This window comes from Ruegeria sp. HKCCD7296 (genome assembly GCF_013110775.1).
Taxonomy (GTDB): Bacteria; Pseudomonadota; Alphaproteobacteria; order Rhodobacterales; family Rhodobacteraceae; genus Ruegeria.
Genome location: NZ_WVRF01000019.1, coordinates 1 through 57671, shown reverse-complemented (window position 1 = coordinate 57671; position 57671 = coordinate 1). Strand labels below are relative to the sequence as shown.

Annotated in this window: 55 protein-coding genes and 1 riboswitch (1 of these 56 running past the window's edge); of the genes, 33 read left to right on the top strand and 22 right to left on the bottom strand. The window is 56.6% G+C overall.

Features of this window, described 5'->3' with window-relative positions; translation table 11 throughout:
* Positions 1–1843, top strand: the 3' portion of a protein-coding gene (locus tag GS632_RS19630; RefSeq protein ID WP_171721906.1) for a mechanosensitive ion channel family protein. Its footprint begins 539 nt before the window's first position; 1843 of the gene's 2382 nt are visible here — the last part of the coding sequence; its start codon lies off the left edge, out of view; its stop codon occupies positions 1841–1843.
* A gap of 87 nt (positions 1844–1930) precedes the next feature.
* On the opposite strand, the gene GS632_RS19625 is transcribed toward GS632_RS19630, so the two are convergent.
* The 5 genes from GS632_RS19625 to GS632_RS19605 are packed head-to-tail and all read right to left on the bottom strand — an operon-like array spanning position 1931 to position 9155.
* Positions 1931–3286, bottom strand: coding sequence for a CoA transferase (locus tag GS632_RS19625; RefSeq protein WP_171721907.1), 1356 nt, complete (start codon positions 3284–3286; stop codon positions 1931–1933).
* Positions 3283–4437: an ABC transporter permease gene (locus GS632_RS19620; protein WP_171181511.1), complete on the bottom strand. Its 1155-nt coding sequence runs from the start codon at positions 4435–4437 to the stop codon at positions 3283–3285. Before GS632_RS19620 ends, GS632_RS19625 begins: the two co-directional genes overlap by 4 nt.
* A complete protein-coding gene (locus GS632_RS19615; RefSeq protein ID WP_171094404.1) occupies positions 4434–5462 on the bottom strand; it encodes an ABC transporter permease in 1029 nt (342 codons plus the stop codon). Before GS632_RS19615 ends, GS632_RS19620 begins: the two co-directional genes overlap by 4 nt.
* Before the next feature lie 14 nt (positions 5463–5476).
* Positions 5477–7390: an ABC transporter substrate-binding protein gene (locus GS632_RS19610; protein ID WP_171181508.1), complete on the bottom strand. Its 1914-nt coding sequence runs from the start codon at positions 7388–7390 to the stop codon at positions 5477–5479.
* Positions 7383–9155, bottom strand: a complete 1773-nt coding sequence (locus GS632_RS19605) for an ABC transporter ATP-binding protein (RefSeq protein WP_171181506.1) — start codon at positions 9153–9155, stop codon at positions 7383–7385. Before GS632_RS19605 ends, GS632_RS19610 begins: the two co-directional genes overlap by 8 nt.
* 233 nt (positions 9156–9388) lie before the next feature.
* Between GS632_RS19605 and GS632_RS19600 the strand changes: the two genes are divergently transcribed.
* The 7 genes from GS632_RS19600 to GS632_RS19570 all read left to right on the top strand — a co-directional run bounded on the left by GS632_RS19600 (position 9389) and on the right by GS632_RS19570 (position 17361).
* A complete protein-coding gene (locus GS632_RS19600) occupies positions 9389–9886 on the top strand; it encodes a class I SAM-dependent methyltransferase (protein ID WP_348540064.1) in 498 nt (165 codons plus the stop codon).
* Between the two features lie 18 nt (positions 9887–9904).
* Entirely contained in the window at positions 9905–10534 is a 630-nt protein-coding gene (locus tag GS632_RS19595) for a glutathione S-transferase family protein (RefSeq protein WP_171181504.1), read from the top strand.
* Between the two features lie 113 nt (positions 10535–10647).
* Positions 10648–13050, top strand: a complete 2403-nt coding sequence (locus GS632_RS19590) for an FAD-dependent oxidoreductase (protein ID WP_171721908.1) — start codon at positions 10648–10650, stop codon at positions 13048–13050.
* A gap of 2 nt (positions 13051–13052) precedes the next feature.
* Positions 13053–14597, top strand: a complete 1545-nt coding sequence (locus tag GS632_RS19585) for a trimethylamine methyltransferase family protein (RefSeq protein ID WP_171181500.1) — start codon at positions 13053–13055, stop codon at positions 14595–14597.
* On the top strand, positions 14598–15272 hold the full coding sequence (locus GS632_RS19580; RefSeq protein WP_171181497.1) for a TetR/AcrR family transcriptional regulator: 675 nt from the start codon (positions 14598–14600) through the stop codon (positions 15270–15272).
* The gene (locus GS632_RS19575) at positions 15269–16573 is read left to right on the top strand and encodes an FAD-binding oxidoreductase (RefSeq protein ID WP_171181495.1); all 1305 of its coding nucleotides are present in this window, start codon (positions 15269–15271) and stop codon (positions 16571–16573) included. The genes GS632_RS19580 and GS632_RS19575 overlap by 4 nt, the downstream gene beginning before the upstream one ends.
* A gap of 56 nt (positions 16574–16629) precedes the next feature.
* Complete coding sequence (locus GS632_RS19570; protein ID WP_171181492.1) at positions 16630–17361, top strand: hypothetical protein; 732 nt, start codon at positions 16630–16632, stop codon at positions 17359–17361.
* 5 nt (positions 17362–17366) lie between these two features.
* On the opposite strand, the gene GS632_RS19565 is transcribed toward GS632_RS19570, so the two are convergent.
* Positions 17367–17729: a DUF3307 domain-containing protein gene (locus tag GS632_RS19565; protein ID WP_171181576.1), complete on the bottom strand. Its 363-nt coding sequence runs from the start codon at positions 17727–17729 to the stop codon at positions 17367–17369.
* A gap of 245 nt (positions 17730–17974) precedes the next feature.
* Here GS632_RS19565 and GS632_RS19560 point away from each other — a divergent pair, with 245 nt between their 5' ends.
* Entirely contained in the window at positions 17975–20971 is a 2997-nt protein-coding gene (locus tag GS632_RS19560) for a cyclic nucleotide-binding domain-containing protein (protein ID WP_171181574.1), read from the top strand.
* Positions 20972–20975: 4 nt separating this feature from the next.
* Here the strand turns inward: GS632_RS19560 and GS632_RS19555 are convergent, their stop codons facing one another.
* The 9 genes from GS632_RS19555 to GS632_RS19515 form a co-directional block, all read right to left on the bottom strand.
* Entirely contained in the window at positions 20976–21263 is a 288-nt protein-coding gene (locus GS632_RS19555) for a helix-turn-helix transcriptional regulator (RefSeq protein ID WP_171181572.1), read from the bottom strand.
* A 112-nt stretch (positions 21264–21375) separates the two neighbouring features.
* Positions 21376–22608 carry a mandelate racemase/muconate lactonizing enzyme family protein gene (locus tag GS632_RS19550; RefSeq protein WP_171721909.1) on the bottom strand — a complete coding sequence of 411 codons (1233 nt, stop codon included), beginning with the start codon at positions 22606–22608 and terminating at the stop codon, positions 21376–21378.
* Between the two features lie 19 nt (positions 22609–22627).
* Positions 22628–23722 carry a Zn-dependent alcohol dehydrogenase gene (locus GS632_RS19545; protein ID WP_171181489.1) on the bottom strand — a complete coding sequence of 365 codons (1095 nt, stop codon included), beginning with the start codon at positions 23720–23722 and terminating at the stop codon, positions 22628–22630.
* A gap of 82 nt (positions 23723–23804) precedes the next feature.
* Positions 23805–25004, bottom strand: a complete 1200-nt coding sequence (locus GS632_RS19540; RefSeq protein WP_171721910.1) for a TCR/Tet family MFS transporter — start codon at positions 25002–25004, stop codon at positions 23805–23807.
* 96 nt (positions 25005–25100) lie between these two features.
* Positions 25101–25817: an alpha/beta fold hydrolase gene (locus tag GS632_RS19535; protein ID WP_171181485.1), complete on the bottom strand. Its 717-nt coding sequence runs from the start codon at positions 25815–25817 to the stop codon at positions 25101–25103.
* Between the two features lie 12 nt (positions 25818–25829).
* A complete protein-coding gene (gene pcaD, locus GS632_RS19530; RefSeq protein ID WP_171235377.1) occupies positions 25830–26618 on the bottom strand; it encodes a 3-oxoadipate enol-lactonase in 789 nt (262 codons plus the stop codon).
* 61 nt (positions 26619–26679) lie between these two features.
* A complete protein-coding gene (locus GS632_RS19525) occupies positions 26680–27654 on the bottom strand; it encodes a threonine/serine dehydratase (RefSeq protein ID WP_171181481.1) in 975 nt (324 codons plus the stop codon).
* Positions 27651–28481 carry an alpha/beta fold hydrolase gene (locus tag GS632_RS19520; protein ID WP_171181479.1) on the bottom strand — a complete coding sequence of 277 codons (831 nt, stop codon included), beginning with the start codon at positions 28479–28481 and terminating at the stop codon, positions 27651–27653. The genes GS632_RS19525 and GS632_RS19520 overlap by 4 nt, the downstream gene beginning before the upstream one ends.
* Complete coding sequence (locus tag GS632_RS19515; protein WP_171181477.1) at positions 28481–29167, bottom strand: haloacid dehalogenase type II; 687 nt, start codon at positions 29165–29167, stop codon at positions 28481–28483. The genes GS632_RS19520 and GS632_RS19515 overlap by 1 nt, the downstream gene beginning before the upstream one ends.
* 126 nt (positions 29168–29293) lie before the next feature.
* Here GS632_RS19515 and GS632_RS19510 point away from each other — a divergent pair, with 126 nt between their 5' ends.
* Positions 29294–29722, top strand: coding sequence for a peptidylprolyl isomerase (locus GS632_RS19510; protein WP_171721911.1), 429 nt, complete (start codon positions 29294–29296; stop codon positions 29720–29722).
* A 33-nt stretch (positions 29723–29755) separates the two neighbouring features.
* Here the strand turns inward: GS632_RS19510 and GS632_RS19505 are convergent, their stop codons facing one another.
* From GS632_RS19505 to fabA, 4 genes are read right to left on the bottom strand one after another with little or no spacing between them, the layout of a single operon-like run.
* Positions 29756–29935, bottom strand: a complete 180-nt coding sequence (locus tag GS632_RS19505) for a hypothetical protein (RefSeq protein WP_171181473.1) — start codon at positions 29933–29935, stop codon at positions 29756–29758.
* A 58-nt stretch (positions 29936–29993) separates the two neighbouring features.
* On the bottom strand, positions 29994–30785 hold the full coding sequence (locus GS632_RS19500; protein WP_171181471.1) for an enoyl-ACP reductase: 792 nt from the start codon (positions 30783–30785) through the stop codon (positions 29994–29996).
* 5 nt (positions 30786–30790) lie between these two features.
* Entirely contained in the window at positions 30791–32020 is a 1230-nt protein-coding gene (gene fabB / locus GS632_RS19495) for a beta-ketoacyl-ACP synthase I (RefSeq protein ID WP_171181469.1), read from the bottom strand.
* Between the two features lie 48 nt (positions 32021–32068).
* Complete coding sequence (fabA, locus tag GS632_RS19490) at positions 32069–32578, bottom strand: bifunctional 3-hydroxydecanoyl-ACP dehydratase/trans-2-decenoyl-ACP isomerase (protein ID WP_093964585.1); 510 nt, start codon at positions 32576–32578, stop codon at positions 32069–32071.
* A gap of 187 nt (positions 32579–32765) precedes the next feature.
* Between fabA and irrA the strand changes: the two genes are divergently transcribed.
* Positions 32766–33182: an iron response transcriptional regulator IrrA gene (gene irrA, locus GS632_RS19485; RefSeq protein ID WP_171181570.1), complete on the top strand. Its 417-nt coding sequence runs from the start codon at positions 32766–32768 to the stop codon at positions 33180–33182.
* Positions 33183–33186: 4 nt separating this feature from the next.
* On the opposite strand, the gene GS632_RS19480 is transcribed toward irrA, so the two are convergent.
* Complete coding sequence (locus tag GS632_RS19480) at positions 33187–34083, bottom strand: LysR family transcriptional regulator (RefSeq protein ID WP_171721912.1); 897 nt, start codon at positions 34081–34083, stop codon at positions 33187–33189.
* Positions 34084–34167: 84 nt separating this feature from the next.
* Between GS632_RS19480 and GS632_RS19475 the strand changes: the two genes are divergently transcribed.
* On the top strand, positions 34168–34965 hold the full coding sequence (locus GS632_RS19475) for a phytanoyl-CoA dioxygenase family protein (RefSeq protein WP_171181465.1): 798 nt from the start codon (positions 34168–34170) through the stop codon (positions 34963–34965).
* A 6-nt stretch (positions 34966–34971) separates the two neighbouring features.
* Here the strand turns inward: GS632_RS19475 and GS632_RS19470 are convergent, their stop codons facing one another.
* Complete coding sequence (locus GS632_RS19470) at positions 34972–35835, bottom strand: glycosyltransferase family 2 protein (RefSeq protein WP_171181463.1); 864 nt, start codon at positions 35833–35835, stop codon at positions 34972–34974.
* A gap of 122 nt (positions 35836–35957) precedes the next feature.
* On the opposite strand from GS632_RS19470, the gene miaB reads away from it, so the two are divergent.
* The 11 genes from miaB (at position 35958) to cmk (ending at position 47610) form a co-directional block, all read left to right on the top strand.
* Positions 35958–37277 carry a tRNA (N6-isopentenyl adenosine(37)-C2)-methylthiotransferase MiaB gene (gene miaB, locus GS632_RS19465; RefSeq protein WP_171181461.1) on the top strand — a complete coding sequence of 440 codons (1320 nt, stop codon included), beginning with the start codon at positions 35958–35960 and terminating at the stop codon, positions 37275–37277.
* A gap of 173 nt (positions 37278–37450) precedes the next feature.
* Positions 37451–38215 (top strand): outer membrane beta-barrel protein, encoded by a 765-nt coding sequence (locus GS632_RS19460; RefSeq protein ID WP_348540065.1) that lies wholly within the window; start codon positions 37451–37453, stop codon positions 38213–38215.
* A 124-nt stretch (positions 38216–38339) separates the two neighbouring features.
* Positions 38340–39362: a PhoH family protein gene (locus GS632_RS19455; protein ID WP_171181457.1), complete on the top strand. Its 1023-nt coding sequence runs from the start codon at positions 38340–38342 to the stop codon at positions 39360–39362.
* Between the two features lie 36 nt (positions 39363–39398).
* Positions 39399–39893, top strand: coding sequence for an rRNA maturation RNase YbeY (ybeY, locus tag GS632_RS19450; protein WP_171181455.1), 495 nt, complete (start codon positions 39399–39401; stop codon positions 39891–39893).
* Positions 39894–39928: 35 nt separating this feature from the next.
* Positions 39929–40816, top strand: a complete 888-nt coding sequence (locus tag GS632_RS19445; protein WP_171181446.1) for a hemolysin family protein — start codon at positions 39929–39931, stop codon at positions 40814–40816.
* The gene (gene lnt, locus GS632_RS19440; RefSeq protein WP_171181445.1) at positions 40813–42321 is read left to right on the top strand and encodes an apolipoprotein N-acyltransferase; all 1509 of its coding nucleotides are present in this window, start codon (positions 40813–40815) and stop codon (positions 42319–42321) included. Before GS632_RS19445 ends, lnt begins: the two co-directional genes overlap by 4 nt.
* A gap of 37 nt (positions 42322–42358) precedes the next feature.
* A riboswitch (SAM-SAH riboswitch) is annotated at positions 42359–42407 on the top strand.
* 5 nt (positions 42408–42412) lie between these two features.
* Positions 42413–43594 (top strand): methionine adenosyltransferase, encoded by a 1182-nt coding sequence (gene metK, locus GS632_RS19435; protein ID WP_171721913.1) that lies wholly within the window; start codon positions 42413–42415, stop codon positions 43592–43594.
* A 97-nt stretch (positions 43595–43691) separates the two neighbouring features.
* On the top strand, positions 43692–44405 hold the full coding sequence (gene trmB / locus GS632_RS19430; RefSeq protein WP_171721914.1) for a tRNA (guanosine(46)-N7)-methyltransferase TrmB: 714 nt from the start codon (positions 43692–43694) through the stop codon (positions 44403–44405).
* 85 nt (positions 44406–44490) lie between these two features.
* Positions 44491–45564 (top strand): amidohydrolase family protein, encoded by a 1074-nt coding sequence (locus GS632_RS19425; protein WP_171238955.1) that lies wholly within the window; start codon positions 44491–44493, stop codon positions 45562–45564.
* 85 nt (positions 45565–45649) lie between these two features.
* The gene (gene aroA / locus GS632_RS19420; protein ID WP_171181435.1) at positions 45650–46996 is read left to right on the top strand and encodes a 3-phosphoshikimate 1-carboxyvinyltransferase; all 1347 of its coding nucleotides are present in this window, start codon (positions 45650–45652) and stop codon (positions 46994–46996) included.
* Positions 46993–47610, top strand: a complete 618-nt coding sequence (cmk, locus tag GS632_RS19415) for a (d)CMP kinase (protein WP_171238957.1) — start codon at positions 46993–46995, stop codon at positions 47608–47610. Before aroA ends, cmk begins: the two co-directional genes overlap by 4 nt.
* Before the next feature lie 23 nt (positions 47611–47633).
* Here the strand turns inward: cmk and GS632_RS19410 are convergent, their stop codons facing one another.
* Complete coding sequence (locus GS632_RS19410; RefSeq protein ID WP_171238958.1) at positions 47634–48110, bottom strand: YHS domain-containing (seleno)protein; 477 nt, start codon at positions 48108–48110, stop codon at positions 47634–47636.
* 218 nt (positions 48111–48328) lie between these two features.
* Between GS632_RS19410 and GS632_RS19405 the strand changes: the two genes are divergently transcribed.
* The 10 genes from GS632_RS19405 to GS632_RS19360 form a co-directional block, all read left to right on the top strand.
* Positions 48329–48877, top strand: coding sequence for a hypothetical protein (locus tag GS632_RS19405; protein ID WP_171181430.1), 549 nt, complete (start codon positions 48329–48331; stop codon positions 48875–48877).
* 310 nt (positions 48878–49187) lie between these two features.
* The gene (locus tag GS632_RS19400) at positions 49188–50873 is read left to right on the top strand and encodes a tryptophan halogenase family protein (RefSeq protein ID WP_171181428.1); all 1686 of its coding nucleotides are present in this window, start codon (positions 49188–49190) and stop codon (positions 50871–50873) included.
* A gap of 146 nt (positions 50874–51019) precedes the next feature.
* Positions 51020–51322 carry a DUF6525 family protein gene (locus tag GS632_RS19395; protein WP_256368693.1) on the top strand — a complete coding sequence of 101 codons (303 nt, stop codon included), beginning with the start codon at positions 51020–51022 and terminating at the stop codon, positions 51320–51322.
* Positions 51323–51585: 263 nt separating this feature from the next.
* Positions 51586–53262 (top strand): 30S ribosomal protein S1, encoded by a 1677-nt coding sequence (rpsA, locus tag GS632_RS19390; RefSeq protein ID WP_068337749.1) that lies wholly within the window; start codon positions 51586–51588, stop codon positions 53260–53262.
* Positions 53263–53532: 270 nt separating this feature from the next.
* Positions 53533–53817 carry an integration host factor subunit beta gene (gene ihfB, locus GS632_RS19385; RefSeq protein ID WP_050603110.1) on the top strand — a complete coding sequence of 95 codons (285 nt, stop codon included), beginning with the start codon at positions 53533–53535 and terminating at the stop codon, positions 53815–53817.
* A 7-nt stretch (positions 53818–53824) separates the two neighbouring features.
* On the top strand, positions 53825–54175 hold the full coding sequence (locus GS632_RS19380; protein WP_171181568.1) for a lipopolysaccharide assembly protein LapA domain-containing protein: 351 nt from the start codon (positions 53825–53827) through the stop codon (positions 54173–54175).
* Positions 54176–54186: 11 nt separating this feature from the next.
* Positions 54187–54828, top strand: coding sequence for a phosphoribosylanthranilate isomerase (locus GS632_RS19375; protein ID WP_171181423.1), 642 nt, complete (start codon positions 54187–54189; stop codon positions 54826–54828).
* A gap of 47 nt (positions 54829–54875) precedes the next feature.
* Entirely contained in the window at positions 54876–55211 is a 336-nt protein-coding gene (locus GS632_RS19370) for a hypothetical protein (protein ID WP_171721915.1), read from the top strand.
* A 69-nt stretch (positions 55212–55280) separates the two neighbouring features.
* Positions 55281–56528, top strand: a complete 1248-nt coding sequence (trpB, locus tag GS632_RS19365) for a tryptophan synthase subunit beta (RefSeq protein WP_171181420.1) — start codon at positions 55281–55283, stop codon at positions 56526–56528.
* A 521-nt stretch (positions 56529–57049) separates the two neighbouring features.
* The coding region (locus GS632_RS19360; protein ID WP_171721916.1) for an Ig-like domain-containing protein at positions 57050–57671 on the top strand (622 nt) is incomplete at its 3' end.

Genomic DNA, 57671 nt, shown 5'->3' with positions numbered 1-57671 from the left:
CAAAGATGACCCTGTTGGATACCGCGAAAAGATGCCGTTCCTTGTCTTCCGCTTTTTGATGGGGATTGGTGGCACGATCTTTGCCATGCTTATGGCGCTGATTGTTGGGTATCTGTTCTTCGGCGAGGCCGAGGACATCTCGATCCAGTTTACGGTTACAGCCATTTTCACCGCGTTCTTCTTGGCGCGTACTGTATCCGATCTGTGGCGGATGGTTCTGTCTCCCTATCTGAGCCAATACCGCCTGCCGCCGTTTTCCGACAAGAACGCGCGCAGGCTGTACATCTGGGCGTCGGCTTTGGCGACCTACGACATCTCGGTTGTTTTGTTTGCAACATGGGTCGCGGATTTTGGCCTGAATTATAACGTTTATGCTATGGTTTATGGCGGGCTCACGATGCTTGGTGCGTTGGGCAATGTTCTGATGATCTTGTTCAATGCCCGGGCCATTTCGAATGCGATCCGGGGAGGGCGCGCATCAGATCAGGTATCGTTTCTCTTGCGTTTCGTGTCCTTTGGCTGGGCGCCTGCTCTTATCGTTTATGTCGTGTTCAGTTGGTTCCTTTTGGCCGTTGATTTGGCGCTCGAGAATCCGACGCCACTTCCGCTGATTGCAAGCAGTTACCTGATCTTCATGTCCGTCGTCATCGCCTATGGCGCGATGAACTATCTGCTGGAACGGTACTTTGATCGAACCCGCAAGATCGACGAAATAAACGAAGAAGCCGCGGCTGGCGAAGACGACATCGTGCCGTTGGAAACACCTGAGGCCGAGCAAAGAAAGCAATACCTTCTCACCTACGAAGATCTGGCCCGTCGGGTGGCCGGAATTCTGGCCTTTGTGATCGGAGCTTATGCGCTAGTGGTCATCTGGTACCCGGACGCGGACTGGAGCCAGGACCTGCCAGTCGAACGTGCGCTGGATGTGATGGTCATCATCTTCATTGGCTATATCCTGTTCCACTTCTTCCGCATCTGGATAGACAGCAAGATTGCCGAAGAGGTCGATGACGGCACAGAAGCGGAGCTGGGCGATGAAGGCGGCGAGGGTGGGCAAAGCCGTCTGGCAACATTGCTGCCCCTGTTCCGGGGTGCAATTCTGGCTGTCGTCGTCGTCACGATTGTTCTGATTGTTCTGATGGAGTTGGGCATCAATGTCAGCCCGCTGTTTGCTGGCGCTGGTGTAGTAGGTTTGGCAGTTGGTTTTGGGTCGCAAACACTTGTGCGTGATATCTTTTCGGGCGCCTTTTTCCTGTTGGATGATGCGTTCCGCAAAGGCGAATATATCGACATCGGGGATGTAAAGGGCACGGTCGAGAAGATCTCGGTCCGGTCCATGCAACTGCGTCATCACCTAGGTGCGCTGAACACCATTCCCTTTGGTGAGATCAAGGTGCTGACCAACTATTCGCGCGATTGGGTTATCATGAAATTGCCCTTGCGCGTGACCTATGACACAGATGTCGAGAAAGTGCGCAAGCTGATCAAGAAACTAGGCCAACAGCTGTTGACCGATCCTGTGATTGGCGACAATTTCATCCAGCCGCTGAAATCTCAGGGTGTGATCGAGATGCAGGATTCCGCGATGATCATCCGGGTTAAGTTCATGACCAAACCGGGTGACCAGTGGCTGGTACGAAAGAAGGTTTATCAGGAAATTCGCGAACTCTTTGCGCGTGAGGGTATCAAGTTTGCCCACCGCGAGGTCACGGTGAGGCTGGCGGATGGAAAAGAAGCCGAGGATCTGACCCCGAAACAGCGTGAGGCTGTAACTGGTGCAGTTCAGGCCGCAATTGACGAAGAATACCTGGACGATATCGGCCCCGGAGGCGACGACCGCTAGGGCGTGCTCCCGCCATTTTGAGGGACATCTCTGACGAGATCCCGTCAATATGTTGGGCCCAGCCGCGCGTTCCGCGCGGCGGTTGGGTCAATTGGCGTTCAAGGGCCAAATGGGCTGTGATGTGCCCAATTTCGATGCAGGCAAATCCCAGTGCATTGATGCCTCGCCGACTTTAAGCGCAGGTTTGAGCCGATGACCGGGCCCCCAGCCAGATGCTTCGGTTTCCGTGTTGTAGTCTTTGGGTGTCGGATTGATCGGTGCTGCTTCGGTATCGTCCTTGCCAAGGACAGCCAGAAGTTCAGCTGTGCGGGCAAGGGACAGGTTGGCGTGCATGATGGAACTGCCCGATGCGGCCTCTGACAGGGCGGACAGAACAGCGGCCGCCATCAAATACCCTGTTGCGTGATCAAGGGCCTGAACCGGCAGGGGGGTAGGTTTGTCCGCCTGCGCCCAGCCCATTCCGGTATGGGCGATGCCCGCGCTCATCTGCACAAGGCTGTCAAAACCGCGCCGGGTGGACCATGGCCCCTGCCAGCCATAGGCATCCAGAGTGACCTCGATCCGGTTCGGAGCCAATTCGTCACGTTTGGCGCGCGTCAGGCCCAAAACATCCAATGCGCCCGGTCGATACCCGTGCACAAACACATCCGCTTGTGACAGCAGCTCTTGCAGCCGCTTCATGCCATCGTTTGTTTTCAGGTCCAGATAGGCGCAGTGCTTTCCCAGTGAGATGTCAGGGATCACCCCCGGTTCATCCCAATCAGGCGGGTCGATGCGCAGAACCTCGGCGCCGAAACCGGCCAGCGTGCGGGTCGAGACCGGACCGGCCAGAACACGTGTCAGGTCAAGCACGCGTAATCCCGCCAGGGGCCGTTTGGCGGTCGCGTGCGGCCTGTCGCGCAGCTTGACATAACGCGGCCCCTGCCAACCGATCAGCGGATCGCGTGACACGGCGCGGCCTTGCGGATGTTCCAGCCACTCGGCTCGACTGCGCATCGCAGCGGCAACGCCGCCTTCCGCCACGACGGCAGTTTCCAGATCCGCTATGGACCATGACTTAACGGCAGTTGCCACGGCCTCGCGATCAGGCGGAGTACCAAGAACCTTCAGCGCAGCCGCTCGGTGGCGAGTTAAGTTGGTGTGCAACCTGATCCAGCCGTCCGAGGCTTTATAGTCGCCTGCGACCGCATCCCACAGGCTTGGCATGTCCCAACCGTCTGGTTTGAAAGAATAGCCGAACCAAAGGGACGCCAGCCGGTGATCGACCGTGATCTCAGGTTTAACGGAGAGCAGGTTGAGCGCTTGCATCAACCGGGCCATTTCGTGACCTACCGCCGCAAAGCTGGCTGTGGCCAATTCAGAAACGGCAAAAGCGCTGGGCAGCGCGCCTTCACCCGTTTTGCGATAGCTGTCCGCAGCAGGAAGGGTGGCCAGAAGGCTCATTGCTGATAGGGGTCCAGGCTGTCGCGCAGCCCATCACCGAGGAAGTTGAACGCCAGCACGACCACGATGATCGGTAGCATCGGGATGGCCGTCCACGGGTAGATTTCGATCGAGGCGAGGTTCTGTGCATCATTCAGCATGACACCCCAACTGACCGCAGGTGCCCGCAGACCCAACCCAAGGAAACTAAGCGCTGTTTCCCCCAGGATCATGGCCGGTATCGACAAGGTGGCTGATGCGATCAGGTGCGACATGAAGTTGGGTAGCAGGTGTTTGCGGATCACCCGGCCCGAGCTCGCGCCCATCATTTCAGCCGCGCGCACATATTCTTCCTCACGCAGTGACAGGAACTTGGCCCTAACTGAACGCGCAAGGCCAGGCCAGTCGAGTATGCCCAGGATAATCGAAATGATGAAGAAAACCGCCACAGGGCTCCAGTTCGATGGTACGGCGGCGGACAGCGCCAGCCAGAGTGGCAGTTCCGGCAACGAGCGCAGAATTTCGATGACTCGGTTGATCGTCCAGTCGATGCGCCCGCCGAAATAGCCCGCCATCGAGCCGAACAAGATGCCCAGAAAGAACGACACAGAGATACCGATCAGGCCCACCGTCAACGAAAGCTGAGCGCCATAAAGGATACGACTGAAGATGTCGCGCCCCAGTCGGTCAGATCCCCACAGGAACAGGGTGGCGCCTTCGGGGGCGCAGAACAGATGAGTGTCGGACGGTATGAACCCGGCCAAACGGTACTCTGACCCTTCGCAAAAGAACCTGATGGGACGAGGGTCGTCTGTGTCGGGCACAAATTTCCACTGGAATGTCTCAAGATCCGCTTCGGCGACGATCGGATACACATGGGGCCCGATGAACTCACCCTCATGGAACCAATTTACAGATTGCGGCGGGGCATAGAGGTGTTCGCCATTTCGCTCGTTCGGCCCATAGGGTGCGATAAACCCGGCAAAGGGCAACATCAGATAACAAAACAGCAAGAAAATGCCAGAGATCAGGCCAAGCTTGTGAGTGCGGAACTTGCGCCAGACCAGCACCCAATTTGGCGCGTCCAGATCGGCGCGTTCGAGCTGCTGAACAGACGCTTGCGGATCAAATGGCGCGTCATCGACAAAGCGGTCATCGGGACGATCAGTCATGCTTCGCGCCCCTCATAACGGATGCGCGGATCCAGCATCACCAGCAGAATATCCGAGATCATCGTTCCGATCAGCGTGAGCAAAGCGACGAACATCAGGATGAAGGCCGACAGAAACTGATCCTGCGTTTTCAAAGCCGTCAGCAGGGTCGGGCCAATTGTTTGCAGGCCCAGAACGACGGAAACCAGAACTGAGCCTGATACCATTGACGGAAGCAGGTTGCCGATATCGGCCACGAAAGGGTTAAAGGCCACACGCAGTGGGTATTTGGTCAGCATCCGCGACGGGGCCATACCTTTGGCAATCGCAGTTTCGACATAAGGCTTGCCAAGCTCATCCAGCATATTTGCCCGCAGGCGCTGCATCATGGCCGAGGCCCCAGAGGTGCCGATCACGAAGGTTGGCACGATCAAATGAATGAGGATGGATTTCAGCTTGTCCCAACTCATCGGCTCGCCTTCGAACTTGGGATCCATAAGGCCACCAATGGGCAGGTTGAAATACTGGTGTCCGTAGTAGAACAAGATCAGAGCCAAAAGGAAGTTCGGTGTGGCCAGGCCCAAATATCCAACAAAAGCCGAGGTATAGTCGATCCACGTTCGCGACCGCGCCGCGGCGATAACACCAAGGGGCAAAGCTACGGCATAGACAAACAAGATCGCAGCCAGATTGACGACCACAGTCAACCAAAGCGTATCGCCAACAATTTCTGATACGGGACGGTCAAATTCAAAAGACCAGCCATAGTTTCCTTGAATTAGACCGGAAAACCCGTGCGGTCCGGGCCAGAACCCCATCCAGATCAGGTATTGCTCCCAGATGGGACGATCCAAAGCGTATTCCGTGCGCAGAAACTCGGCCTTGGCGACACCGGCAGATTGCCCCGAGGCCTGAAGCTCGGCGATCTGGTTGCTCAGGTAATCACCGGGCGGCAGGTTGATGATTGTGAAAATCAGGACCGAAACTACCAACAAAGTCAGCAGCATCGTAAAGAACCGATAGACCGCATAGCGCAGCATGACCATTTTGCTGCTCCTGCTCAGTCAGCGAAAAAGAACTCATCCGGGCGATGGATGCCGAAATGCGCGCCTGGTTCCCATGCCCACATAGCCTGTTCCGGTACGTTGCGCAGACGATTCGAGACAACCACCGGCTGCGGCGCGCCGTTCAGGATGCCAATTGCATACAGTTGGTCCGCATGAATTTTCAGCATTTCTGTCCAGGCTGCCGTGCGTTCTTCATCGCTTGTGGCGATTTCCCAATCATGGGCCAGTTCCATCAGACGTTCGGCTTCGGGCATGTCAGGGGCTTCTCCAACTTCACCCTTTGTCTGGTAATATTGACCCCATTTGGGCCAAGCGAGGAACACTTGATCAGTGGGTGCCAGATAAGCTGGTGAAGTGTGAGCCTGCGGGATTCCGTCATCCCATCCAAACCAAACTGAAGCCATCGAGTTGCCCGCAAACACCCGGTTGCGCAGAATGTCGCGGTCCAGTGGACGCATCACCAGTTTGACCCCGATCTCGCGCCAGTTGTCGGTGACGATTTGCAGGGCATTCTCGACCTCTTGCCTTTCACCTGCGGTTTCGATGATCAACTCCATCGGGCGGCCATCGGGCAGCAAACGGATGCCGTTTTTATCGCGCTGCGTCAGACCGGCTTCGTCCAGCAGGGCATTGGCCTGATCAATATCGTATTGCGCCCAGGCCTCGGCGTTCTCTTCATTGTAGAACGGCGAAGCGGGCAGCACTGACATCGCTGCGGGGCGCGCCAGTTTGAAATACAGAGCCTGATTGATGGTCTTGCGGTCGATACTCAGCGACAAGGCACGTCGCACACGAACGTCGCGCAACACGTCGCGCCAGACGTCATCCGCAAAGTTAAGGTTCGGATAGATCGCAACCTGGGACGCTACGCCGGTTTTCCACAGCAGCGTTTTGTAGCCGCCTTGGGCCTCACCTTTTTTAAGGATCGACGCGTCCCGGAAGGCCAATCCGCGACCTTGCAGATCGCTTTCACCTGCGTTGGTCTTGGCGGCGACAAGGCCGGGGGCAACAATCTCCATCTCAACCACGTCGATATAGGGCAACTGTACCCCGTTGCTGTCGATACGGTGGTAGTAGGGGTTGCGCACAAAGTTATGCCTGATCTTCTTGCCCGAGCTTGCGTTTAGCCAAGGTTGCAAAGTCGGCAGTTCGTGGTTGTCGAACTTGTAAAGGTTGTCCAGCTTGTTGTGCAACGCGGCCCAGCTTTTGACCCTTGCATCTTCAACAAGAAAGGCCAGCTCCTCGGGATCGGCGTATTTTTCGTGATACTGTTTGAGGAAGGCGGACGGACGGTAAATAAATGGCGGTCGCGCATTGGCAAGCGTTTGCAGGAAGTCCGGGTTTGGATCCTCCCATTCGAAGATCACCGTGGTTTCATCAGGAAATGTAACCGTTGGTGATTTGCCTTCGACGATCAGAAACTCAAGCGGACCTGAAGGGCTGAGCAGTTCGTTATTGGCAACCTCTTCCCACCAATAGCGGAAATCTTCCGAGGTGAAGGGCGAGCCGTCTGACCATTTGTGCCCTTCCCGCAGTTTCAGCGTGAACTTGCGATTGTCTTCGTTCTCGAACGAGGCCAGCAGATCGGGCACAATTTCATAGTCCTGGTTAAACCCAACAAGGCGGGCATAGCCGTAGACGACCATTTGGCGGATATCTTTCGACCGTGTCACCATCGTACGCAGCGTACCGCCTTGGGTTCCGAATTCGCGGCCTTTGGCGGTCAGATCAACAACCAGCGGTTCCTTGGGAAGACGTTCTTCGATCGGCGGAAGGTTGCCTGCTTCTACTTCAGCGCTCCAGAAGGCGCTTTCCTGAGGAGTAGGAAAGGTTTCTGCCGTGGCGGGCAGCATCCCCGTCAGGGCCAGCATTGCGGCCAGGATCAGGGGGCGAGTGGTCTTAAACATGGCAACGTACCTTATGGCCCGGTTCCAATTCCACCAATGAAGGTATCACGGTGTCCGAGAAACGGAAGGCTTCTTCCCAACTGTCCGGTGCGCCGGCGCCCAATGAAACCATTTGCAGGTCAATTGGACGGTTGATGTCGGGTTCGGGTTGAGCGGCAATCAGCGCCTTGGTGTAAGGGTGACGCGGATTGTAGAAAAGCGTTTCGGGCGGTGCCTGTTCGACAATCAGGCCGCGCCGCATAACGGCAACTTCGTCGGCAATCCGGGCGACAACGGCCAGATCGTGCGAGATAAACAGATAGGACAGGTTCAGGCTGTCCTGAAGGTTCTCCAGCAAGGTCAGGATTTGTTCCTGAACCGAGACATCCAGAGCCGATGTGGGTTCGTCACAGACAATCAGTTGCGGGTCCAACATCATGGCACGGGCCACAGAAAGGCGCTGCCGCTGCCCGCCGGAGAAAGCGTGGGGATAGCGTTTCAGCATGTCTTCTGTCAAACCGACACGTTGCAGCATCTCGGCTGCTTTGTCGCGCTGTTCCGCTGCGGTGCCGATCTTGTGGATTTCCAACGGTTCGGTCATCGCGTCCTGAATGCGCATACGCGGACTGAGCGAGCTATAGGGGTCCTGAAAGACCATTTGTGCCTTTCGCTGAAACGCCGTGCGCTGGGCGCGCGTCATGCTGTGCACCGTGATTGGGTCGACGTCAGGTGCAGTGCGGAACAGAACTTCGCCACCAGGGTCGGGCAATTCGGCACCCAATGCGATCCGGGCTGCTGTCGTCTTTCCCGATCCGCTTTCGCCAACAATGGCCAGCGTTTTGCCGCGTGCAAGGTTCAGGTCGACGCCGCGACAGGCATAGATTGCGGTGTCGGCTTGCCACCCCTTGCTGGACCGCATGGTGTAGGTCTTGGACACGTCCTTCATCTGAAGAATCAGATCTTCGTCTGGCATCGGAATACCTACGGCATCCTGATCCGGAATTTCCGGCGCGGCATCGAACAACTGTTTCGTATAAGGATGAGCCGGAGCGGTCAGGATTGGCGCGGCCGGGCCCGACTCCATGATGCGACCCTTGTGCATGACCACGACCTGTTCGGCCATATTGGCGACGACACCCAGGTCATGGGTGACAAGGATCAACGCCATGCCGGTCTCGCGCTGCAATTCCTTGATCAGCCCCAGCACCTGCGCCTGTGTGGTCACATCCAGCGCAGTGGTTGGTTCGTCCGCTATCAGCAGTTCGGGCTTGGATACCATCGCCATTGCGATCATAGCGCGCTGACGCATCCCGCCGGACAATTCAAACGGGTACGAGTCATAAGCGCGCTGGGGGTCGGGGAAACCCACGCGATCAAACTGCCTCAGAACTTCTTTGCGGGCCTCGGCTTCTGAAAGACCACGATGCAGCCACAAGACTTCGCTGACTTGATTGCCGATCTTGTGCAGGGGCGACAGTGAACGCATAGGTTCTTGAAAGATCATCGAAACCCGGTTGCCGCGTATGTTGCGCATCTCGCGTTCCGAGACCGATGTAAGCTCGCACGTACCTTTGGAATCGTTCAGCGTAATTGTGCCGCTGCGGATCTGTGCAGAGCGGGGTAGAATACGCAAAGCGGCCCGACATGTGATTGTTTTGCCCGATCCGGATTCACCCACTAGTGCAAGCGTCTGACCGGCCTCGACGTCGAAGTTCACATCCGTGACCACGGAATTGCCCGTACCAAAGCCAATGCTCAGGTTTCTGACGGACAACAACGCGTTCATGCGGGTTTTCTACCCGTTTGACCAAAAGGTGACATCGGTTAATTCAACTCCCCGTGATTTTTTGCTTAGTGTCGCGCGGTTCCGCCCGACTAGTCAAACCCGTTCTTGGGCTGAAATGTCGCGGAATTGTGAAACTTTGGGCTTCATCGCTACACAAAGTCTTGAGAATTTGTCATCTAGGGCCGCATCGGGCGCATCTATGCTTCCGAATAGTATCAAGGAGATATGTGCTGGTGTCCGAGAATCAAAGCCGCCTGGATCTGTTCATCGACCGCATGGTGTCGCAACGCGCGTGTCTGGATTTTGCGATTGCGCATACGGCGGGCATGAAAGGCCCGGTTTTCGAGTTGGGTTTGGGCAATGGCCGTACCTATCACCATCTTGTGCAGCATATGGATGACCGCCCGGTTTATGTGTTCGAACGCGCGGTGGCTTCTCACCCAGACTCAACCCCACCCGAGGATCGGGTGATTCTGGGGGATGTGCGCGATACGTTGCCTGCATCCGTTGACCGGTTTGGCGCAACAGCGAGCCTTATCCACGCAGACTTGGGCGGGCATAACCGTGAGAAGAACGATAAATTTGCTCGGTTCGTCTCGCCGCTGATTGAACCTTTGCTGGCGCAGGGCGGTCTGATGGTGTCCAGTGATCGCATGTATTTCGACGGGCTGACAGAAATGCCGCTGCCCGAAGGTGCCGTTGAAGGGCGCTGTTTCATTTACCGCCGTTGATCTGAAAGGGGCACCAGCATGATTTTCTACGACTGCTCAACAGCCCCCAACCCCAGGCGAGCCCGCATGTTCATTGCGGAAAAAGGGCTTGAGATCGAGACCCGAGAAGTCTCGATCGCCGAAGGCGCGCAACTGAGCGATAAATTCCGCGCCGTCAATCCGCGCGCCACCGTGCCTGTCCTGGTAACCGATGATGGTACAGTTCTCACCGAGAACATGGGTATTGCCGCTTATCTTGAGGCACGTTTTCCCGAACCGCCTTTGATGGGTCGGACCCCCGATGAAAAAGGTCTGGTTCTGATGTGGAATGCGATCGCCGAACAGCAGGGTGGTTTGCCCATCGCCGAAACGCTGCGCAACAGTCATCCGGCTTTTCGAGACCGCGCTATTCCTGGTCCGTCCAACTATGCCCAAATCCCGGAACTGGCGCAGCGCGGAAAAGACCGTGTGATTCAGTTTTTTGATCTGCTCGAGGCGCGGTTGACCGAAAGCGCATTCATCGCGGGTGACGACTTCACTCTAGCTGACATCTCGACCTTTGTTTTTGTCGATTTCGCGCGTGTGATTAAAACGCGAATCCCTGAAGGCAATACTGCGACGATCGCATGGTTTGAAAGCATCCAGTCGCGTCCTAGCGCCAAGCTTTAGCGACCACCGTTCCAAGGCGCCCATCCCTGCTGGCCTGCACTGTACAGAAATGTCTAGACAGAAATGAACAGTGCCACTAGCGTTTTCCCAGATTTTGTTTTGGGGAGGTTCAGATGAAATCTCAGTATCGCGTTGTTGTCATTGGGGGCGGGGTCGTCGGGGCCTCGGTTCTGTATCATCTGGCCAAGTTTGGCTGGTCGGATGTCGTGATGCTTGAACGGCGGCGGCTTGCGTCGGGCTCTTCGTGGCACGCGGCTGGCGGTATCCACGCGTTGAATGCCGACCCGAATATGGCGTCACTGCAGGCGTATACCATCGACCTGCTCAGTGAAATCGAAAAGGAATCGGGTCAGAATATCGGTTTGCACATGACCGGCGGTCTGACTCTTGCCGGAACGCCCGAACGGTGGGAGTGGTTGCAGGCCAACTACCGAATTTTCCAGTCCATCGGGATTGACGATTGCGAGTTGCTGACCCCGCAAGAGGCCCAGAAACGTTGTCCGATCATGTCCACCGAGGGCGTGCTGGGTGCTATGTGGGCGGATCGTGAAGGGTATATCGACACAACCGGAACAGTGCAGGCTTATGCAACAGCGGCCCGAAAACGCGGTGCTGAGTATTACGAAGAAACCAAAGTCGAGGAACTGATTCAAAGCGATGAAGGTTGGAAGGTTGTGACCGACAAGGGCACGATTACTTGCGAACATGTGGTCAATGCGGCGGGCCTGTGGGCCAAGCAGGTCGGGCGCATGGCTGGCGTCGAATTGCCGGTATCACCGCTTAAGCACCACTATCTGATCACTGACACAGTGCCCGAAGTCGCAGCCGCCGATTTTGAGATGCCGATGACCGTGGACCTGGAAGGATTCACCTATATGCGGCAGGACCAAAAGGGCGTTCTGGTCGGCATTTATGAAGTAGATCACGAGCATTGGGCCATGGACGGCGCGCCGTGGAACTATGGCGAAGAGCTGTTTCAGGAACAGCTTGACCGGATCGAGAACGAATTGACGCTGGGTTTTGAACGTTATCCTTCGATTCAGAATGTCGGCATCAAGACATGGGTGAACGGCGCATTTACCTTTTCGCCCGACGGTAACCCTTTGGTCGGTCCGGTGCCGGGCAAACGTGGCTATTGGTCTGCCTGTGCGGTGATGGCGGGCTTCCTTCAAGGTGGAGGCGTGGGTAAGACCTTGGCCGAATGGATGATCCATGGCGAGCCCGAGGCTGATGCCTGGTCAATGGATGTGGCCCGCTACGGCGACTATGCGCAGAACAAGCGCTATATCCGCGAGACCACGGGTCAGTTCTATTCCCGCCGTTTTGTGATGACCTATCCAAACGAACAACTGCCTGCAGGCCGTCCGCTGAAGATGGCTCCTGCGCATGACGCGATGACCGAGGCTGGCTGCAAATGGGGCGTCAGCTGGGATCTGGAGGTGCCGCTGTATTTCGCACCAAAGGGTTTCGAGGAAACACCAACGCTTAAGCGGTCCAATGCACATGACATCGTGACTGAAGAATGCAAGGCCATCCGTGAAGGCGTGGGCCTGATGGATATCTCGGGCTTTTCTCGGTTTGAAGTGACCGGTCCGAATGCCGAAGCGTGGCTCGACAGGGTGATGGCCTCGAAACTGCCTGCCCCGGGGCGCGCGAAACTGGCCCCGATGCTGGGCAAGGATGGGCGGCTTAAGGGCGATTTGACCGTTTTGAACTGGGGCGACGGCACCTGGTGGATCATGGGCAGCTACTATCTGCGTGCCTGGCACAAGCGCTGGTTTGACGATCATATGATTGACGGTGTCGAACTGCGTGATCTGGGTGAGGAATATTGCGGCTTTGCCGTGGTTGGGCCGAAATCGCAGGCTGTGGTCGAAAAGCTGGCGGAGCAGGATATCTCGGGCTTGAAATTCATGGGCTGCGGCGATTTCGACATCGGCCTTGTTCGTGCTCGCGTGGCGCGCATGTCCGTGACCGGCGAAAAGGGGTACGAGATCAACTGCCGCTATGGCGACCACATCAAACTGCGCCGTATCTTGTTGGAGGCCGGTGCCGAAGAAGGCCTTCGCGAGGTTGGTTTCAACGCCATGGGGTCGACCCGGTTGGAAAAGAGCTTTGGCATTTGGTCAGCGGAGTTCACGCAAGCCTATACACCCGGCATGACTGGCATGGATCGCTGGATCGATTGGGAAAAAGAGTTTGTCGGCAAAGAGGCCGCGCTTGCCGAACGCAATGGCAATGGTCCGGCACAGGTACAGGCGACGTTGGAAATCGATGCTGTGGACGCGGATGCCAGCGGGTACGAGCCGATCTGGGCCAATGGTGAACGCGTTGGTTTCGTAACCTCGGGTGGCTATGGGCATTACACCGGCAAATCGCTAGCGATGGCGCTGATTGACCGCGACAAAGCTGAACCGGGTACTGAACTGTCCGTCCATGTGGTTGGCGTGGAACGGTCGGCACGCGTGGTTGCGCCGTCGCCTTATGACCCGCAAGGCAAAGCGATGCGAGGCTGATCATGACCGCTCAGGACCGAGGACGCAGGCGGCGCGGGCGGGGGGCCGAAGCCGCCCCGCAACCCAGTCGCGATGTGAACTATCGCCAGCTCAAGAACCCTTTCCCGCAAATGGAGGTGTTTCCGGCGGATCAGATCGCCGACATGCATGAGACTGCGTTGCGTACGTTGGAAGAATTGGGCGTAAAATGTCTGCTACCCGAGGCGCGCAAGCTTTTCAAACAAGGTGGTGCGCGCGTGGACGAAGACAGTGAAATGGTCTTCATCGGGCGCGAGATGGTTGGGGCCGCTGTGGCCTCGGCCCCCAAATCTATTGATTGCCGAGCCGGAGCGCGGCGGCGGGATTTCACGCTTGAACTGGGCACTTTGGTCTTTCAACCCGGTGCCGGGGCTCCGAATGCGACCGACCTTGAACGTGGACGTCGCCCCGCGACAGGGCAGGATTATCTGGAGTTTCTGAAGCTCACGCACCATTTCGATGTATTCCAGATGATCTCGCCTCAGGTCGAGCCGCAGGACGTACCAACCCATTTGCGCCACTATTTTACCACGCAAGCGCAGATGGAGCTTACAGACAAGTTCCCGTTCTTTTTCTCGCGCGGCACGCCGCAGGTGATGGATTGCTTTGAGATGCTGTCCACGGCCCGTGGCCTTTCGAGTGATGAATTCCAGGGCAATGCGCATTGTTACACGATCATCAACACCAATAGCCCGCGCACTTTGGATATTCCGATGGCGCAAGGTCTGATCGACTTCGCGCGGCATGGTCAGATGTCGATCATCACGCCGTTTACCCTGATGGGCGCGATGGCTCCGATTACTGTGGCCGGGGCGATCACCTTGTCCCATGCCGAAGCGCTTGCCGCTTTGACCCTGACCCAGCTTGCCAAGCCCGGTGCTCCGGTCTGTTATGGAACGTTTACAAGCAACGTGGATATGAAATCTGGTGCCCCTGCATTCGGGACGCCTTCGCATTTCCAGGCGTCTCTGGCTGCGGGTCAATTGGCGCGGCACCTGGGGTTGCCTTGGCGGTCGGCAGCAGGATCAGCGTCAAACATCAACGATGTGCAGGCCGCGAACGAGAACCAGTTTGGCCTTTGGGGCTGCCTGATGGCCGGGGCAACCGTGATCATCCATTCCGCAGGTTGGCTGGAGGGTGGCCTGACCGTATCCTTCGAAAAACTGGTCTGCGATGCCGAGGTCCTGAACATGGTGGCCGAACTTTGCGCGGGTGCACAGGCAGGCGCGGCAGAGATCGGATATGATACGGCCTTGCGTGAGGTCGAACCCAGTGGACATTTCTTTGCCTCAAGCCAGACGATGGAGCGGTACAATACCGAGTTCTATCAACCGCATCTTCATGACTATGCCAACTTTGGCACCTGGACCGAACGTGGGGCGGTTGATGCGAATAATCGGGCTACTGACGTTTGGAAAGGCATCCTGAGCGACTTCAAAGCACCAAGTACTGACAGTGACCGCTTGGGTGCCATGCACGACTTTATTGCGCGTCGGACTGCCGAGGGCGGCGCGCCGCCGGAGAGTTGAATGAATACAAAACCTGTCCTTCACCGCGATGATCCCAAGGCTGAACCCTTGATCGGCAACGTCAAGGTCACGCGTGACGATTGGTTGAATGTGGCAATGGACGTGCTGATTTCGGACGGGATAGATCAAATTAAGGTTCTGAATCTTGCTGAGCGGATGGCTGTATCGCGCTCATCCTTTTATTGGTACTTCAAATCTCGGCAAGAACTGATGGATGCGCTGCTTGCCCGCTGGCAAGCCACCAATACGGCAGCATTGATCAAGCAGGCGGAGGCCCCGGCTGAGACAATCACAGCAGCTGTCTGCAACGTGCATCGTTGTGTGGTAAACAGCGAGTTGTTCGACACTGCGCTGGACTTTGCCGTACGTGACTGGGCGCGTAAATCCGGCAAGGTGCGGCGTGCGCTGGACCAATCCGACGCGCGTCGCCTTGCGGCACTGCACGCAATGTTTGCCCGCTACGGCTATTCCGAGATCGAGGCCGAAACTCGAGCGCGGGTACTGTATTACATGCAGATTGGCTATGACCTGGCACAAATGAACGAACCAATTGAGATGCGGATCTCGCTATTGGCGCACTACCTCTACACGTTTACCGGCGTTGAGCCAAAGCCAGAAGAAGTTGAAGAATTCAGCGCATATACAATGCGTTATTGGAAAGGAGACTTGAAATGAGTCAACCAGACGCAATCATCATTGGCACGGGTGTGATCGGCGCGGCCATTGCGTTCGAGATGTCGAAGGCGGGGTGGAAAACCCTGTCTTTAGACCGCAATTCTCAGGTTGGTCACGGCTCAACCGCCGGGTCTTGTGCAATAATCCGAATGCATTATTCGACCTTTGACGGAACGGCCTTTGCCTGGGAAGGCTACCATTACTGGCGCGACTGGGCCGACTATTTGGGTCTGCCCGAAGATGCCAATCTGGCCCAGTTCCGGGAAACCGGTTGTCTGGTCATGAAGACCGAGGCGAACGGTATGTTGGAAAAGCACATGCGCAATTCGTCGGATTTGGACTGCCCCTTCGAGGAATGGTCGGCTGAGAAAGTGGTGGAGCGCCTGCCGGTTTATTCGCTGGACAGTTTTGCCCCGGCGCGCCGTATGGATGATCCCGAGTTTGGCCAGTCCAACGGGCGGAAGATGACCGGGGGTGTATATTGGCCGCAAGCGGGGTATGTCACCGACCCGGCCTTGTCTGCGCAGAACCTGATGGATGCCGCGAAGCAGCATGGGGCCGAGATGCGCACCGGCGCTGAAGTTGCTGAAATCCTGACCGAGGGCGGGCGCGTTTCCGGCGTCAAACTGGCCTCGGGCGAGGAAATCCACGCCAAGGTCGTCGTCAACGTTGCGGGGCCGGGTTCGGCGATCATCAACGAGATGGCCGGTGTTCTGGACGACATGACCATCAAAACCCGACCCTTGCGGCAAGAGGTGGTACATGTTCCGGCACCAGAAGGGTTCGACTTTGAAAATGACGGAACCATCGTCTCGGACAGCGACATCGCCTGTTATTGTCGCCCGGAACATGGAAACCATATCCTTGTCGGATCAGAAGACCCGGAATGTGATCCGCATCAGTGGTGCGAGGACGATGTGAACTATAACCGTGAGTTCACTGACCAATGGACCACGCAGGCGATGCGCTATGCGCAACGTGTCCCCAGTCTTGGCATCCCGTCGAAAACGCGGGGCGTTGTTGACCTGTATGATGCGTCCACCGACTGGATTCCGATCTATGACAAATCCAGCCTGCCGGGGTTCTACATGGCCTGCGGTTCCAGCGGGAACCAATACAAAAACGCGCCGATTGCGGGTAAGATGATGACGGCTCTGATCTCGTATTGCGAGGGTGGTGCCGACCATGACGCAGAACCGTTGCAGTTCGAACTGCCCTATATCAAGCGGAGCATCGATGTCGGCTTTTATTCGCGCAAACGTCCGATCAACGAAGAAAGTAGTTTCTCGGTGCTGGGCTAGTCACGGCCTGTAAACGATCTACGTCTTGCGGGGCTGGCAAAGAGGGTGGCCCCGCTATGACCGACCGACAAACCAAAGTTCTGATTCTGGGCAGTGCTCCTTCGGCCTTAGAAGCGAGGGCTTGGTCGCGCCAGCCCTTCACGCATATTGTCGCCATCAACAACGCGTGGCGCATTCGAGAGGACTGGGACTACTTAATCCATCCCGAAGATTTTCCGACTGACAGATGTCCGAAGGACGTTACCAAAGCGCAAAGCATCGTCACTGCGCAAGACTATGTGCCCAAGCAGAACGAATATGGCGGGTTCGTCTACGCGGGCGGCACGATGGCTTTTACAGCCGGGTATTGGGCGCTGGCGGCTCTGAATCCGGATGTATTGGCGTTTTTTGGATGCGACATGATGTATTCGGGTTCTGGCAAGACCCATTTTTACGGAACCGGGGCCGCGGACCCGTTGCGGGACGATGTGACTCTGCGATCGCTCGAAGCTAAATCTGCGCGTCTGGCTCTTTTTGCAGCCAAACAGGGGTGCAGAGCAGTTCGGTTGTCCAACGGGCCCAGCCGATTGGTCTTTTCCTCAACCAGCCGGTCTAATCTGTCCGCGTCACCACTTATTGACACATTAGGAATGGGTCCAGCACGCCAAATAGAACACGATCTGGGCTATTACGTCGACTCAGGTCGGTATTGGGAGGTCGAAGAAAGATTCGATCCCGAAAAGATCGACGCATTGGATCGAATGTGGCTTCGGGCGTACAGAATGGGTGCGTTGAAAGAGGCGGCGTAACCTATTCAGGCTGCTGCAAAGCTAACCCACGCCCAGACCATCGCCACATATGTCAGGTTGTGCATCAACTGATCCAACCCGGCAGCGCGCCAAAAGGCGGCTTGCGAAGGTTCCAGCTGGTTTTTGTCAGAATAGCTGGCTTTGACGAAATCGATGTTGAAGTGGATTATCCATTCAAGCGCTGCGACAATCAGAATAAACGCCAAAGGTGCGCCAAAAACCAAGAACACAATAATAGAACCTGCAACATGTACTGCTGCATGCTGTGCACGTCCCCAATGAAAATACTCACCGCGTCCAGAGAGCATTTTCGGTGTCTGGAGGTAAAAGTCAGCGAACATGTGCTTTACAAGCAATAAGCAAAGCATAACGAACACTGCGCCAAAACTGGCAGCCAAAAGAACCCTCCCGATCTCGTCCTGCTGACCACTCTAGGCAATTAGATGGGCATACGTAAATGAACTAGTTCACATAAGCTTAAGAATTCGCACAATCGGGAAAAAAATTGCCAATTATGTCTGGATGGCATTAGAGTCATGCTGTTGAATTTGCGTGGATAACATCTGAACCGCGTCGTCGGTCAGCAGCAGGGGCAGGTTCCATAGAACGCACGATTTTCCGCTTTATCTGGAAGTACTCCAAACGCGACCAGCTGATCTTGTTGGCTGTGACAGCGACATTGTTCCCGCTGCTTTACCTGACGTTGGAACTGCCTAAGCGCATTATCAATGATGCGATTGGTGCACCCAACCCAGAAGTAACCATCTGGGGCTATACGATGTCGCAGACGAATTTTCTGGTTATTCTATGCTTTGCGTTTTTAGCGGCCGTATTGGGGCATGGCCTGATGAAAATGCGCATCAACACCATGAAAGGTGTGCTGAGCGAGCGGATGCTGCGGCGCTTTCGGTATCAGTTGATCAGCCGTGCGTTGCGATTTCCACAACCCTATTTCGAACGCGTCAGCCAGGGCGAGATGGTGTCGATGATCACCGCCGAAAGCGAGCCGATGGGCGGGTTGATGGGGGATGCGATCAGCCAGCCTGTATTGCAGGCGGGTCAGATGATCACGATCCTTGCCTTTTTGTTCCTGCAAAGCTTTTGGTTCGGCTTGGCCGCGGTGGCACTGATTCCGGTACAAGCCTGGCTGATCCCCAAACTGCAACGCCAAATCAACCTGCTGAACAAAAAGCGTATTCAAGAAGTGCGGGTGCTTGCGGCCCAAATCGGTGAAAACGCTGCAGGGGCTTCGACGCTGCGCGCCAATGGTGGCTGGCGTTATCGCCGGGCGATGATCTCTGATCAGTTGGGGCGGTTGTTCGGCATCCGGTTCGAGATCTACCAGAAGAAGTTTTTTATGAAATTCATAAACAACTTCATCTCTCAATTGACGCCATTCATGTTCTATCTGATCGGCGGTCTGCTGGTGCTGCAAGGCTCGGTCTCGCTGGGGGCGCTGGTTGCAGCGCTTGCGGCCTACAAAGATCTGAGCTCACCTTGGAAAGAGCTTTTGACCTACTACAACCAGACACAGGACATGTCTTTGCGTTGGGACGTGGTGATTGACCGCTTTGCGCCCAGCGGAATGCAGGACGAAGCCTTGTTTGAGGGCGAAGCTGACGCACGCCCCAATCTGAACGATGATATTGTGCTGGATCATGTTTCGGTTCGGGACATGGACGGCAATCAGGTGTTGGACGATCTGAACCTCAGCTTTCCGGGCGGCAAGACGATCGGCATTTCCGCCCCCAGCGAGGAAGACCGCCGTGCCATCGCCGAACTTTTGACGCGTGAAATCTTGCCCAGTGGTGGCAAGGTGCGTATCGGGGATGTGAACCTGGCCGAACTGCATCAGGGCGTTGTGGCCTCACGTATAGGTTATGCTACGTCCCGCCCTGTGATGTTTCAGGGCACTTTGGGCGACAACGTAATGATGCCTATGCGGTTCAGACCGTTGTCAGAGAGCGCAGATGACCCCGATTTTCGCGAAACCCTGCGGGCAGGAAACAGTTCCGACCCGTTCAAGGTGGATTGGCTTGATCCGTCTTTGGCAGGGCTTCCGGACGCGGCGGCCTTGCGCGATTGGTGGTTGCAGCTGATCGACGGGATGGGGTCTGGTGCGGCCCTGTTCCAGCGTGGTGCAGAACAAAGCTTTAACGCCGCTGAGCATTGCGAACTGGCTCAGAAACTGGTCGAGTTGCGTCCAATTGTGCGCAAAGCCGTTCAGGACGCGGGTCTGGAACAACAGGCGTTGATCTTCGACCGCAATCTGTACAACCCCGCCCTGCCTGTTGCCGAGAATCTTCTGTTTGCCACGCCCTGCGTTCCGGTGACACACGCTTTGCTGGTAGAACAGACGGTCTTTCTGGGCCAGCTGCGAGAGTTGGGGCTGGATGAAACGCTGATCGCATTGACCCGCGACGTGATCGAGATGTTGCGCCAGATTTTTGGTTTGGACGGTACGGATCACCCGTTGTTCCGCAAGCTCGGGTTGGATGCAAAGACCTATGAGGCTGCGGTCGAACTGGTTGAGCAGACCCGCAAAGAAGGCTCGGCCGGGTTGGACGATGCACAGTTGGCAAATATGCTGGCTGTGCCGTTTGTTATTTCGGCGGAACAGATCGGCCCAGCTTTCACCGATGAGCTGAAGGACCGGATTCTCGAACTTCGACACAGCCACTCTGAGAAGCTGATGGAACGTCTGAAGGATGTTTTTGTTCCGCTGGACCCGGAGGTATACGCACCCGGTCTGACAGTCATGGAAAACGCGCTTTTTGGTAAAGTCAGTCAGATTGGCGGGGCCCGTTCCGATGAGGCGCGCAAGCTGATTGTCGATGTGTTGGCCGAAAACGGTGCGCGGCCATTGGTGACGGAACTGATTTATGACGTGCCGGTGGCCTTGGGTGGTCAGAACCTGCCCGCGGTGTTTGCAGAGCCACTTGCGTTTACGCGCGCAACGATCAAGAAACCGGACGTCCTGATCTTGGAAAACGCCTTGGCCAGTTACGACATGAAAACGCAGGTGGCCGTCTACAAAAAGCTGCGTGAGTTGCTGCCGGAGACTACTGTCATCTACTTGAACGATCAGTTTGAAAACCCCGATGTATTCGACATGTTCGTTGAAATCAGGCAAGGTCGTGTGGTCTCGGACGGAGGGCCGGTAGACGTGGAGGAAGACAGCGCAGCATCGGCAGATCTGGCGCGGAAATTGCGTGCTCTGGAACAGACCCCGTTGTTCTCTGGTCTGGACCGACGTCAGTTGCGCCTGTTGGCCTTTGGTGCTCGCTGGTTTGACGCCGAGCCCGGGCAAGTGGTTTTCCTAAAAGACGACCAGCCAACCGATGGTGCCTATGTTGTGCTTGAGGGTGAGGCCGGATTGTACCTGCCGCAGGATCAAGGGCCGGATCAGTTGATCACCACCGTTGGACCGGGCGCTTTGGTCGGAGAGCTGGGCCTGATCCGCAAAGAGCCGCGCGCGTTGAGTATGGTGGCAGAAACTCAGCTGTCTTGTCTGCGGATTGGCGAAGAGGAATTCCTTGCCGTCGTCGAGAATGACGCTGCAACCGCCTTCAAGCTGCTTCAGGTGATTGCAGGCTACGTTTCAAGCTAGGGGATCAGGTGTCTTCTGCGCAGAACAGTTTGTAGAGCAGGCCGATCACTTGTTCCGTGTTCCCATCACGCAAGGAATAGTAGACCGTCTTGCCCTCTCTGCGGGTTGAGACAAGCCCTTCTTCACGCAGGCGGGCCAGCATCTGGCTAACAGCGGCTTGACGCAGCTCAAGCAGATTCTCAAGCTGACCCACGGATTTCTCTCCGTCCCCAAGGTGGCACAGGATCATCAGCCGTCCCTCATGGGCCAGTGTTTTAAGGTAGGCAGCCGCGCGGGCGGCATTGTCTTTCATGTCCGGCAGAGTGTCCGTGCTGCGCGCCTGAGGATCGGTTTCTTTGAGTTCCACGTTGTGACCGTTGTTCCGCTTTTTATCGGAACAATATGCCCTAAACACACTGGTGTTGTCACCCCTCGGTTGCCGGTGCGCCGCCTTGAAAAGCGTTGCCGTTGGCGTAATCGCAGGGGTCCTCCTGCATTTGCAAGTGCAGGTCGCGGCCCTCATAGGGATGCGCGCGGGCCAGGGCTTCGTCAACGTCGATCCCAAGGCCAGGCGCTGTTGGCGCGGTTACGAACCCGTCCTCGACCCGAACAGACCCTTTGATCAGTTGGTCATGGAACGGTGTTTCGATGCTTTCCAGCAACAGCAAATTAGGGATCGACGCAGCCAGATGGATATTAGCCGCCCATTCCACCGGCCCTGCATAGAGATGCGGTGCCATCTGAGCGTTGAAGACCTCAGCCATTGCGGCAACTTTCTTCATCTCCCAGATCCCGCCCGCGCGTCCCAACGCCGGTTGCAGGATTTCCGCGGCCCCGGCGCGCAAAACGGCACCGAATTCGGCCTTGGTTGTCATGCGTTCTCCGGTGGCGACGGGTATGCGGACATTGCGGGCGACGCGAGCCATGTCTTCGATCATGTCCGGCGGCGTGGGTTCTTCGAACCAAAGCGGATGATAAGGTTCCAACGCTTGCCCCAGCCGAATGGCCCCGGCGGTGTTGAATTGACCATGCGTGCCGAATAGCAGATCGGCCTTGTCGCCCACGGCTTCGCGGATCGCCTTGCAGAAAGCGACCGACATGGAAATGTCGCTCATGGCGGGCATGTGGCCTCCCCGGATCGTATAAGGGCCTGCCGGGTCGAATTTGACGGCAGTATAGCCACGCTGCACCATTGCAGCAGCCGTTTCGCCGGCCTGTTCAGGAGAAGTCCAGAAATCAGTCAGATTATGCCGGGGCAGGGGATAAAGATACGTATAGGCACGGATTCGGGCGTTCATTTTTCCACCCAGCAAAGCATAGACGGGGCGGTCGCGATCCTTGCCCAGAATATCCCAGCAGGCGATCTCCAACCCTGAAAACGCGCCCATTACGGTCAGGTCTGGTCGCTGGGTGAAGCCGCTGGAATATGCACGGCGGAACATCAGCTCGATGTTTTCGGGGTTTTCACCCTGCATATGCCGTTCGAACACGTCCTGAATGACATGGCGCATCGCCTCTGGCCCGACGGAGGAGGCATAGCATTCGCCCCAGCCGGTGATGCCAGTATCGGTCGTCACCTTAACCAATACCCAATATCGCCCACCCCAACCCGGCGCCGGTGGGGCGGTGACGATAATGTCGAGATCCTGCAGTTTCATCCCAAATCCTCTCGGTGGGTCAGGTCCTGTCGAACAGGATCACATTGCGCTTGGCTGATCCGGTTTTGGTGTCGGCGATGGCTTCGTTGATCTGATCAAGGGACCAACGACCCGAGATCAACTCGTCCAGCTTCAGCCGCCCTTGTTCGTACAGATCCACCATCCACGGAATATCGCGCTGGATCACCACGTCGCCCATCTTCGACCCAACAACGCCCTGACCCAGAGCCGCCAGAACGACGGGCTCATAACTGGCCATGTCACCCGAATGCGGCATTCCGATCATGATCGCCTTGCCACCACGTCCAAGATAGCGCGGTGCCTGATCATAGGCGGGAATCGCACCAACCGTGATCAGAACCGCATCCGCACCACGCCCGCCTAACGCCTTGTAAGCGGCCTTCCACGGCTGGTCCAAACTGGCCAACACGCCGTGGGTTGCGCCGAATTCCTTGGCGATCTCAAGCTTTTCTTCGGTCATATCCACGGCCACGATTCGCCGCGCGCCTGCAATCCGCGCGCCCTGAATGGCGTTCAGACCAACGCCGCCTGCGCCGATCACCACGACATCCCGACCGGGGCGCAAATCAGCTGCGTTCACAGCAGCTCCAACCCCGGTGATGACCCCGCATGAGAGCAGGCTGGCCAGATCCTTGGGCAGAGTTTCTGGAATTTTGACGATCTGACGGTGGCTCACCACAACCTTTTCGGCAAAGGCACCACAGGCCATGGCCTGTTCGAGTGGACCGCCATCACCGGTCTTCAACGGACCTTTGACCGTATCGTATGGTGTTTCGCAGATTGTCGGTTTTCCGCCCGCACAGCTGGGGCACGTTCCACAGGCACGGATCAGCGTTACAACCACAGGGTCGCCGATTTTGAAATCCCCGGCGGCTTCACCAACGGCGCTGATAACGCCTGCGGCTTCGTGGCCATAAACGGCTGGCAGGAACCCACCCCATGCCCCTTCGGCGTAGGATATGTCCGAATGGCAGATGGCCACGGCGTCTAGTGTTACCTCGACTTCGCCCGTGCCGGGGGGCGCAAGTTGAACTTCTTCGATCACCAAGGGTTCGCCAAAAGCTCGGCAGACTGCGGCTTTGATTGTTTGCATGTTGTCACTCTCTCCCGTTGGGTTCACGGTGGCGCGGGAAATGACGTCTCGCAAGGCGGAAACCGCCATTTGGATGTCGTTGTTACGCAACGACAGGGCGGGACCGGCGAAACAACAAGAAACCTGCCTGCATTAGTACCAGCGCTAATAGAAACGGTGCGCCGGGCAGGTAGAGTGGCGTGTCGGGCCGGATGAACTGCGCGAAAATCGAAGTCATAAGCAAAGGCGAGATCACCATCGACAGCGCGTGCAGCGCCGTCAGAACGCCCTGCAATTCGCCTTGCTGCGAATCGGGCGTGGCCTTGGACATCATGGCCTGAAGAGCAGGTGTGATGACCGCCCCGATGGCAGTTATTGGAATGAGAAGCAGCGCGATGAGGCCGTTGGTGAGGAAGGCCAGAAATGCGAAGCTAATGATCTCAAAACCCATTCCGTAGATGATTGTGCCCCTCTCGCCCAGAAACCGGATGGCAGGCCGGATCAATCCGCCCTGCACAATGGCCATGCCTATACCGTAGACACCCAGGGACAGGCCAATCATCTGTGGCGACCATCCGAATCGCTCGGTCGTGAAATAGGACCAGATAGCGGGGTAGACGTAGATGGATACTGAATACAGGAAATACACCCAAAGCAGCGGCCGGATACCGGGCAAAGAAGCGATGGCGTTCAGCGAATTGAGAGGGTTTGCGCGTTTCAGGCTGAAGGCGCGTCGGGTCTTGTCGGTTACGGTCTCGGGCATCACGAAGAAACCGATGCAAAAGGTCAACGCCGCCAAACCGGCAGCGGCCCAAAACGGCGCGCGCGTGCCGTATTCACTGAGCAATCCGCCAATGACGGGCCCAAGGACGAAGCCCATGCCAAAAGCGGCACCCAGCAGGCCAAAGTTTGCAGCCTTATCCTTGGGCTCGGACACATCCGCCATAAACGCCGCAGCGGTGGCATGCGTGGCAGCAGTTATACCGCCTACGATCCGACCGATCAGCAACAGCCAAATGCTGCCCGCAACAGCCATCACGACATAGTCCAGCGCCATAACAAACAGGGACACCAGAAGGACGGTTCTGCGTCCGTACGCGTCTGACAGGTTTCCAAGTATGGGCCCAAAGATAAACTGCATCGCGGCAAAGGCTGTGCTCAGCACGCCGCCCCAGATCGCTGCATTGGCGAGCGAGCCGCCCTGAACCTCGACGATCAGTTCCGGCATGATCGGCATCACCAGACCGATGCCCATGGCGTCGATCATGACAATGCTGAGGATGAAGAAAAACGGCAGACGCATAGGACCCGGCAAGTGATCTGTTCAACGCACCCTAAGCACAGATGATAACCGAGAAAAGCGAGAGTTGATTGCGGGTCGAATTGCCGTTGCGACAGGTCAGGGCAGTTTGTCTGCCAGTTCTGACAGGATTTGCGCAAGCTCGCGCGGGTGCGAGAAGAACGGGGAATGCGAACTGTCGATGGTGCGGCGCATATCTTCGGGGATAAGGGCGCTCATAGTTGCTTGGTATTCGGGTGGTATAGTGTGATCGTCCGTGGTGCGGATATACGCCTTGGGCACATTGTCGAAATTCGCACCGGTCGGAAGGGGCGTTTCTTGTGGACGAATGGCCTGAGGGCAAAGGCGCGCATAGGCGTAAGGCAGGATGTCGTCGGGGCAATCATGGTAGAACAGCTGGGGAATAGCCTCGGCAGATACAGTGTATGACAGCCCGTCGGTGGATTTTTCGACCGCATGGGCGATGGTCTGCCTTGGGCCAAGCCTGCGCATATCTGCCATGGTCAGGCCGTCTTTGGGCACATAGGCGCACAGATAGATCAGCGCGCGCATGGCATCGGGTTGCGCTTCGGCGGCGGCGCTGATCGGGTAGCCGCCCCAGGAATGGCCAACGAGGATTGTATCTGATGTGCTGGCATGCAGCACGGCGTCGCGGCAACTGTCCAGCGTGACCTCGGCTACGGGCGTGGGGTCCGCACCATGGCTGGGCATGTCGATGGCTTTGGCAGAATGCCCCAGAGTTTCAAGCGCGGGTATCAGGTCGCGCCAGCACCATGCACCGTGGCAAGAGCCGTGGACCAACAGGAAAGACGCCATTGCCGTTCTCCTTCAGATATGTCCGATTTCGGTCAGAAAATCAGTCAGGATCTCTGCATATTCCGCTGGCTTTTCAACGCAGGGCAAATGCCCTGCCCGGCGGATCAGCCGGAACCGGGATCCCGGGATCAGATCGACGGTCTCTCGCACCAGATCGGGGGGCGTCGATCCGTCTTCGCTGCCTGCAATGCCCAAGGTCGGGAGGCGCAGCCCACTCGTTGGGGTATAGAAATCGGTGCCTGCAATGGCCGAGCAGCAGCCCAGATACCCTTCAGCCGGTTGGCCCACCATCATGTCGCGCCAAGGCAGGTGGTTTTGTGCGGCGCGGAAATCACGCGAAAACCAACGTTCCATCGTTGCGTCGGCCAATGCTTCGATCCCGTCCTTGCGCACGGCCTTGATCCGATCCTGCCAGACCGAAGGGGTGGCAATTTTGGCGGCAGTGTTTGATAGAACCAGACCACGAATCTGGTCCATGCGTTTGACGGCAAGCCCTTGTGCAATCATCCCGCCAATGGACAGACCAACGAAGACGCAATCGCGGACCTGCAGGTGATCCAGCAATGCCTCTGCATCGCGTATCAATGCGCCCATCGAATACGGCGCAGGCGGCACCGAGGACCGCCCGTGACCACGTTTGTCGTATCGGATGATGCGCAGCTCTGCTGGCAGATGTGGCAGTACAGCGTCCCACAAGTGCAGGTTGGTTCCTAGGGAATTGGCAAAGACTAACGGCGCACCGTCTGTTGGGCCGTCGATGCGGTAATTCAATTTCACGTCGCCCAGATCAGCGATCTTCATGACTGGCTTCCTTGTCGCCATGACCTTTTGGGGTGCAACATGCACATCTTGTGCAGCCCTGTCAGGTCAGGAATTCCAACGCCCTGGAAAATACTGCCGGATCGACATTGCCGCCAGATGCAACAACGATCACGTCATCGCCTTCGATCTGGTCGCCTCGGAACAGGGCCGAGGCCAGAGCCACCGCGCCGCCGGGTTCCAGAACGATCTTGAGGCGCAGAAAGGCCAGGGCCATGGCGCGCAAAGCTTCTTCTTCGGTGACGGATAGGCCCGGACCGCACAGGCGGTTGAGAATCGGAAACGTGATGTCTCCGGGTTGTGGCGTCAGAATGGCGTCGCAGATGTTACCCGAAGCTGCGTTGTTTTTTTCAATCCGTCCTGAGGCCAGCGAGCGTTTGACGTCATCGAACCCCTCTGGCTCACAAGGGCGCGCGCGCAGGTTCGGCGCATGTTTCTCTAGGGCCAGGGCGATGCCCGAGGTCAGGCCGCCCCCGCCGCAACAGACCAGTACGTCTGCCTGAGTGATACCTAAATCCGCGGCCTGACCGGCGATTTCAAGGCCGGTGGTGCCTTGGCCTGCGATAACCAGCGGTTCGTCATAAGGTCGGATCAGGGTCAGTCCGCGCTCCGCCGCGATGGCTTCGCCAATTTCTTCTCGCTTTTCATTCGCACGGTCATAAAGAACAACTTCGGCCCCAAGCGCGCGGGTGTTTTCGATCTTCAACTGTGGGGCGTCCGACGGCATAACGATAACCGAAGAAATGCCGTGCTTTGATGCCGCCATTGCAACGCCTTGTGCGTGGTTGCCCGAGGAATACGCAATCACACCGCGCTGGCGTTCGGCCTCTTTCAGTGCCGAAATGGCCGACCAAGCCCCGCGAAACTTGAAGCTGCCGGTATGTTGCAAACATTCTGGTTTGACCAAAACCCGACGACCGGCAAGCTTGTCGAGAAAGGGCGAAGACAGGATCGGTGTTTTTCGGATGTGTCCGTTTAGCCGTTCTGCTGCGGCCTCGATCATCTCAATTGTGCTCATGCGGCGCTCTTCAATACCTTTTGTATGAGATCCAAGGATTGGGGTTCGTTCAGAAACGGAACATGCCCACGATCAGGAACTTCGGTTGAGATTAGGCCCGGATGGCGGTCGTGCATTTCGGCAACTGTGTCGGCACTCAGAACGTCGGAATTTGCCCCCCGTATTACACCTGTCGGAATCTCGCGCAGGGCTTCAAAGAACATCCACAGATCAGGTGTGGCGCCGCTTGCAGCCTGTTCGATCAGCGCCTTGCGTAGTGCGGGATCGTAGCGTAGCGCCAACCCATCGTCGCGTTTTTCGTACTGAATTTCGGCCTGCATGCGCCAGGTTTCCAGGGAAACGCCGGGGAATTGAGGTTCCATTACCTTTTGCAGAGTCAAAGCGGCCTCATCATAGGTTTGCGCAGTCGGCTGTGCCCCCACATAGGCCATGATCTTGGCGATACCAGACGTTTCAACGACAGGTCCAACATCATTCAGGATCACCCCGGCTAGCCGCTCGGGATGGCTTGCGGCCAGGGCCATGGCGATCAGACCGCCCCGCGAGGTGCCCAGAACAAAAGTCTTCTCGATCCCCAGTACATCCAGCAGTTCGATCGCGTCATGCGATTCACGAAAGATGTTGTAGTTCATGAAGTCGGGATCATAGTCCGAACGACCACGCCCCCTGTAATCCATTGCGATCATGCGCAAGTCAGCCGCATGGGGCGCAAAAAACGAAAAGTCGCGGCTATTTCGGGTCAGGCCAGCCAAACACAAAAGCGGCGTGCCCGTGCCGGTGTCTTCGAAATAGATGCGCATGCCGTCAGTGGTTGTGAAGTCTGACATCAAAGCCCCGCCAGTTTTGGGATCGAAGTCAAATCGGACAGCACATGCGCAGGTGTCCACGGCAGGCGGTCCATCGGTTCGCCAGCCCGATTGACCCAGGCGGTGACAAAGCCGTACCCGCTGGCGCCGGCGGCGTCCCAACCGTTTGAACTGACGAACAACACCTCATCAGGCGCGCAGTTGAACCGTTCCGGTACCAGATCGTAGACCCGGGCATGAGGTTTGAAAACACCAACGCTTTCTACCGACAGAACATCGTCCAGCACATCGCCGATTCCGGCAGATTGCACCGCGCCATTCAGCATTGGCGGCGATCCGTTTGACAGGATTGCCGTTTGCATCCCGCCCTCCTTGAGGGCCTTCAACATGTCGGGCACTTCGGGATAGGCCTGTAACTCCCAATACAAATCAAGCAGGCGTTGGCGCAGCCTTGGGTCGCCTTGCAGGTCAGTGGCGTCTAACGCCCAATCCAACCCGTCCTGTGTCACGTCCCAGAAATCGGCATGTGCATTGGCTACGGCGCGCAGCCATGTGTACTGCAATTGCTTGAGACGCCAATGACCCGCAACCGTGGGCCATTTGTCTTTGAGGGCCTCAAATCCCGGTTCGTCCGCAGCTTGGCGGGCTGCTGCTGCAACGTCAAAAAGTGTTCCGTAAGCGTCGAAGACACAGGTGGTGATCGGCATATGATCCTCCTCTGATCGCGCGCAGGTTGGCACAACAATGAGGGGGGTGAAAGAGCCAAGGGTTTACAAGATCGTATCAGGCCCTAGGGTTGGCCGCTCAATCCTGTAAAACGGCCGGAGGCCACGATGACCGAAATCAAAAAAGGCGACACGGTTCGCATCCACTACACCGGGACGCTGCTGGACGGCCAAACCTTTGACAGCTCAGAGGGGCGCGATCCGTTGGAGTTTGTGGTCGGATCTGGCCAGATAATTCCCGGCTTGGACAGCGCCATGCCCGGCCTGTCCTTAGGGGACAAAAAACGGGTCGAGATTGCTTGCGTGGATGCCTATGGCCCCATTAATCCGGCGATGCGTCAGGAAATTCCGCGCGAAGGCATTCCCGATGACATCCCGCTTGAGCCCGGAACGCAGTTGCAAATGCAGGCTCCGGATGGCCAGGCCGTGCCGGTGACAGTGGTGGGCGCAGACGAGGCGACCGTGACGTTGGACGCTAACCATCCATTGGCGGGTCAGGATCTGGTTTTTGAAATTGAGGTCGTCTCGATCAACTGATGTTCAGTTCGGGCTGGTTTCCCGGCCCGGGATTTACCCGATCAACGTTTCGATCGCCGTACGGACTTGCGGTTGAGTAAAGAAGATAAACGCCAACAGCATACATGTCAGCGTCAACAAAAGGACTCGGGCCCTTTGGCTGAGGAAACCGGGCTTTCTTCGACCGGCTGTTGTGCGCGCATTGTTCGCAATGATTTGATCTAGCTTGCTCATATCAGTTTCCTGCCGCCCAAAGATGGTGAAAACTTGGCGGCGGCAGGGAAAGATATAGTCACATAAAGTCAGGCTGCGGCATGCCCAGAACGTGGAAGCCACCATCAACGCGGATAATCTCGCCCGAGGTGCAGGACCCTGCATCCGAAGTCAGGTAGACAGCGGTTCCACCCACAGCCTCAAGCGTTGCATTTGCCCGCATCGGAGCGTTTTGGTCGCAGAACTTGTAGGTCTTGCGCGCGCCGCCGATGGCCGCACCGGCGAGGGTTTTCATCGGCCCAGGTGAAATCGCGTTCACGCGAATGCCGTCTGGCCCAAGGTCATTGGCCAGATAGCGGGTTGCTGATTCCAGAGCCGCCTTGGCTACACCCATGACGTTGTAATTCGGAACAACACGGTTTGATCCCTGATAGGTCAGGGTCAAAAGTGAACCGCCATTGTCCTTCATCAGCGGGTAGGCGCGCCGCGCCACTTCGATGAAGGAATAGGCCGACACATCCATTGAGTGTTTGAAATTTGCCCGCGTGGTGTTCAGGAAACGGCCCGTCAGTTCGGATTTGTCCGAATAGGCGATGGCGTGGACGACAAAGTCGATGGTTGGCCAGCGCTGGGCCAGTTCATCAAATGCGCGGTCCAGCGATTCGTCATCGGTAACATCCGCATCGACCATAAAATCGCTGCCGAGGCTTTGGGCTAAGGGCTCCAGCCGCTTGCCGAACGCTTCGCCCTGGTAGGTGAATGCCAGTTCGGCACCAGCCTCGTGCATGGCTTTGGCAATGCCCCACGCGATTGAGCGGTCATTGGCCACGCCCATGATCAGGCCGCGTTTACCTTTTAGAAGATCCGACATCACTTTCACCCATTATACTTTGACAGAATCATGGACCCGTTGGTGCCGCCAAAGCCGAAGCTGTTGGTCATGACACTGTCCAATCCTGCGTTTTCAACCACTTCGGTCGCAATTTCACCGGGCAGGATGCCCTCGGCAAGCGTGTCGACGTTGATCGACGGCGTTATGAAATCATTGTCCAGCATCAGCAGGCAGAAGATCGCTTCAAGAGCGCCTGCTGCACCTTGGGCGTGCCCGGTCATCGACTTGGTCGACGAAATCGGTGGCACGTTGCCTTCGCCAAAGATACGGCGCACGGCCTCAACCTCACCCACATCACCAACTGGGGTCGAGGTGCCATGGGCGTTGATGTAGTCCACTTTGCGGCCCTCGGGAAGGGTGCCCAGAGCCAGTCGCATGGCGCGTTCGCCGCCTTCGCCGGACGGAGCCACCATGTCATGGCCATCCGAAGTGGCCGCGTATCCGGTGACTTCGGCATAGATCTTTGCGCCGCGTGCCAGTGCATGCTCCAGCTCTTCCAGAACAACGATGCCGCCGCCGCCGGAAATCACGAAACCGTCGCGGTTTTCGTCAAACGCGCGCGAGGCTTTCTCGGGCGTGTCATTGTATTTCGAGGACATTGCGCCCATGGCGTCGAACAGGCAGGAGAGCGTCCAGTCCAGTTCCTCGCCGCCGCCTGCAAACATCACGTCTTGTTTGCCAAGCATGATTTGTTCTGCAGCGTTGCCGATGCAATGCAGCGAGGTCGAGCAGGCGGATGTGATCGAGTAGTTGATGCCCTTGATCTTGAACGCCGTTGCCAAGTTTGCTGATATTGTCGAGCACATGCATTTCGGCACGGCAAACGGCCCGATCCTCTTGGTCGCGCCGTTTTTCAGAACCGTCTGATGTGCCGTCAGCATGGCGCTGGTGGATGGCCCGCCAGAGCCCGCCACCAGACCGGTGCGTGGGTTCACCACCTGATCTTCACCCAGGCCGGAATCAGCAATCGCCTGGCTCATGGCGATATGGGCATAGGCCGCGCCGGGGCCCATAAAGCGCAGGGTGCGTTTGTCTACATGCTCGGCCACGTCGATTTTGAGCGTCCCGGCGATCTGGCTGCGAAAACCATGTTCGACCATCTGCTCGTTGGCCTCGATCCCGGATTTGCCTGATTTAAGCGAGGCCAGAACCTCTTCGGCATTGTTCCCGATGGAGGAGACAACCCCCAGACCGGTGACGACGACGCGACGCATAAGCGTACTCCTGTATTTCGTTTTCTGTGACGTGTCCGAGAGCTGGGGTCAGCTTTCCGACAGTGCAACCTTCATGTCTTTAACCTGATAAATCACTTCGCCATCGGCTTCGACCCGGCCATCCGCCACACCCATGGTCAGACGGCGGGTCTGAACGGCTTTGGTGAAGTCGACGTAATATGTCAGCATTTTGCGGTCGGGGCGGACCATTCCGGTCAATTTAACTTCGCCTACGCCCAGCGCATACCCACGTCCTTGCCAGCCGCGCCACCCCAGATTGAAACCGGTGAGCTGCCACAGGCCGTCCAGACCCAGACAGCCCGGCATGATCGGGTTGCCGGGGAAGTGACAGTCAAAGAACCAAAGATCCGGCGTAATATCAAACTCGGCCACCACATGGCCTTTGCCATGCGCGCCACCATCGCCCGAGATGTCGGTGATCCGATCCATCATCAGCATCGGCGGGGCGGGTAATTGTGCGTTGCCGGGGCCGAATAATTCGCCGCGGGCGCATTTCAGCAGATCATCTTTGTCAAAACTGCTAGGGAACTGGGCCATTCTGCCGCCTTTCCTGCCGAGGGTCTGTCTTTATATCTGGCCTCGTCTATCACCCGTTTGCAAGGTCCTGCAAGAGTGGTGCGCCACATCATATTGTGCGTATACCCATCTTTGCGAATGAATTTCATTTGAAATTCCCAACTATGCGCCCCTATATATAAAAGCAGCAACTATGGGTATCGGACAGATGACACCTCAGAGCCAGGAAATAGCAACGGGTTGGCTGGTGAATGCCGGCTTGCGGCCGACGCGTCAGCGTGTGGCGCTTGCTGAGCTTTTGGTGGGCGATGGCCGTCATCGCCATGTGACTGCAGAAAGCCTGTTTGAATCCGCTAAAGCAAACGGTGATGCCGTTTCCCTTGCAACGGTCTACAACACCCTTCGTGCCTTTTGCGATGCAGGTGTTCTGCAGGAAATTACCGTGGATGGATCGAAAAGCTATTTCGACACCAATACCTACGATCACCCCCATTTTTTTTGGGAAGACGAGGCCCGTCTGAGTGATGCGCCCTCGGATCAGCTGGTGATTCATCGCTTGCCCGAGGCGCCCGAAGGGGTCGAGATCGCGTCAGTCGACGTAGTGATCCGACTGCGCAAGAAATAGGGCTTCAATCCTGCTTCAAACGATTTGTTAGAACGTGTTCGGCCTGATCAATAACCGGGTCGGCGGGTCCTGTGCCGTGGCGCGCCAATACAACAGACTCTGCGGCATCCGGGTCGGTGATTGGAATACCGATTAGATGCCGGTTGTCATAGCTGACAGGACTAGGCGGGCTGGCATAGCTGATTCCGATTCCTTCTCCATGAGCAGCAAGGCTGCGCTGAATTTCAAGTGACGCTGCACGGTGCGCGACTGTTGGGCGCAGACCTTTGCGACGAAACAGGCCGAGGATATGTTGCGCCGAAAGCCCTTCGGTTGACAAGATCAAGGGGTGGGGCGCGACGTCTGCCAGGGTAACACCATTCGTTGATGCCAACGGATAGTCCGGGGACATCAAAGCTTTTGGTCTGCTGTCAAATAGTTTTGCACGGGCGAACCCGGCATCCATGGTCAGATCATATGTGACCGAAATGTCGATCTGTCCGGCGATCATGCCATTCAACAACCCTTGGAAGGACGCGGCGACATAGCTGATCGCGAGATTTGGAAAAGCAACGCGCAATTGATGCAGGGCTGGGGCCAGCAGAAACGGGGCGAGATCCGTGAAACACCCCAACCGCAATTGAGTCATCCCCGGTGTGGGGGTTTCAGACGTTTCGATTCGGGCTGCGTCATTCAACAATGCCTCGGCCTGTTCGATAAACCTGCGCCCCTGTGGGGTCAGAGCCATGGCTGCACCCCGGCGGCGGGAGAACAGCGGATGGCCAATATGTTCTTCAACACGTGTCAGCGCAGTAGACAGGGCGGGTTGCGACACATTCAGGTGCTGCGCCGCCGCCGAGAGGCTGCCATGGCGCCCGATAGCGCAGACGTATTCGTATTGGCGAAGTGAAATATATAACATGAAGTTATTTATAACTTCGAAAGATATGATTTGAACAGAATGCATGTTCGGATCAAAACCGGGACATAGCCAAAGGAGACCCGGATGCCTCACCCACTTGTTTCTCAAGCGATGATCGATACCTATCAGCAAGATGGCGTTGTCCTGATCAAGGGATTGTTCGCTGATTATGTCGATCAACTGCGCGACGGCGTGGCGGCAAATATGGCTGAGCCCGGCCCTTATGCGTCTGAAAACAAGAAGTCCGGCGAAACAGGGCGTTTCTTTGATGATTATTGCAATTGGACCCGGATTCCCCAGTTCCGTGAGGTCATCGAAAAGTCGCCCGCCGCCGAGGTCGCAGCTGATCTGATGCAATCGCAAAGCGTTCAGATGTTCCACGATCACGTGCTGGTCAAAGAGCCAGGCACATCGATGGCCACCCCCTGGCATCAGGACGGGCCGTATTACTTCGTCGAAGGTCAGCAAACCATCAGCTTCTGGTCTCCACTGGACACGGTGCGGCAGGCAACGCTGCGCTGTGTCGCCGGATCGCATCAATGGGAGAAAGAAGTTCTACCGACCCGTTGGGTGTCAGAGGAGGGGTTCTTCCCGGATGAAGGCCAGTACATTCCCGTCCCGGACCCAGATGCCGAAGGCATGAGGGTTGTTGAATTCGAAATGGAGCCTGGTGATGCCGTGGCGTTCAACTATCGCACGTTGCACGGCGCGCGAGGCAACCAGTCGGACAGCCGTCGCCGTGCATTCTCGCTGCGCCTAGTCGGGGATGACGCGCGTTACGTTGAACGCCCGGGCCGGACCTCGCCCCCGTTCCCCGGTCACGACATGACGCCGGGTCAGCGCCTGCGCGAGGATTGGTTCCCTATGCTGTTGCAACGCTGAAGAGCCTCAGAACCACTGACCTGATTCGATCAAACCCAAATCCAGGAGCTGGCGGGACTGCCATTTAAACGGCACCGAGTTTCGCCAGCGAAAACTGGGAATATCGAATGTGGAGCCTGCATTTTTCTTCAAGGCTTTTGCCGCCCGAAAAGAGCATATGGCCGCAGTCATGTTGTGATGCCAGGGGCAGGAATAGGTGTTGTATTCCGGTTCATTGAACGTGTGGTCAGGCTGTAGCACCAAACCTTTTTTCGATTTGAACAGGGCAATCCGATCGATACGGCGGCGCTCGTATGGAATGTACTCTTCAAAGCGCCAGCGCAAACCGCCCGAGATATCCACCTGGCGATCCAACGGTTGGCCGCTTGGGTCGTGGCGGGTATGGGCATAATAGCCCGTGCTGTCGAACAGTGCCTGATCGGGAGCGACTCCGTTGGGAAAAGCGCTCAGATCATCAGCATAAAGGTCGATGACATAGCTGAGCATGGCATGGCGCCGTTCTTCGCTGTGAAAGACCAGCATTTCGCCGACGCTACGTGTTTCGCAGAAGGGAAAGAATAAGTATTCGGCGTTGTAACAGTAATACATCCAAAGGCCGGGCGCGGCCTGTATAATCCTGTTTATGGTGTCAAACACCACGGTACGGGGCGTGCATTTCAGCGTGATCCGATGCACGTGATCGGCCAGTTCCGGGTCGAGAGCGAGGTTCTGAGGCATAAACACAAGCACTGACTTGAACCCCAACCTCAGGTGATGCCGCACGGTGCTGTCCAGCTCGACTTCGTCTTCGGCAAAAATCAATGCGATGGGCCCTATGGCCAATGCAGTCTGACCCGATTTCAGAAAATGGTCCGGGGATTCGTACTTCATCGCGTGTTTTCGGTTTTGCCTTGCTGGAAAGTCCCGCCAAATTCGGGTAATTGCGCCCGCATTGCAAGCGGCGTTCGAAGCATATAGATGACGCCGGTCCCGCGAATGCAAAGGCCCGATCCATGTCTGAACCGAAGAAGCTGTTTATCAAGACCTATGGCTGTCAGATGAATGTCTATGACAGCGAACGCATGTCCGAGGCTTTGGGCGGGCAGGGCTATGTTGAAACCAAAACGCCCGATGATGCGGACATGATCCTGCTGAATACCTGCCACATTCGCGAAAAGGCCGCGGAAAAGGTGTATTCCGAACTGGGTCGGTTCAAGGGTCTGAAGGCCGAGAAGCCGGATCTGAAAATCGGCGTTGCGGGTTGTGTCGCGCAGGCCGAGGGTGAAGAGATCTTGCGCCGCCAGCCTCTGGTCGATCTGGTCGTTGGCCCGCAAAGCTATCATCGCTTGCCAGAGATGGAGGCCAAGACACGCGCCGGCGAAAAGGCGCTGGATACGGATTTTCCCGAAGAGGACAAGTTCGAGAAGCTAAAGAACCGCCCCAAGGCCAAGCGAGGCCCGACGGCGTTTCTGACTGTTCAGGAAGGCTGTGACAAGTTCTGCGCCTTCTGCGTCGTGCCCTATACACGTGGTGCTGAGGTCAGCCGCCCGGCTGATCGCATTATTCGCGAAGCGCATGATCTGGTCGAGCGCGGCGTGCGCGAGATCACTCTGCTGGGGCAGAATGTGAATGCCTATCACGGCGCGGGCCCGAACGGGGACATGACTTTGGCCGGTCTGATCTGGGAGTTGAACAAGGTCGACGGGTTAGAGAGGATTCGCTTTACTACCTCACACCCCAACGACATGGCCGATGATCTGATCGAGGCACATGGCACCTGCGACAAGCTGATGCCTTACCTGCACTTGCCGGTGCAGTCGGGCTCGGACCGCATTCTCAAGCGGATGAATCGCAGCCATACAGCCGAAAGCTATCTGCGTCTGATCGAAAGAATTCGCGCGGCGCGCCCGGATATTGTGATGTCCGGCGACTTTATCGTCGGTTTCCCCGAAGAGACGGAAGAGGACTTCCAGGCGACTATGGATTTGGTCGAAGCGGTCAAATACGGCTACGCATATTCGTTCAAATACTCGACCCGCCCCGGAACGCCAGCGGCCGAACGGTCGCAAGTGGACCCCGCGGCGGCGGATGAACGGTTGCAAAGGCTTCAAGCACTGATCACTCGGCATCAGCGGGAAATTCAGGATGCCATGGTGGGCCGTACTGTGCGTGTTCTGTTCGAAAAGCCGGGCCGCCTGCCCGGACAGATGGTCGGAAAATCCGAGTATCTTCATTCGGTTCACGTAAAAGGTCCCGAGATCGCGATTGGAGATTTGAAAGAAGTTCGGATCACCAAGTCGGGTGCAAATTCACTGGCAGGTGAGTTGCTGTAGATCGTCAAATATCCACCAACCAGCCACCATAATTGGTGTTTGTTTCCAAAATTTACCCTTGATTTATCGCTGGGAACTATGTTCGGAGAAGGGCCAAGTTTTTCCGGGCGTGAAGTTTTGCGTGCAAAAAACGGTTTTAGGCCAATCTTGCGGCCGGAGTTATGGAGGCACGAGTGACGACCCTTACGAACTTCAGGATTTCAAAACTTGGCAGAACATTGCCTGCGGCATCGGTTGCCACTCTTCTTGCCAGTGCGACAATAGCAGGTGATCTGAAGGAAACTGTGACGGAACCCGAAGTGATCAGCCCGTCCAGATTCGGCAGCGACGTCAGCGCATTCTATCTGGGTTTGGCCGGTGGGTATGGCGCGGGTGGCGATGATCGTTTCGGCCTCAGGACACCCGCCGGATTGTTCGATATCGGCGAACAGGATTTGTCCGGCTCTTACGGAGAGATTCGTGGAGGCTGGCGCGGCATCCTGCCCGCCAGAGGTGGCCGTGATTACGTATATGGCTTTGAAATCGGGTATCAGCTCGGATCCTTCGATGACAGTGTCGGTGCCCGGATTGGAGGTTTCGATGTTCAGGGTGGGACCGAGGTGTCAGATGTGCTGGCGATCCGGTTTAGAAATGGTCTGACCAACCGCAGCGGACGAATCCTGTACTTTGTCAGCATCGGCTATTTGTGGGGTGACGTTGACACGACCAACAGCATCACATCAGGCAGTTCGACGCAGAATTTCGCGGTTACTGATCGGCGGAACGGATACTCGGCCAGCATCGGGGCCGAACATAAACTGAGCGACAGCTGGTCGATTACCGGTGAATACGAATACGTCCAATTCGACTCGAAAACCATTGCGTTCAGCTCGGGGTTTTCCACTAAGTCGACACCTAAATATGGCGGCCTGAGATTTGGGCTGAACTACACCTTTTGATGTAGACCCGAACGGCATATTTCGGCTGTTTTGTCATCCAAGCACTAATTTTTGAAACTGTGGCTTGCGCCCACCGAGTTTTGTTGTCTACGCTCAGGGTGAACAGCCAAGACAGGAGAACGGATTGGCCATCGGTGCCCTGACCCCACCGCAAGATGAAATGCCCCAGCGCGAGGCGTTTGTAGAATTTCCCGACAACCGATTGTTGATTGACCTGTGTGGTGAATATGACCGCAATCTGACGGATATTGAAAGCAAGCTTTCCGTCCAGATTGTACGTCGTGGCAATCAGCTTGTTGTCATGGGGGATGAAGATGCTCAGAAACACGCCGTGGAGGTTCTGCAGTCGCTCTATACTCGCCTGGAAGGTGGGCGCGAGGTAGAGGCTGCGGATGTAGATCGCGAGCTCCGCATGGGGGCCTCGGAACAAGGCACTGGCTCCCGCGACGGCGATCAGCTTGAAATGTTCAAGGGCGGATCGGTCGAGATCAAGACCCGCAAGAAACTGGTTGAACCGCGCACGGATGCCCAAAAGGCCTATGTTCAGTCGCTCTTCCAGAACGAGTTGGCCTTTGGCATTGGTCCTGCGGGAACGGGGAAAACGTATCTGGCGGTGGCTGTGGGTGTTTCGATGTTCATCGGCGGCCACGTGGATCGAATCATCCTGAGCCGCCCAGCGGTCGAAGCGGGTGAAAAGCTGGGCTACTTGCCCGGTGACATGAAGGACAAGGTCGATCCGTATATGCAGCCGCTCTATGATGCGCTGAACGACTTCTTGCCGGGCAAGCAACTGGCCAAGCTGATTGAGGAAAAACGAATCGAAATCGCTCCGCTGGCATTCATGCGCGGTCGAACGCTGGCGAACGCCTTTGTGGTTCTGGACGAGGCGCAGAATGCGACGACCATGCAGATGAAGATGTTCCTGACCCGTTTGGGTGAGGGTAGTCGTATGGTGATTACCGGCGACAGGTCGCAAGTTGATCTGCCGCGCGGGGTGCAGTCAGGCTTGGCGGATGCTGAAAGGTTGTTGAAAACGATACCAAATATCAGCTTCAACTACTTCACCTCAAAAGACGTCGTTCGTCACCCGCTTGTCGCCGCCATCATCGAAGCGTATGAGGCCGATGCGGGCCGCGATACCAGTTGAGTGCAAGGCCCTTTGCAAGGGCTGATGTGCGGTAAGATGAAGCTGGAACTCACTGTCGAAGACAATCGGTGGCAAGGTCTTGAGGCTTTGTCGCATAAGGCGATTTCTGCTGTTTTGACGTTTGTCGAGCTGGACTCTGAGGTCTGTGAAGTTAGCGTTCTGGGCTGCGACGATGCGCGGATCGCAGACCTGAATACAGAGTTTCGCGGCAAGCCAAGTGCCACCAATGTTCTGAGTTGGCCAGCCGAGGATCTGGCCCCGGAAGAGCCGGGTCAGGAGCCGGTTTCACCGGAGCCGGACTTTACAGGTGAAATCCCCTTAGGTGATATCGCGATTTCTTTCGACACCTGCGCGCGTGAGGCGGCGGAGGCTGGGAAGGCGATGGACGATCACGTGATCCATTTGCTTGTTCACGGAACGTTGCATTTACTGGGGTATGATCACATTCGTGATCCTGATGCCACCCTGATGGAAGGGATTGAGGTCGAGATACTTGGCAAATTAGGTATCGATGACCCATATAAGGTATGAAGGGGTCAGATGACCCGATCAGTTGGAACAGGATAATGGGCGAGACAGACGGCAGTTCTAGGGCGGCGCACAGCGCGCAACCACAGGACAGCAGCAATGCGACCGAAGAGAAAAGCGGTTTCTTTTCAAGGATCATAGATGCGTTTTCGGGTGATGAGTCCCAACCGCAACCGGTGTTGAACGGGCAGGATGCAACGGTACCCCAATCCCGAGGGATGATTAACCTGCGTCGGATGCGCGTGGAAGATGTCGCCATTCCTACGGCAGAAATCATTTCCGTCCCTTCGACGATCTCCAAGGACGAGCTGGCGGATGTCTTTCGCGAAAGCGGGCTTTCCAGAATCCCGGTCTATGAAGGTACCCTGGATACGCCGCTGGGGTTCGTCCACCTCAAAGACTTTGCCTTGACTCATGGGTTCAATGGCGGAGGTAGCAACTTTGATCTCGTTTCGATGCTGCGCACGCTGCTTTTCGTGCCGCCTTCAATGCCGATCGGCGTCCTGCTGACCAAAATGCAGACGGAGCGACGCCATATGGCGTTGGTGATCGATGAGTACGGTGGCGTTGATGGCCTGTTGACCATCGAGGACCTGATCGAGCAGGTCGTAGGTGAAATCGCAGACGAACATGATGCAGATGAAGATCAGCTTTGGGTGCAAGAGAAGCCCGGTTGTTATGTCGTTCAGGCCCGTGTCCCTCTTGAGGATTTCGAGGCCGAGATTGGCCGCTCGTTGACCAGCCATGAAGACGTGGATGAAGAAGAAATCGATACTCTGGGCGGCTTGGTGTTCATGCTGTCGGGCCGTGTGCCCGCACGGGGAGAGGTTGTGATCCACCCTGAAGGACCGGAATTTGAAGTCATCGACGCCGATCCGCGACGTATAAAAAGGCTTCGCGTCATGCTGCCGGATATCGCTGCATGACCCCCACGCGGGGCTGGCCTTTCCCGCTGAGGTTACTGGCCGTCGCCATGCTGGGCGGAGTGGCGGGGTTTGGTTTGGCGCCTTATGGCTATTGGGCACTTACTATCCTGTCTCTGATCCTGATCGTACCGATTTTTCTGGCTAGTGAAACCCGCGCGCGGGCTGGCTGGATAGGTTGGGTCTTTGCGACGGGCTATTTCGCGCATGCGCTTAGTTGGATCATCGAGCCGTTTCAGGTGGACGCGGAACGCCACGCCTGGATGGCACCGTTTGCGCTGTTGTTTATGGCAGGGGGCCTCGCCCTGTTCTGGGCCGTTTCTTTTTGGATGTCTCGCCGCCCGGGCGCGTCACCTTTTCACCAAAGCTTGCTCTTGATCGTTACCCTGTCCTTGGCTGAACTGGCCCGAGGCTACGTGCTAACCGGTTTCCCTTGGGCAGGGGTTTCGCAGGTCTGGATCGATACACCAGTGGCGCAATTGTTGTCTTTGTTCGGGCCGTTTGGGTTAAACGCCCTGACGTTCGCCGCGACCTTCCCAATCGGTTCGGCAATGATGCACCCCAGACCTTTTCGAGGGCTGGTGCAGTCACTGGTATTTACAGCCGGATTGGCCGTCGTCGCGTTAAGCTATGCCGCGATACGGCCAACGGTTCACGACGGACCGCACGTCGTTCGGGTGGTGCAACCAAATGCGCCTCAGCATCAAAAATGGGATCCGGCATACGCCCCTTTGTTCTTTTCAAGGCAGATTGAGTACACCGCCGCCCGACCAGAGCCTGATCTGATCGTTTGGCCTGAAACTGCTGTGCCCGCTTGGCTTGGCAGTGCACAACCGTTTTTAGCCGCGATTGCAGATGCCGCGCAGGGAACCCCGGTTGTACTGGGCATACAGCGCGGAGACGGGCCGAGGATTTTCAACTCGATGATCCAACTTGATGCCAACGGGCAGCAGGCAGGGCTTTATGACAAACACCATCTGGCCCCTTTCGGAGAATATGTTCCTTTCGGCGACCTGTTGGGGCGTTTTGGCATTCACGGAATGGCAGCAACGACAGGCCATGGATTCAGCGCGGGCCCTGGCCCCGAATTGATGGATATGGGAGAGCTGGGGAATGCTCTGCCGCTGATCTGCTACGAAGCCGTTTTTCCACAAGATGTAAACGGTGCATCGGGGCGGGCGGATTTCCTTTTGCAGATCACCAATGATGCCTGGTTCGGAACCCGATCTGGCCCGTATCAGCATATGGTTCAAGCTCGGATGAGGGCGATCGAACAGGGCCTGCCGATGATCCGTTCAGCGAATACTGGTATATCGGCCATGATCGACCCTCTGGGCCGTGTCACGGCCTCTTTGTCTTTGGGCGAGGCCGGATATCTCGATGCCGTCCTTCCATTGCCGCAACAGTCGACTATTTATTCGCGGACAGGAGACAGTGCCGTTCTTGTGATCCTTTTGTTTCTTGGCGCCATCATCCTATTCAGTGCTCGCTTGCGCGAGAACTATTAGAGATTGACCGCACCTGCACGTGGGCGTATGCGTCTTTGACCTGTCACAACGGCTTCCTGGCGTGGCAGAGAAACCCTAATGGAGCACATTTATGTCCCGACAGAACTATACTTTTACTTCGGAGTCCGTTTCCGAAGGGCACCCTGACAAGGTCTGTGACCGCATTTCGGATGCCGTCCTTGACGCATTTCTGAATGAAGAACCCGAAGCACGTGTGGCCTGCGAGACCTTTGCCACGACCAACCGTGTCGTTATTGGCGGCGAAGTCGGTCTGTCGGATAAAGACAAGCTGCACGACTACATGGGTCGTATTGAAGAGATTGCCCGCGATTGTATCAAAGACATTGGCTATGAGCAGGACAAGTTTCACCACGAAACCGTCGAGGTAACAAACCTGCTGCACGAACAATCCGCTCACATTGCACAAGGTGTTGATGCTGCGGATAACAAAGACGAAGGTGCAGGCGACCAGGGCATCATGTTTGGTTACGCCACAACCGAAACCCCCGCGCTTATGCCCGCACCGATCCAGTACTCGCACGCTATCCTGCGTCGTCTGGCCGAAGTGCGCAAAAGCGGTGCCGAACCTGCGCTGGGCCCCGATGCCAAGTCACAATTGTCCGTCATCTATAATGATGGCAAGCCGGTCGGCGTAAGCTCGGTCGTTTTGTCGACGCAGCATCTGGATGAAGCGCTGACATCCGATGACATCCGCGAAATCGTTGAACCCTATATTCGCGAAACTCTGCCCGAAGGCTGGTTGTCTGCTGATACTGAATGGCATGTGAATCCGACGGGCAAATTCGTGATTGGTGGCCCGGATGGCGACGCAGGTTTGACCGGTCGCAAGATCATTGTTGACACATATGGTGGCGCGGCCCCGCATGGCGGCGGCGCGTTCTCGGGCAAAGACCCGACCAAGGTGGACCGTTCCGCTGCTTATGCCGCACGTTACCTGGCTAAGAACGTTGTCGCTGCTGACATGGCAGAGCGTTGCACGATCCAGCTGAGCTATGCGATTGGCGTTTCCAAGCCGCTGTCGATTTATGCTGACACGTATGGAACAGGTCACGTTTCAGATGAAGTTATCGAAAAGGCCGTTGGGCAGGTCATGGATCTGACACCGCGCGGCATTCGTGAGCATCTGCAAATGAACAAGCCGATCTATCAGCGCACTGCAGCTTACGGCCATTTTGGGCGTGAACCTGATGCAGATGGCGGCTTTAGCTGGGAACGCACTGATCTGGTTGACGCGCTGAAAGCCGCAGTCTGATCCAAACAGAAAGAAAGCGCGCCTGTCGGGCGCGCTTTTTTGTTGCGGGCACGTCGCGCACTTGCAACGCCAAGGCCCGCGCAGTATGGCCACCGCCATGAGCACCGAGACCCCACAACGCCCGCGCAGAAATTTCTATGGCCGCTTCAAGGGTAAGACCCTGAAGCCCAGCCAAAAGACTTATCTGAATGAAGACTTGGCCGCGCTGTCGCCAGGTGCCGTGGATTGGGAAACCAACCCCGAACGCAACCCATTGGACTTGGATGGGCTGTTCGGAGGCAAGCCTGTTTGGCTTGAAATTGGCTTTGGCGGCGGTGAACATCTGGTGCATCAGGCGCAAAGCAACCCGGATATCGGCATCATCGGGGCAGAACCTTATATCAACGGTGTTGCGATGCTGCTGGGTAAAATCCGGCAAGCGGGGGTCGAGAACCTGGCTGTACATCCCGGCGATGCGCGCGATCTGTTCGATGTGTTGCCCGAAGCCAGCATCTCGCGCGCCTTCCTGCTCTATCCGGACCCTTGGCCAAAGACCCGCCATCATCGCCGCCGTTTTGTGACGCCTGAACATCTGGAGCCATTGGCAAAGGTGTTGAAGCCGGGTGCGATCTTTCGCGTTGCCACCGACATTCCCGACTATGTGCGCCAAACGCTGGAAGAAGTTCCACGCGCGGGATTCGAATGGCTGGCGGAACGCCCAGCGGATTGGCGTCAGCCCTGGAATGACTGGATTTCAACCCGATACGAACAAAAAGCCCTGCGGGAAGGGCGGGTGCCACATTACCTGACCTTCCGTCGGATTGAACCCTGATCAGTTTCAAATTTCTGTAATCCTGAACACTATGTTAGTCTGTGTGCGGAGCACGCATTTCAGCATTGTATTTTCCAGGATTGCCATGTCTGACATACGGATCACGAACTGCCACACGCACCTGTTTCACGCGCGCCATGTGCCCGAGGATTACCCTTATCCGGCGCTCAGGCCATTCAAGAAGATGCCTTGGCTGATCAAAGCCCTGGCATTTGGTGCCCGTGTGGTTGGTCAGCATACAGCCGCCGAGAAACTGGACAGGCTCTATCGCTTTCAGCAGGAAACGGACGCGGGCAGCCAGCGAGATATTCTGGACAACCTGAGGCGACACTATCCGAGCGATACCCGCTTTGTCGTCCTGCCAATGGAGATGTCAGCCTTTGGCTTTGGGACGCCAGAGGTTTCCTTGAGCGCGCAACATGACGAGTTGGCGAAGCTGTCTGGCGACCCCGAGGTCGGCCGATCAGTGATACCCTTTGCAACGATTGACCCGCGGGCGGACCCACAGGCCACAGAACTCTGGCGGGCCATCGATGGTTTGAAGTTTCGCGGCCTAAAACTCTATCCGCGTCTTGGATTCGCACCGGACGATCCGGTTCTAATGCAGCATGTTTACCCACGGTTAGAAGAGTTGAACCTGCCGGTCATGTCGCATTGCTCACGCGGCGGCGTTCAGGGGCGCTATCTTTCGAACTATTGGGCCGACCGCTATACCGAGCCAGAGGCGTTTATTCCCGTAATGCGTGCTCATCCCAAGCTACGGATTTGCCTGGCGCATTTTGGCGGGCAGCGGGACTGGGACGCCTATGTCAATCCAGATCGCAAGAACCCGCTGGACGACGCCTTCAACAGGAACTGGCAAGTGGCGATCCGGCAGATGATCGGCAGCGGAAATTACCCGGGCCTCTGGACGGATATCTCTTACACATTGTTCCAGTTCGAGGATTACGCCCCCTTCTTGCGCATTTTTCTAACCGGCGAGGATGAAGAAGGTGAGCGCCTCAGGTCGCGTGTCCTGTTTGGATCAGATTACTACATGACCCGGCAAGAAGCGCTGTCAGAAAAGGCGGTCTGTTTCCGGCTGCGCAACATCTTGGGCGAGGAGATTTTCCGGCAGATCGCCGAAGAAAACCCAGCGAAATGGCTGGGTGAAGCCTGAGAGACCGCTTTGCGCTCATTGCCGCTGGACCAAGCCGCTCCAATTCGCTAATCCGCCTTGAACTGATAGCGCAAAAGGAGCCCCCATGTCCGGACACGGCACGCCCATCCCGATGACTTCGCATCCCTGCGGCCCGCTGACCGGCACGGCCGAGGTGCCGGGTGACAAGTCGATCTCGCACCGGTCGCTGATCCTTGGCGCGATGGCTGTGGGTGAGACCAGGATCTCGGGCCTGCTGGAGGGCGAAGACGTTTTGGACACGGCCAAGGCGATGCGGGCCTTTGGGGCTGAGGTTACGGATCACGGTGGCGGGGAATGGACCGTGCATGGCGTGGGCGTTGGCGGATTTGCCGAACCGGATCAGGTGATCGATTGCGGCAACTCAGGCACCGGCGTGCGACTGATCATGGGCGCTATGGCAACCTCTCCGATCACGGCGACCTTTACGGGCGATGCCAGCCTGAACAAACGCCCAATGGCGCGGGTGACTGACCCTCTGGCCCTGTTTGGTGCGCAATCGGTTGGTCGGTCCGGGGGGCGTCTGCCAATGACCATCGTGGGCGCGGCAGACCCCGTGCCGGTTCGCTACGAAGTGCCCGTACCCTCGGCCCAGGTCAAATCTGCTGTGTTGCTGGCGGGATTGAATGCCCCCGGCAAAACCGTTGTGATCGAGAAAGAAGCGACCCGCGACCATTCTGAGCGTATGCTGGCTGGCTTCGGTGCTGAGATCACGGTTGAAGATACCGATGAAGGTCGTGTCATTACCCTGACAGGACGTCCTGAATTGAAGCCGCAGGTTATCGCCGTGCCGCGTGATCCGTCCAGCGCGGCCTTCCCAGTGTGCGCTGCGCTGATCACACCCGGCTCGGATGTGCTAGTGCCCGGCATTGGCCTGAACCCGACCCGCGCTGGCCTGTTCACCACACTGCGTGAGATGGGTGCAGACCTGACTTACGAGAATGAGCGCGAGGAGGGTGGCGAGCCTGTTGCCGATCTGCGTGCAAAATATTCGCCGAACATGAAGGGGATCACCGTGCCGCCAGAACGCGCGGCTTCGATGATCGATGAATATCCTGTGCTGTCCGTGGTTGCGGCCAACGCAACCGGCACCACGATGATGGGCGGTGTAAAAGAGCTGCGCGTCAAGGAAAGCGACCGCATCGACGCCATGGCGCGTGGCCTGCGCGCAAACGGTGTGACGGTGAATGAGGGTGACGATTGGTGGTCGGTCGAAGGGCTGGGTATCGGCAACGTTCCCGGGGCCGGCACCTGCGAAAGCTTTCTGGATCACCGCATTGCCATGTCTTTCATGGTGATGGGCATGGGCGCGCAGAAGCCAGTTAGCGTGGACGATGGCGGCCCGATTGCAACGTCTTTCCCGATTTTTGAACCGTTGATGGCATCGCTGGGTGCTAAGGTCGAACGCTCGTGAGCTTCACAGTCGCGATTGACGGGCCTGCGGCTGCAGGCAAGGGCACAATCTCAAAGGCCGTTGCAGCACATTTTGGGTTTGCCTATCTGGACACAGGGCTGCTCTATCGTGCGGTAGGTCGACGTGTTTTGAAGGGTGTCGATCCTGTCGACGCGGCAAAGGCTTTGACCGCCGAAGAATTGTCGCAAGGCGATCTGCGCACTGCCGAAATCGCACAAGCCGCGTCCAAAGTAGCGGTCATTCCCGAGGTCCGCGCCGCGTTGGTGGATTTTCAACGCGCCTTTGCCCGTAGGGCTGGGGGGGCTGTTTTGGATGGGCGTGATATCGGGACGGTGATTTGTCCAAATGCCGAGGTGAAGTTGTTTGTGACGGCCAGCGCCGAAGTGCGTGCCGAACGCCGGTATCTTGAGCTCAGCGCCAAGGGTGCTGACGTGACGCGCGAACAGGTTCTGTCAGATGTCAAAGAACGCGACGCGCGCGACGCTGAGCGCAGCACTGCTCCGATGAAACCTGCGGAAGATGCGGTTCAGGTGGACACAACAGATCTGAGTATCGAGGCCGCATTGGCAAAAGCGCTAGACGCCATCAACGAAAAATTGCCCGCAGCGCACTGACGCCGCGAGCAAAGGTTTGGCTCTTACAGCTCGCCCACGGCAACGCTTTTGATGTTTGCCCACTGATCGTCAGCAGTTTTTGCCGTAGAGACAACGTCTTTCAGAAAGGCTGCGCGGGTTTCAGCATTCAGGAAAAGGTACAGTTTGCCGTCTGCCACCAGGTACTGATCCGGATCGCCGTCAAATTTCTTGCCAACTGATACGCCGAACGAGCAGAAGCCGCCATGCTGCGGCAAGAAAGCCGCCGGGTTCGCCTCAAACGCTTCCCGGTTAGCTGCGGTCGTGAAGTAGTAAGAAGCACCGTCATAAGTTGCTGAGTGGGTTGCGAAGCCTTCCACGGGATTGCCTTCATTGACCAGTGCAACCAGATCAACGCCGTGCGCGGCCAGCGGCGCACCTGCGGCCGAGATGCCGTTGGAGACGTTGATCTCGTCAGCGGCAAAGGCCGGTGTGGATAGGGCGACAGCAGCCGCAAGAACGGGCAGGATGAGCGATTTCATAGTGGTTTTCCTTTTGATTTCAGTTTCGGACCGACCGGTGTGTCGACCGATGAAAAACAGTTAAGGTTAAGCTTCTGAACGTGTAATCTCAGAAAGAACGCGTTATTTTGCAGATCGTACAATTGACAGAATTATTGGGCTTCGCAGATCACTAAGCTTTGTTTGGCCAGTTTGAGCTTCACTACTTATTGTCAAAGCATGTCTGCAGGAGTGACCTCATGTTTCGCATAGCCATCTTTCTGATTTTCGCCGCCGGAAGCCTTGCTGCGCAGGAGGTCGCGCCCGAAGCCTCGCCTGATGGCCTAAATGCCGAGCCTCCAATGACATACGAGCGGCTGGGTAATATCCTTTTTGCACTGGACCCCGAAGCACAGCCCCATGGGCCTGGATTTCAGATGACAGTGGCCGGTGTTCAGGTTTTGGTCATCACTGACATCAATGCAGATCGGATGCGAGCCATGGTTGCGGTCGGCAATGCCGCAGATCTGTCCGAAGAAGACTTGATCCGGGTGATGCAGGCCAATTTCGACAGCACTCTGGACGCGCGTTATGCGATTGCAAATGGCATATTGTGGGCTGCGTTTATCCACCCTTTGTCGTTGCTGGAAAAGGATCAGCTAATCTCGGGGTTGGCGCAGACGGTGAATATCGCGAAGACGTATGGCACGCTTTATTCCGGCGGGGCTGCGGAATTTGGTGGGGGTGACAGTACGGATCTGCAACGTGCCCTGATCGAAGAGCTTTTGAAGAAGGGTGAAGAAATCTAACCGGCGCCTGAACCCAGCGCATGTCCTTATCTTAATCCGCTTCATTCGTACCGCTATGCTGCGTTATTTGCGCGGCCAGGAAAGATTCCACATGCCACAGATCGCGTCGTGCCCGCCAAGAAAAGTCGCTTACCCGCAGATACGGTTCAAGCCGGTCGCATATGCGTGCGCAATATGCCGCGATAAGCCCTAGATGGACGCTGGAAAGCTGTTATAGTTTCCCTCAAGCAAAAAAGGGAAAGCTGCCAAATAACCCCAAAAAAGGGGGAAGCAGCTGCAAAATCCCCCGAGCCAACAGGGACAAAACCACATGAATAATCGTCTGAACCAAATCACCATCGTGGGCGGCGGCACGGCGGGATGGATGACCGCGCTGATCCTGGACATGGTGTTTTCCCGAACGTCGTCGCAAAAAGATCGCCCACGGATCTGCCTGATTGAAAGCCCCAATATATCGACCGTCGGGGTGGGCGAGGCCACGGTGCCCCGCATGCCGGTTACGCTGCGCCAGGCAGGCATTACAGAGCGGGATTTTTTCCGCGAAACCAACGCATCCTTCAAACTGGGCGTGAAGTTCTGTAATTGGAATAAGGACCGCAAGGGTAATCGTATCGACTATGTGAATCCCTTTGCACACGGCCAGATGTTGGAAGGTTTGGATGCTGCCGAGTATTTCCTGCGGTTCGGCAATGGGGATCGGGACTTTACCCAGTCAATCTCGCCGCATGACGATCTGGGTCGGCTGTGCAAGGGCGCACGACAGTTGGGCCAGCCTGAGTTTGAGCAGCGGTTTGGTTACGCTTACCATCTGGATGCAGTGAAATTTGCCGGGATGCTGACCAAGGTCTGCACAGATCGAGGTGTTGAACATATCCGGGATGAGGTGCAATCAGTTGAACTGGATGAACAGGGCAATGTCAGCCATCTGACGCTCGAGCGTAGGGGTCGCCATGACATCGAGATGGTTATTGACTGCACCGGTTTCCGCGGATTGATCATCAACAAGGCGCTGGGCGAGCCGTTTTTGGATTACTCGGATTACCTGCCCAATGATCGCGCCATGGCGTTGCAGATCGAGCATCCGAATCCGAAAAAGATCGAGAGCCTGACACGATCCACCGCACTTGGCGCGGGCTGGACATGGCGGGTGCCGCTCTACAACCGTGTGGGCACGGGGTATGTGTTCTCATCGGCGCATCGAACCGATGATCAGGCGGCGGATGAGTACCTCGAATGGCTTGGGGACAGCGGCAAGGGTTTGACGCCGCGTGTCATTCCGATGCGCGTTGGACGTGTGCGCAATGCCTGGGTCAAGAACTGTGTCGCTATTGGTCTGTCTGGCGGCTTCATCGAACCGCTGGAAAGTACCGCGATCCACATGATTGATCATGCGGTGCGCTGGTTCGCCGAGCATTTGCCAACGCGCGCCATCGAGCCATCGCTGCGGGCAAGATACAATCGGCAGATGGACAAGATGTACAACGAGGTGCTGGAGTTTATCTGCCTGCACTACCGTTTGGGCAATCGCACGGACGATCCCTATTGGATCGATGCGCGGACACAGATGAAGGTGCCGGACCGGTTGGCCGAGAATTTGGAGCTATGGCAGCACCGCCTGCCAATGGATCACGATGTGGAATTCGCCACGCTTTTTGACCACCGCGTGTATCAGACGGTTCTGTTGGGCAAGCAGGTCTATGATACGGGGTATGGGCCAGGCATCCGGGATCGAGTGCGACCATTGAAGAAGGTGATCTGGTATCAGGGTATGCAGCGCGCGAAGGAAGATCTTGCTCAGATCATCAGATCAATGCCTGACCACAAAACGCTGCTGCGCGATATCCGCGGCGAGCTGGAGCGCCCTGCCTTTGGCAAGGCGAAGGTAGCGCAACCGACTGTTGCGATGCCCGGCACCACGCCAGCGCCTGTTAGGATTCAGAACATGCCGAACTTTGCAGAAATCCAAAGCGGTGCAAAAGATCTGCAGTTGTTCTAGAGGCCCTGTGAGCTCGGGGCAGAACCCACTTTTGCAAAAATGAAGGTTGGGGTGAACGCCCCTGCCTCAGGCTCGTCTTGGGTGGGCGAAAAAGCAGCCTAGTAGGCACTTGCGCAGCCTATTATCGTTATGTAATTACATAATGGATGCGAAGGATATGTGCATTGCAAAGACAGTCAGATCACGGCTGCAAATTCCGCCGAAATCTGCGGAGCGGCCTCAAACGTCGGCAAAGAGAAACTGCACCGATGCAGGTTTATGACTCGCTGCCGCCGGGCTTGCGGCAATGGTTGGCTGCTGCCAGTTTGCCGTGGAGCCCGGTGTCCGCTCAGAAAATATGGAACCGGGCCGGAGGTGCACGCGATCCGTCTGCCGCGTTGATGCGCTTGGATGAGATAGAACAGGCGATGTTGCAGCGCGATGCCGGGGTTTGGAGCGCCAAACGCTAAACAGCCCTCTGCAAAGACCTGCCGAACCTTGAAAACATGGGCTTTACCCTTGCACATGTCGAGGAATCCGCCTATACGCGCGCTGTCGATACAAGGGCGGTCAACGTCCGGATGACGTTTCTGAGCAGGGCCGGGTTACCTCGGCCCTTTGTGTTTGTTTGCTCAGGGGCGCACCGGGTCACGCCAGACGGCATCATGAAACAAGACCGGCGGAGACAACCGCTCGGCCAGCAAAAACGTACTGTAAAGGAAAACAACGCCACATGGCTAACGCATCCATGGAGGAATTCGAAGCCCTCCTTAACGAAAGCTTCGAAATGGACACACCCGAAGAGGGTTCTGTTGTCAAAGGCAAGGTTCTGGCGATCGAAGCCGGCCAGGCCATCATCGACGTAGGCTACAAAATGGAAGGCCGCGTTGATCTGAAAGAATTCGCAAATCCCGGCGAAGCCCCTGAAATCGCTGTTGGTGACGAGGTCGAAGTCTACCTGCGCGCCGCAGAAAACGCCCGTGGCGAAGCCGTCATCTCGCGCGAGATGGCCCGCCGTGAAGAGGCATGGGACCGTCTGGAAAAAGCATATGCCGACGACCAGCGCGTCGAAGGTGCGATCTTTGGCCGCGTCAAAGGTGGCTTCACTGTCGATCTGGGTGGCGCAGTTGCGTTCCTGCCCGGTTCGCAGGTTGACGTTCGCCCTGTGCGCGATGCTGGCCCGCTGATGGGTCTGAAGCAGCCGTTCCAGATTCTGAAAATGGACCGCCGCCGTGGCAACATCGTTGTTTCGCGCCGCGCAATCCTGGAAGAATCGCGTGCCGAACAGCGCGCCGAAGTCATCGGCAACCTGTCCGAAGGTCAGACCGTCGAGGGTGTTGTCAAGAACATCACCGAATACGGTGCATTCGTTGACCTGGGCGGCGTTGACGGCCTGCTGCACGTCACCGACATGGCATGGCGTCGTGTGAACCACCCGTCCGAGATCCTGACGATCGGCGAAACCATCAAGGTTCAGGTTATCAAGATCAACAAAGAAACCCACCGCATCAGCCTGGGCATGAAGCAGTTGCAGGAAGATCCGTGGGATCTGGTTGCTGCGAAATACCCGCTGGGCTCTGTTCATCAGGGTCGCGTCACCAACATCACCGACTACGGAGCGTTCGTCGAGCTGGAAGCCGGTGTCGAAGGTCTGGTGCACGTCTCCGAGATGTCCTGGACCAAGAAAAACGTCCACCCCGGCAAGATCGTTTCGACCAGCCAGGAAGTCGACGTCATGGTTCTGGAAATCGACGGCGCCAAGCGTCGCGTGTCTCTGGGCCTGAAGCAGACTCAGCGCAACCCATGGGAAGTGTTTGCAGAAACTCACCCCGAGGGCACCGAGGTCGAAGGCGAAGTCAAGAACATCACCGAATTCGGTCTGTTCATTGGCCTCGAAGGCGACATCGACGGCATGGTTCACCTGTCGGATCTGTCCTGGGACGAGCGTGGCGAGGATGCGATCCAGAACTACCGCAAAGGCGACGTCGTTCAGGCGGTTGTCTCGGAAGTGGATGTCGAGAAAGAGCGTATTTCGCTGTCGATCAAAGCCCTGGGCGGTGACAAGTTCGCCGAAGCCGTGGGCGGCGTGAAACGTGGCTCGGTTATTACTGTCGAAGTGACCGCAATCGAAGATGGCGGCATCGAGGTCGAGTACGAAGGCATGAAGTCGTTCATCCGTCGTTCCGACCTGTCGCGTGACCGTGCCGAACAGCGCCCCGAGCGTTTCTCGGTCGGTGACAAGGTCGACGTCCGCGTCACCAACGTTGACAGCAAGACCCGCCGTCTGGGCCTGTCGATCAAGGCACGCGAGATCGCCGAAGAGAAAGAGGCCGTGGAACAGTACGGTTCTTCCGATTCGGGCGCGTCGCTGGGCGATATCCTGGGTGCAGCGCTGAAGTCGGGCGACTAATTCCGGGACACATCCCAAACAAGCTTTTCGGCCTCGCGCTTCAGCGCGGGGCCGTTTTTGTTGCGAATCAATGTGTTCCAATCGGCCGTGTTAATTTCGGTAATGTTTGCGCTTTAAGTGCGGAAAAACCCCTGTCCGGCAAAAATTCGCGTGAGAATATGGCAAAATAAAGCCTCAGCGCGCAGAGTATGCGTTCCCCCAAACCGGATTTTTTCCTATACTGTCAAATCAGTAGACCTGACACACCGGCTGCCTGGGAGGGTATCACGCATGATCCGTTCAGAATTGATTCAGAAAATCGCTGACGAAAACCCACATCTCTATCAGCGTGATGTCGAGCGGATTGTGAATACCGTGTTCGAAGAAGTCACCGACGCCATGGCCCGCGGCGATCGTGTTGAACTGCGTGGTTTCGGCGCGTTTTCGGTCAAAAAGCGCGATGCGCGTGTGGGGCGTAACCCACGCACAGGAGAGACGGTGCAGGTCGAGGAAAAATGTGTACCGTTTTTCAAAACTGGTAAGTTGCTTAGGGACCGATTGAACGGTAAAGCCTGACCGTATGATGCGCTACATTCGATATGCTTTTCTTGGGACGCTTGGGATCATCCTGATTTCGGTGTCTCTGGCCAATGTTGAGTCGGTTGAACTCAAGCTGATGCCGGATCCGCTGGCTGAGTTGTTGAGATTCAATCTGACCGCTTCGCTTCCGTTGTTCCTGGTGGTTCTGGGTGGTGTTGTGGCCGGTCTGATCATTGGCTTCATTTGGGAATGGATGCGTGAACACAAGCATCGCCGTGACGCGACCGCGAAGAAAAGCGAAGTGCGCAAGCTTGAGCGAGAGGTCAATAAGCTCAAGAAAAAGCAAAACGAGGGCAAGGATGACGTTCTGGCCCTTCTGGATGAGGCAAGCTGAGCCCAAGCCCCATGTCCGATGTTAGGTTCAAAATCTGCGGCTTGACCGCATCTGATCACGTGCGTGCAGCCGTTGAGGCCGGGGCAGGCTATGTCGGTTTTGTTTTCTTTCCGAAATCACCTCGCCATCTGGACGTTTCGCAGGCTGCGGAACTGGCCCAAATGGTTCCGCCCGGCGTCGCCAAGGTGGCATTGGTGGTAAACGCCACTGACGAAGAGCTGGACAGCATCGTGTCTGCGGTTCCGCTGGATATGCTGCAGTTACACGGTAAAGAGAGTCCTGAACGGGTTTCTGAGGTCCGGGACCGGTTCGGTTTGCCTGTGATGAAGGCGATAGGTGTTGCCGAGGCCAAGGATCTGGACGCAATAGATCTGTATTCCGAAGTGGCCGATCAATTGTTGATCGACGCAAAGCCGCCTCGGGGCGCGGAACTGCCCGGAGGCAATGGGCTGGCGTTTGACTGGCGCTTGCTGGCCGGTCGGAAATACTGGCGGCGTCCTTGGATGCTAGCCGGTGGTCTGACGCCGCAGAACGTTGCTGAAGCTGCAAGGATGACCGGCGCCCGGCAGGTCGATGTCTCTTCGGGCGTGGAAAGCGCGCCGGGTGTAAAGGACGCAACCCTGATCGGCGAATTTGCAGCCGCTTTGCAGTGATCTGATCCTTTAGTTGCCGCGTATCCCGGTTTGGGGAGGAAGACAGTATGTTGGCGGCAATAGGTGGTGTTTCCCTGAGGCACTGGTACAACGCGCCCGAATTTTTCTGGCGCGCGGGTCAGGCGTACAGGCAAGCAAAAGGCGACCCCTTGTGTCTGCACGCAGCTGTGTTCCGGCAGGATGGGCTCTATTTTTCACTCAGCGTGTGGCACGATATCGAGGCGATGCTGACGTTTGCACAATCGGGTCCTCATCGTCGTGTCATGCTGGCAGCCGATCGGCTGGCGGATGTGAACCGGTTCTACCACTTTCCGTGCATCGGTGTGCCCTCTGCGGAACTGGCAATTCAGGTCTGGCGACAAAACATACGGGTTGCGGAATGATGCGTTTTGCCCATGGCAAATCTTGTCGCCACAACCTATGAACAACGGGTACGACGAGTGGAGACACCCATGGCCAACGATCTTTTCAATTCCTTCATGTCCGGCCCTGACGAGCAAGGCCGCTTTGGCATCTTCGGCGGGCGATTTGTCAGCGAAACGCTGATGCCGCTGATCCTGTCGCTGGAAGAGGAATATAACAAGGCCAAGGATGATCCCACCTTCTGGGCCGAGATGGATGATCTTTGGGCGAATTACGTGGGTCGCCCTTCGCCGCTGTATTTTGCGGAACGCCTGACCGAGCATCTTGGTGGTGCAAAGATCTACCTGAAGCGTGACGAGCTGAACCATACCGGCGCGCACAAGATCAACAACGTGTTGGGCCAGATCATTCTGGCGCGGCGCATGGGCAAAACCCGGATCATAGCTGAAACTGGGGCAGGGCAGCACGGCGTGGCAACTGCAACCGTTTGCGCCAAGTTTGGTCTGAAATGCATCGTGTACATGGGTGCGCATGACGTTCAGCGTCAGGCCCCGAACGTGTTCCGCATGCGCTTGTTGGGTGCCGAAGTGATCCCGGTCACATCTGGTCGGGGCACTTTGAAAGATGCGATGAACGACGCGCTGCGCGATTGGGTGACCAATGTGCGTGACACGTTCTACTGCATCGGCACCGTGGCCGGTCCGCATCCCTATCCGGCGATGGTTCGCGATTTCCAGTCGGTCATCGGTAAAGAAGCGAAAGAGCAGATGATGAAGGCCGAAGGCCGTCTGCCCGATACGATCATCGCTGCCATCGGTGGTGGGTCGAATGCGATGGGCCTGTTCTACCCCTTCCTCGACGACAAGGACGTCAACATCATCGGCGTCGAGGCCGGTGGTAAAGGCGTGAACGAGAAGATGGAGCATTGCGCTTCGCTGACCGGAGGCCGTCCGGGCGTGCTGCACGGTAACCGCACCTATCTGCTGCAGGATGATGATGGTCAGATACTTGAGGGCTATTCGATTTCAGCTGGTCTGGATTATCCGGGAATCGGGCCCGAGCATTCCTGGTTGAATGACATTGGCCGCGCCAATTATGTCTCGATCACCGACAAAGAGGCGCTTGAGGCGTTCCAACTGTGTTGTGCGACTGAAGGCATCATCCCCGCGCTGGAGCCCAGCCACGCGCTGGCCCATGTGATGAAGATTGCGCCCGATCTGCCCAAGGATCACCTGATCTGCATGAACATGTGCGGGCGGGGCGACAAGGACGTTCAGACCGTGGCAAAATATCTGAACTTCGACATGTCAGACACCGAAGGCCGCACTGCTGACTAAAGTAAAGCCGCAGATGTTGCCACGGTTTTTCATTTCCGGGCAGCTGCACTGTGGAACTCTTCTTTTGATTGAGTCGTCTAAAGCCAGGAAGCGCGTGGTTCTCAGCTAGTAGTTGGCATGAACACGCGTGTTTCCTGATCGGACAAAGACTGACGCAATCCCTTCAACTGTTGCAATTTTGCTAGTTTTTGGCGGGTTCGATTGTACTTTTGTAGCCGCTTCTGTGTACGTTGCTACGCGGTGGTTTTAAGCCCAAATCACTCAATTATGGCCATTTGTATTGCGTGGCGCTTGTGTACTGCAAAACAAGCAAAACACATTCGCTGCACTAAGTGTTCAGTCGAGCGACTTCAAATTCTATACAACTTATAAGAATTGTTTTAACGTTTTGATAATCGGCTTATGGGGCCGGTTTTTTGGGGATGTCTCTACTTGTTGGAACAAGAGGTGACACGCTTGGGTTGCTGTTTTGACTCAAGCCACTCTTTGTTTGGCGCCCAAGGAATGCTGTAGGAGGTAAAATGGTAAGGTCTTCTATGTTGAGGTTTTTGAGCCTCGTGCTTCTGGTTTCGATGCTTATCCTCACAAACGCCAAGGAAAGCCATGCACTTGGCGGACCTTCATTTCCTGCTCAGATCATTACGACCCCAAATGGTGGGCAGATTTTCCTAAGCAATCTCCAAGGTAGTGAAACCGCCTTCATATCCTTGGGTGGCTCGGCAGGAGTTCCCGGAGGATCTTTCTATTTCAATTTCGGTACCATCCCGGCAAGCGCGATTACACCAGGTGGTTTGGCGACTTTGGGGTACCTCAACGCAACCAACATCAACCAAAACGGCGCGGACTCGACTTACGCAATTGATGGGTATCTTGGCGTGGTTTTCACAGCTCAGGAAACCGTTGGTGGACCGCTGTACCGCTATGAGATCGCGCTGTCGGGTGTCACGACCACTCAGGTTATCAACACACGGACGCTTGTGGACACAACCCAACCGACGGCCACAATCGGTGCACTGACAGCCACCGGAAACGGTACGTTTCAAGCGTCGATCACTCTTAGCGAGCCCAGCACCGATTTCTCGGTGGGTGATCTGGCTTTGACCAACGCTACAGCGACATTGTCCGGGTCGGGCAGCAACTATA

Bases quoted from the DNA above. Each gene is read 5' to 3' on its own strand.
- GS632_RS19625 (WP_171721907.1), bottom strand. From the start codon at position 3,286: ATGAGCCTTCTGGCCACCCTTCCTGCTGCGGACAGCTATCGCAAAACG.
- GS632_RS19620 (WP_171181511.1), bottom strand. From the start codon at position 4,437: ATGACTGATCGTCCCGATGACCGCTTTGTCGATGACGCGCCATTTGAT.
- GS632_RS19615 (WP_171094404.1), bottom strand. From the start codon at position 5,462: ATGGTCATGCTGCGCTATGCGGTCTATCGGTTCTTTACGATGCTGCTG.
- GS632_RS19610 (WP_171181508.1), bottom strand. From the start codon at position 7,390: ATGTTTAAGACCACTCGCCCCCTGATCCTGGCCGCAATGCTGGCCCTG.
- GS632_RS19605 (WP_171181506.1), bottom strand. From the start codon at position 9,155: ATGAACGCGTTGTTGTCCGTCAGAAACCTGAGCATTGGCTTTGGTACG.
- GS632_RS19595 (WP_171181504.1), top strand. From the start codon at position 9,905: ATGATTTTCTACGACTGCTCAACAGCCCCCAACCCCAGGCGAGCCCGC.
- GS632_RS19590 (WP_171721908.1), top strand. From the start codon at position 10,648: ATGAAATCTCAGTATCGCGTTGTTGTCATTGGGGGCGGGGTCGTCGGG.
- GS632_RS19585 (WP_171181500.1), top strand. From the start codon at position 13,053: ATGACCGCTCAGGACCGAGGACGCAGGCGGCGCGGGCGGGGGGCCGAA.
- GS632_RS19580 (WP_171181497.1), top strand. From the start codon at position 14,598: ATGAATACAAAACCTGTCCTTCACCGCGATGATCCCAAGGCTGAACCC.
- GS632_RS19575 (WP_171181495.1), top strand. From the start codon at position 15,269: ATGAGTCAACCAGACGCAATCATCATTGGCACGGGTGTGATCGGCGCG.
- GS632_RS19570 (WP_171181492.1), top strand. From the start codon at position 16,630: ATGACCGACCGACAAACCAAAGTTCTGATTCTGGGCAGTGCTCCTTCG.
- GS632_RS19565 (WP_171181576.1), bottom strand. From the start codon at position 17,729: ATGCTTTGCTTATTGCTTGTAAAGCACATGTTCGCTGACTTTTACCTC.
- GS632_RS19555 (WP_171181572.1), bottom strand. From the start codon at position 21,263: ATGAAAGACAATGCCGCCCGCGCGGCTGCCTACCTTAAAACACTGGCC.
- GS632_RS19550 (WP_171721909.1), bottom strand. From the start codon at position 22,608: ATGAAACTGCAGGATCTCGACATTATCGTCACCGCCCCACCGGCGCCG.
- GS632_RS19545 (WP_171181489.1), bottom strand. From the start codon at position 23,722: ATGCAAACAATCAAAGCCGCAGTCTGCCGAGCTTTTGGCGAACCCTTG.
- GS632_RS19540 (WP_171721910.1), bottom strand. From the start codon at position 25,004: ATGCGTCTGCCGTTTTTCTTCATCCTCAGCATTGTCATGATCGACGCC.
- GS632_RS19535 (WP_171181485.1), bottom strand. From the start codon at position 25,817: ATGGCGTCTTTCCTGTTGGTCCACGGCTCTTGCCACGGTGCATGGTGC.
- pcaD (WP_171235377.1), bottom strand. From the start codon at position 26,618: ATGAAGATCGCTGATCTGGGCGACGTGAAATTGAATTACCGCATCGAC.
- GS632_RS19525 (WP_171181481.1), bottom strand. From the start codon at position 27,654: ATGAGCACAATTGAGATGATCGAGGCCGCAGCAGAACGGCTAAACGGA.
- GS632_RS19520 (WP_171181479.1), bottom strand. From the start codon at position 28,481: ATGTCAGACTTCACAACCACTGACGGCATGCGCATCTATTTCGAAGAC.
- GS632_RS19515 (WP_171181477.1), bottom strand. From the start codon at position 29,167: ATGCCGATCACCACCTGTGTCTTCGACGCTTACGGAACACTTTTTGAC.
- GS632_RS19510 (WP_171721911.1), top strand. From the start codon at position 29,294: ATGACCGAAATCAAAAAAGGCGACACGGTTCGCATCCACTACACCGGG.
- GS632_RS19505 (WP_171181473.1), bottom strand. From the start codon at position 29,935: ATGAGCAAGCTAGATCAAATCATTGCGAACAATGCGCGCACAACAGCC.
- GS632_RS19500 (WP_171181471.1), bottom strand. From the start codon at position 30,785: ATGTCGGATCTTCTAAAAGGTAAACGCGGCCTGATCATGGGCGTGGCC.
- fabB (WP_171181469.1), bottom strand. From the start codon at position 32,020: ATGCGTCGCGTCGTCGTCACCGGTCTGGGGGTTGTCTCCTCCATCGGG.
- fabA (WP_093964585.1), bottom strand. From the start codon at position 32,578: ATGGCCCAGTTCCCTAGCAGTTTTGACAAAGATGATCTGCTGAAATGC.
- irrA (WP_171181570.1), top strand. From the start codon at position 32,766: ATGACACCTCAGAGCCAGGAAATAGCAACGGGTTGGCTGGTGAATGCC.
- GS632_RS19480 (WP_171721912.1), bottom strand. From the start codon at position 34,083: ATGTTATATATTTCACTTCGCCAATACGAATACGTCTGCGCTATCGGG.
- GS632_RS19475 (WP_171181465.1), top strand. From the start codon at position 34,168: ATGCCTCACCCACTTGTTTCTCAAGCGATGATCGATACCTATCAGCAA.
- GS632_RS19470 (WP_171181463.1), bottom strand. From the start codon at position 35,835: ATGAAGTACGAATCCCCGGACCATTTTCTGAAATCGGGTCAGACTGCA.
- miaB (WP_171181461.1), top strand. From the start codon at position 35,958: ATGTCTGAACCGAAGAAGCTGTTTATCAAGACCTATGGCTGTCAGATG.
- ybeY (WP_171181455.1), top strand. From the start codon at position 39,399: ATGAAGCTGGAACTCACTGTCGAAGACAATCGGTGGCAAGGTCTTGAG.
- GS632_RS19445 (WP_171181446.1), top strand. From the start codon at position 39,929: ATGGGCGAGACAGACGGCAGTTCTAGGGCGGCGCACAGCGCGCAACCA.
- lnt (WP_171181445.1), top strand. From the start codon at position 40,813: ATGACCCCCACGCGGGGCTGGCCTTTCCCGCTGAGGTTACTGGCCGTC.
- metK (WP_171721913.1), top strand. From the start codon at position 42,413: ATGTCCCGACAGAACTATACTTTTACTTCGGAGTCCGTTTCCGAAGGG.
- trmB (WP_171721914.1), top strand. From the start codon at position 43,692: ATGAGCACCGAGACCCCACAACGCCCGCGCAGAAATTTCTATGGCCGC.
- GS632_RS19425 (WP_171238955.1), top strand. From the start codon at position 44,491: ATGTCTGACATACGGATCACGAACTGCCACACGCACCTGTTTCACGCG.
- aroA (WP_171181435.1), top strand. From the start codon at position 45,650: ATGTCCGGACACGGCACGCCCATCCCGATGACTTCGCATCCCTGCGGC.
- GS632_RS19410 (WP_171238958.1), bottom strand. From the start codon at position 48,110: ATGAAATCGCTCATCCTGCCCGTTCTTGCGGCTGCTGTCGCCCTATCC.
- GS632_RS19405 (WP_171181430.1), top strand. From the start codon at position 48,329: ATGTTTCGCATAGCCATCTTTCTGATTTTCGCCGCCGGAAGCCTTGCT.
- GS632_RS19400 (WP_171181428.1), top strand. From the start codon at position 49,188: ATGAATAATCGTCTGAACCAAATCACCATCGTGGGCGGCGGCACGGCG.
- GS632_RS19395 (WP_256368693.1), top strand. From the start codon at position 51,020: ATGCGAAGGATATGTGCATTGCAAAGACAGTCAGATCACGGCTGCAAA.
- rpsA (WP_068337749.1), top strand. From the start codon at position 51,586: ATGGCTAACGCATCCATGGAGGAATTCGAAGCCCTCCTTAACGAAAGC.
- ihfB (WP_050603110.1), top strand. From the start codon at position 53,533: ATGATCCGTTCAGAATTGATTCAGAAAATCGCTGACGAAAACCCACAT.
- GS632_RS19380 (WP_171181568.1), top strand. From the start codon at position 53,825: ATGCGCTACATTCGATATGCTTTTCTTGGGACGCTTGGGATCATCCTG.
- GS632_RS19375 (WP_171181423.1), top strand. From the start codon at position 54,187: ATGTCCGATGTTAGGTTCAAAATCTGCGGCTTGACCGCATCTGATCAC.
- GS632_RS19370 (WP_171721915.1), top strand. From the start codon at position 54,876: ATGTTGGCGGCAATAGGTGGTGTTTCCCTGAGGCACTGGTACAACGCG.
- trpB (WP_171181420.1), top strand. From the start codon at position 55,281: ATGGCCAACGATCTTTTCAATTCCTTCATGTCCGGCCCTGACGAGCAA.